The sequence below is a fragment of the Bradyrhizobium sp. RDM12 genome (assembly GCF_051917485.1).
Lineage (GTDB): Bacteria > Pseudomonadota > Alphaproteobacteria > Rhizobiales > Xanthobacteraceae > Bradyrhizobium.
Genome location: NZ_CM133064.1, coordinates 802,711 through 860,381 on the forward strand (window position 1 = coordinate 802,711; position 57,671 = coordinate 860,381).

Below are 57,671 nucleotides of genomic sequence, written 5' to 3' on the forward strand. Positions count from 1 at the left end.
TGCCGACCAGGCCGACACTCTCGCCATGGCCGATCGAGAAGCTGATGCCATCGACGGCGCGGAACACATCCGGCTCAACCGGCGGCTTGCGGCCGAACAGTTTGCCGAGCGTGGCGGTGGCGCCCTGGCGGGGATATTCCTTGACCAGCTTTTCGATGATGAGGAGAGGCTGCTGGCCCCTGCACTTGCGGCGACGGCCGGGGCAGGCTTCGCGCTCGCGGCTCCCTCCTCCTCCGGCAACAGATCCCGCAAGCTCACACCGAGCCGCGGCGTCGCGCGCATCAGCTTCCTGGTGTAGGGGTGCTGCGGGTTGGCGAAGATGTCTGCGGCCTTGGCGGTCTCGACCACGCGGCCCTTTTCCATCACCACGACGCGGTCGCAATAGGCGGCGGCGAGGCCAAGATCGTGGGTGATCAGGATGGTCGACATCGCCTTGCGCCTGGTCAGTTCGACGATCAGGTCCATCACCGTCTTCTGCGTGGTGACGTCGAGGCCGGTGGTCGGCTCGTCCGCGATCAGGAGCTGCGGATTGCAGGCGAGCGCGAGGGCGATGACGACGCGCTGGCACATGCCGCCGGACAGTTCGAAAGGATAGGCGTGGTAGCGCTCGCGCGGACGGGCGATCTTGACCTGCTCCAGCGCCTCGATCGCCTTTTCTCCGTGGTCCGCAACCATGGCCTGCTGCACGTGGGTGCGGAGCACGTCCTCGATCTGGTCGCCCACTTTCCGGATCGGGTTCAGCGCCGCGCGCGGGTTCTGGAAGATCATCGAGACTTCGCGGCCGCGCAGGTCGCGCATCTGGCCTTCGGTCGCGGCCCTGACGTCGATGCCCGAAAACATCACCGAGCCCTCGGCGATCCGCCCCGCCCGGTCGAGGATGCGCATCACGGCGTAGGACGTCACCGACTTGCCGGAGCCGGACTCGCCGACGATGGCAAGCGTCTCGCCCTTGGCGACGGAGATGTTGACGTGCTGCACGGCCTTGACGATGCCGCGGCGGGTGGTGAATTCGACGGTGAGGTCCCGCACGTCGAGCAGCGGCTGGGCGGTCATGGATGGCTCCCGTCGCTCAAGAAGTTCGAAAACAACCCCATGCACAGTAGAACGGCGTTGGAAATATTGGAGGATTTTCGCGGACAATAGCCCATCACGTCCTCCGCTGGGGATCGACGATGTCGCGCAGGCCGTCGCCGAGGAGGTTGAAGCAGAACACGGCGATCATCAGCGCAAGACCAGGGAATAGCGCGATCCACCATTCGCCCGAGACCATGAAGCCCGCGCCTTCGGCGACCATGATGCCCCATTCGGCGGTCGGCGGGCGGACGCCGAGGCCGATGAAGGAGAGGCCCGCGGCATTGAGGATGGCATAGCCCATGGTCAGCGACATCTGCACGATCATGATCGGCATGATGTTGGGCAGGATATGCACCAGCAGGATGCGGAATTCGCCATTGCCCGAGAGACGTGCCGCCTGCACGAAGCCGGCATTGCGTCGGACATTGGCCTCGGCGCGCGCGACGCGGGCATAGAGCGGGAAGTTAACGATGGCCGTGGCCAGAATGATGTTCTGCACGGTGTTGCCGAGCGCCGCGACGATGCCCATCGCCAGCACGAACAGCGGAAACGCCATGATGGTGTCGGCGATGCGGCCGACGATGCGGTCGGTCCAGCCGCCGAAATAGCCGGCCGCGATGCCGGCGAGCCCGCCCATCAGAAACACCAGCACGACCGAGGCGACTGCGATGAAGGTATCGAGCCGCGTCGCAACCACGACGCGGCTGAAAATGTCGCGGCCCAATTGATCGGTGCCGAACCAGTGCGCGGCCGACGGCGCCTTCAGCGCCGCCGCGGTGTCGGAGGCGAGCGGGTCATACGGCACCACATAGGGACCGAACATTGCGGCAAGGAGGATCACGATCAGCAAGGCAAAGGAAAAGCCCGTGACCTTGTTCTCGCCGAGGACATAGCGGGTCTGTTCGAGGATTGCGACCAGTCCCGAGGTGCGGGCGGGACCGGGTTCAACGGCCGGCGCGACGGTGCTCATGACCCTATCCTGTTGAGCATGATCTGATCGGCAAACCGGTCTCCACTTTTCCGGATCATGCTCTAGCCCTCAAGCCTGACGCGCGGATCGATCACGCCGTAGAGAATGTCGATCACCAGATTCAAGAGCACGTACATCACCGCCATGGTCAGCACGAACCCTTGCACGGGCGCGAAATCCGACGAGATCAGCGCTTCCACCGCGTAGGAGCCGATACCGGGCCACGCGAACACTTTTTCGACCAGCACGTTGGCGCCGAGCAGGAACGAGAACACCATGCTGAGCGTGGTGATGACAGGCAGCATCGCGTTGCGAAACGCGTAGGTGACGATGACGGTTGTCGGCGACAGGCCGCTGGCGCGTGCGGTGCGGACGAACTCCGACGAGAGCACCGCGAGCATCGAGGCGCGGGTCATGCGCGCGATCGGCGCCAGCGAGAAGATCGCGAGCGTCGTCGCGGGCAGGATGAGCTGGCTCAGCGCCGAGCGGAACGCTTCGAAGTCACGCGCGATCAGCGTGTCGATCAGATAGAAGCCGGTGACCGTCGGCGGCGCGCTGTAGAACACGTCGAGACGGCCGAGCGGCGCCGGCGACCAGCCGAGCCTGAAGTAAAAGACGTAGACCAGCACGAGGCCGGTGAAGAATACGGGGAGCGAAACGCCCGCTGTTGTCGTGATGCGACATAGATGGTCGATCCACGATCCTGGTCGCGTTGCCGCGAGCACACCAAGCGGTATGGCGATGACGATCGAGACCACGAGACCGAGCAAGGTGAGTTCGGCTGAGGCCGGCAGGCGGTTGCGAATTTCGGCCGCGACCGGCTGCCCTGTCGTGAGCGAGTTACCGAAATCGCCATGCGCGAGATCGTTGGTGTAGCGGAAGAACTGCTCGATCAGCGGTTTGTCGAGGCCGAGCTTCTTGCGGATCTGCTCGACGGCCTCCTTCGTTGCTGCGGGGCCGGCGAAGTACGCGGCGGGATCACCGGGCAGCGCGCGCGTCAGCAGGAAGGTGACGATGACGACGCCGATCAGCGACGGAATCGCAAACATCAGGCGCTTGCCGATCATGGTCAGCATGGTAACTTCCCCGTTCGATGCATGTAGAAACGAGAGCGCGCCGCTTGCTCCGCCGCGTTCCCTCCCCTTGTGGGCAGGGCTGTCCGGGGAATGATTCACTGTGTCGCGGTGCATGCTCGGCAAAACCGAGGCAAATCGGTTTTTTCTGGTTGTCGAGACACAGAAGGCCGAGCATGCGATTTCGTGATAGCATTTTTAGTAGTCTGCTTGAACCGATCAATCGGCGGCAGTTCCAGACGGCTGTGGATCGTCTGGACGGGGATGCCTATGACAAGTCGTTCAAGAGCTGGGATCACCTGGTGACGCTGATCTATGCGCAGTTGAGCGGGAACAACAGCCTGCGCGCCGTGGTGACCGGCTTCAACGCCAATCCCCAGCACCACTATCATCTGGGCACCGGCACGTTGTCGCGCTCGACGCTGTCGGATGCCAATGCCCGCCGCCCGCCCGGCGTTTTTACGCAAACTTTTGCCAGACTGTCGGCGATGGCGAGCCGGCAGTTGCGGAGCGAAGGCCAGGAGATGGTGCGCCTGATCGACGCCAGTCCGATCCCGCTTGGCAAGGTTTGCACTTGGGCGACGTGGAACGGGCGCATCCGTGGCATGAAGCTGCACGTGGTCTACGATCCCAAAGGCGATGTCCCGAAGTGCGTCGAGGTGACAGATGCGAACGTCAATGACATCGAGATCGGTCGCCATGTCCCTATCCAGGCCGGCACAACGTACGTGTTCGACAAGGGATATTGCCGCTTCGACTGGTGGAAGAAGATCAATGACAACAAGGCCTTTTTCGTCACCCGGGCGAAGACGAGCATGCGTCTTCGCAAGATCAAGGACGCACTAATCGCAAGTGCAAGGGCGACGGCTTCAAGGTCATCGCCGATGACGAGGTGAAGCTCACCAGCAAGGGCGACTCGCGGCTGCCAATACCGCTGCGGCGCATCAAGGTCAGGCGGGAGAACGGCGGCGTGATTACGCTTCTCACCAACGATATGACCCGAACGGCCGTCGAGATCGCCGGCCTCTACAAGTGCCGGTGGCAGATCGAACTCCTATTCCGCTGGATCAAGCAGCATCTCGACATCCGCAAGTTCCTCGGCACCAACGATAATGCGATCCGCCTGCAAGTGCTTGCTGCGATGATTGCCTACCTGCTGCTACGCATCGCTGCGCGGGCCAACTGCATCAAAATGCTTCCCCTCAGGCTGGCCCAACTTGTCGGCCAGTTCCTGTTTACCCGCCGATCCATCGCAACCATCGATAAGCCGCCTCCCATCAACCCCAGCCGTCGACAATCCAGAACATCACCCGACCAGATGGAGCTCTGCTATGCCTGAGTTTCCCGGACAGCCCTGCCTTGTGGGGGAGGGCCAGGGAGGGGGTGGCTCCGGGAGAGGTCGGAGTTCGTGGCTACCCCTCTCCCCAACCCTCCCCCACAAGGGGGAGGGAGCCTGAAGAGCATGCTCACCTCACCCATCTCCGCATCACCCCTTCGCCAGCGCGCGATAGTCGAGGCGGCGGTGGAACCAGTATTGGTAACCCGAGATATTCTTCTGCATCGCGACGTTGACGAAGGGCTGGTACAGCGGGATGCGCGGGATATCGGTGTAGGCGAGATCGACGAAGCCTTTGACGTCGGTGTCGTAGGCCGCCATATCGCCGGTGGCGGCCGCGGTGCGCGCGCCGTCGATCAGCTTGTCCATCTCCGCCGACTTGTAGCTCATGGTGTTGAAGACGGAATTGTTGCCGTGATAACACCAGTAGAAGAAGTATTCGGGGTAATCGAGCCAGCCCGAGAACACGTTGGTGAAGAGCGGCATCTCCTTCTTCTTCAACTCGGTGCGCCAGTTGGCGCCGGGCACCTTGTTGATGGTGGTCTTGATGCCGATCTGGGCGAGGCTCTCCTGCACCAGCACGCAGAGCGGCTCGTTGACACCCGCGAAGTTGAGATCGAACGAGATCGTGGTCTCGAAGCCGCCCGCGAGGCCGGCTTCCGCCATCAGCGCCTTCGCCTTCTCGATGTCGGTGTTGTATTTGTGCGGCTGCGGCCAGGCGACTTCGGTCGGCTTGTCCGCAGCGGCGCCGAACATCGGATCTGCGAGGCCGAACATCACGGCATCCATGATCTTCTGATAGGGCAGCGCGTAGGCCACCGCCTGACGTACTTTTGGATTGTCGAACGGCGGCCTGGTGACGTTCATGCCGACATACTGAATGCCGTTGGAGAACGGCAGCGACACCACGTTGAGCTTGCCGCTGGCCTTCATCTCCTGAAAGTCCTTGTTCGGGAGCTCGTAGGAGATATCGGCGTCGCCACGCTCGAGCAGCGCGCGACGGTTGCCGGCCTGCGGCACCATGCGCCAGATCACGCGCTTGATCTTCGGCAGCGGACCGCAGGCCCAATCCTCGTTGCGCTCCATTATCACTTCGGTGCCGGCCGTCCACTTCGTCACCTTGTAGGCGCCGGAGCCCGCAGTCTGCTGCTTCGTGAATTCGAGTCCCCAGGGATCCTTCTCGTTTGCGTTCTTCTTCACGAGCTCGGAGTTGACGATGCAGGGCACGATCACAGCGAGATCGGGGACCGTCAGCCTGTCCTTCTTCAGGAAGTCGACGCGCACCGTGTGGTCGTCGATGACGACGAACTGCTCCGGCTTGGTCAGCGAGCCAGCACTCATCTGGAAAGTCGGAAAGCCGCCGACGCTGACCGCACGATCGAGCGACCACTTCACGTCCTTGGCGGTGACAGGCGTGCCGTCGTGGAATTTCGCGTTCTTGCGCAGCTTGAAGGTGACCGACATGTCGTCGATCTTGAACTCCTCGGCGAGCTCAGGCTTGAACTTGTCGCGGTCGTAATAGGGCACGCCGCCGGGGCCGGTCTTCATCTCGTGGCTGATCAACCGGTCATAGCAATTCCAGGACACTTCATAGCCGGGCACGTTGGTGCCGACGCCATGGATGTCGAGGTTGTTGGGGCCCCCTTCCGAGACGATCAGCAGCGTCTCCGAGCGCGCGTCGGCGTAGGCCGAGGAAACCACTCGGCATTGCCGGGAGCGCCGCGCCGGCGGCCAATCCGGAGACGGACTTGAGAAAATCGCGGCGCTTCATGAGGATGCTCCAACGCAAAAAGTTTCTGGTTGGAACTGGATCTGCAAGGTTCGTGCCAAGGCTTGGGACGGGCTTGGGACGGGCTTGTGTTGTCTGCAACGGCCTGAGAGCGCAGAGAATTGCTAGCTCCGGTCTACATCAGCACAGCTACGCCACGGGGAGTATTGCATACAAAGAGAAGCGATTGCCCATTTATTGGGCTTCCTGCTGTCTAAGCCCGCAAATAAGCACCTGCCGTCATTCCGGGGCGATGCGAAGCATCGAGCCCGGAATCCATCGATCCGCAGAACGCGAGGGAAGATGGATTCCGGGTTCGCCGCTGCGCGGCGCTCCGGAATGACGAGGAAGCATTGATGTGTCGCAGGACGGACCAAGGATGCGCGAGCTCACTCCGCCCAGATCAGCTCCTGCAACCCGACCAGATCATCCGCCTTGTCCTGCCAGCCCTCGATGCAGATGTGGCTGTTGAGGTCGCTGGCGTGATGCAGCAGCATCAGGGCCATCAGGCGGCGCTTCAGCGCGAAATCCGGCTTCTCGTAGCCAAACCCTTCGAGCAGGCTGCGCACCCTGCCCGGCCGGCCCGCCGCCATGAAGGCGCTCGGACCGAGCAGATCGTAGTCGCGCCAGCCCGCCCGCACGTCGCCGAAGTCGAACAGGCCGGCGAGCGACCAGTCGCCGTTGTGGCAGGCGAGCAAAAAATTTTCGGGAATGTATTCGCCGATCAGGACCACCGGCGGCGCGTCGATCGGAATCAGCGTTGCCGCGTCGCGCAGGAGATCGTCGAGCCCGGCGAGGAATTTCGGCGCGAGGCCGAGGCGCGTGTGCCGCGCCTTGCAGCCCAACATCTGCGTGCGCATGAAGTCGCTCCAGCGCGGCTCGATTTGCGCGAGCGGGCCGAGCGGCGCGCGCTGCACGGCGGCAATGGTCTTGCCGATCTGGCGCAGCACGCGTTCCTTCTGCGCCTCCGGCAATGACGGCCAGACTTCCGACCCGAGCGTGCCGGCAAGGCGCGTCATGACCAGATAGGGCCAGCCGTCACGCTCCCCTTCCGCGACGATCTCGGGGATCGGCAGATGAAGCCGGCCGCGAAGCTGCATCAGGGAGCCGCGCTCGGAGATGAATTGCGAGCGCAGCAGCGGCGGGAAGATTTTCAGGATCAGATTCTCGCCGAGCCCGACCACGAGATTGGTGCCGGTCGAGAACACATGCGGCGACCTGGTCTCAATGCAGTGACCGCGCGCGATGTCGAGCGCGATCGGCAGCCATTGCGGCGGATCGGAGCGCCAGGCGCGAAAGGTTTTTGCGTCGGCGAAGTGAGGCAGTGTCATCGACATCGCAACCAACTTGATTGTCATCGGAAGATGAATGCCCCGCCGCTGCGGGTAGGGCAAATGCATTTCGAAGGCAGAATTCCCTGCGGCCATCCTTCGAGACGCCCGCTTCGCGGCCCCTCAGGATGAGGACGGAATGCGCGGCAGCAAGTTCGGCAGGCACCAATGCCACTTAGCCTCATCCTGAGGAGACCGCGAAGCGGTCGTCTCGAAGGACGAGGCGCGCGTTCCGGCCGCTGCTACCGATCCGGGCTGGCGCGCTCGAACTGGCGCAGCAGCTTGTTGCCGCGCTCGACCGCCGCATCCAGCGCGGCTTGCGCGCTCTTCTGGCCGGCGAAGGCGTGCTCGAGCTCTTCCTCGATCGCGCCGCGGATCAAGTTGAAGGAGCCGAGTCTTATGCCTTTCGAGTTCTCGGTCGGCGGATGCAGCGTGATCTCCTCGAACGAGATCGCCGAGCCCGGATTGCGCTCGTAGAATCCTTGCGCGCGCGTCAGCTCGAAGGAGGCGCGGGTGATCGGCAGGTAGCCCGTGTTCTGATGCCAGGCGGCCTGCACGCCGGGCTGCGACAGATAAGCGAAGAACCGCGCCACGCCCTTGTATTCCTCGCGCGGCCGGTCGCGCAGCACCCACAGCGTGGCACCGCCGATGATGGAATTTTGCGGCGCGCCTTTCACGTCCGGCCAATACGGCATCATGCCGTAGCCGATCTCGAATTTCGAATTCGCCTTGATGTCGGCGCGGGTCGCCGAGGAGCCGATGAAGATGCCGCATTCGCCGTTCTGGAAGCGCGGCTCGGCCGACTGGCCGCGGCCGCTATAGTCGAACAGCTTTGTCTTCTGCCACTCGGCGAGCTGGGCGACGTGCTTGACCACGACCGGGTTATTGATGGTCAATTCCGCATCGAGGGCGGCAAAGCCATTCGCGCGCGTAGCCAGCGGCAGATTGTGAAAGGCCGACAGATTCTCGACATGGATCCAGGACGGCCACGACGTGGTGAAGCCGCAGACGGCGCCGCGATCGCGCAGGCGCTTTGCAGCGGCGCCAAGCTCGGGCCACGTCTTCGGCGGCGTCTCGGGATCGAGGCCGGCGTCGCGGAACATGGACTTGTTGTAGTAGAGGATCGGTGTCGACGAGTTGAACGGGAACGACAGCAAATTGCCGGCGGCATCGGTGTAATAGCCGGAGACTACCGGAAGATAGTCATTGAGCGAGAACGGCTCGCCCATGTCCCGCATCATGCTGTACACCGGATAGATCGCGCCCTTGGCCGCGGTCATCGTTGCCGTTGCAACCTCGTTGACCTGGACGATCGCGGGCTGGCTGCGCGAGCGGAAGGCGAAGATCGCGGCCGTCACGGTCTCGGTGTAGTTGCCCTTGTAGGTCGGCACGACGCGGTAGTCGGACTGCGAGGCGTTGAAATCGGAGGCGAGCTTTTCGAGCTGCTTGCCGAGCTCGCCCGACATGGCGTGCCACCACGCGATGTCGGTGGCGGCGCGCGCCTCGCAGCTCAAGGCGAGGGCCAGAATGGCGGCGGCGACCTGCAATAGGCGCAATGCTGAAGTCACGAAGGCTCTTCCCGGATCAAGCGGCAAAAGGCGACCGTACCCTGCTTAAGGGGCGGCACCTGCGGTTTCAACCGGGAATAAAGGCCGGTCGCGCCGCACAATCGCGCCGGGGAGCGGCGCCGGATGGCGTTCCCCGGCCATCTGCACGAACCCGTCCCGATCGGAACGGGCTCTTGATTCCCGCTTTGACGCGAACCGGTATCCACTTCGCTCGAAAACGCTTTAGATTGCATTGAACCTTTTGCTCCCGCCATAGACTCCATCTCTGAGGGGTTGAGTGTGCCAGTGCTAAACCGTGCCGAACTCTCACGGGCCGGGGTGATCTTCGTTGCGCTTCTGCTCGCCATCTGGGCGACGGGAGCTGCTGCGCGCGAATTCCGCGCCGCCGACACCCAGACCGAGGATTACCCGACCGTCCAGGCGCTGCGCTACATGGGCGCGTTGATCGCCGAGCGCACCGGCGGCCGGCACGAGATCAAGGTGTTTCACTCCCGCCAGCTCGGCGAGGAGAAGGAGACGATCGAGCAGACCCGCGCCGGCGCAATCGACCTCAACCGGACCAATGTGGCCCTGATCGGCAATTTCGTCCCGGCGATGAACGTGCTCGCCATGCCGTTCCTGTTCCGGTCCATCGAGCACATGCAGAAGGTGCTGGACGGGCCGATCGGCACCGAGATTTTGGGCAGCTTCGAGCCTTGCGGCTTCGTCGGGCTCGCCTTCTACGATTCCGGGGCACGCTCGATCTACAATGCCGTGCGCCCCGTGAAGAGCATCGCCGATCTCAAGGGATTGCGGATCCGGGTGCAGCAGTCGGAATTGATGAGCGAGATGATTCGCTCGCTCGGCGCCGAGCCGGTCGAATTGCCCTACGGGCAGGTGCTCACGGGGCTTGCGACCCACCTGATCGACGGCGCCGAAAACAACTGGCCATCCTTCGTGACGACAGACCATTACAAATATGCCGGCTACTATGCCCTCACCGAGCACACGATGAGCCCGGAGGTGCTTGTGATCTCGCTCAAGGCCTGGCGCAGCCTGTCGCCAGACGACCAGACCATCTTCAAGGAGGCCGCGCAGCGCTCCAGCCAGTTCATGCGCGAGAAGTGGCGCGACCTCGAGGAGCGGTCGCAGCGCAAGGCGGAGGCCGCCGGCATCACCGTGATCAAGGACATCGACCGTAAGCCGTTTGAAGACGCCATGGCGCCGATCTACGTCAAGGCCGCGAAGGATCCCGCCGCGGCCGCGCTGATCGACCGCATTCGCAACGTGGAGTGACACGACTGGCCGCGCTTGGACACAGCGAGCATGCAGAGCGGGCGCCCGGGCCGATCGGGCGGATGCGCGCGCGGCTCGTCGGCGCGCTGCGGGCGGTGCCGATCCGCTGGCGCATCCTGTCGATTGCAGCGCTGAACTCCGCCGTGGTGATCGTGCTGGTGGCGATGATCTGGAATGGCGCCCAGGTGCTGGGCTCGGCCTGGGACGACGTCCGCCAGGTGCGCGAATCCGACCGGATCCTGGCGCTGCTCGAAAGCGAGACCGGACGCCTCCAGAACCTGATCCACCGCTACATCAACCAGCCGAGCCCGGACCTGTTCGCCGAGATCCTGCTGCTGCGCGAGGCCGTGCTCGGCACGCTGACGGACCGCGCCGCCAAGGACCCGATGCTGTCGGGCTCGGTCGAGGAGTTGGAGCGCACCACCGACCGCTTCCTCAACGGCTTTGGCGAATTGCGCAGCGTGCAGGCGACCATCGCCAGGACCTATGAGGAGCAGGTGCAGGGCCCGGCCAAGGACATGGCGGGTCTCTACTCCATCATCGAGGGCGCCACCGGCCATCGCGACGCGCTGATCTGGCCCTCGCTCGGCAAATCGCGCGAGGCCTTCACCGCGATGCTGGTCGCCGCCAATTCCTATTATCTGTCGCTGTCGCCGGGTGCCGCCGACGATGCGCGCCGCAACACCGAGACGATCGAGCAGACCATTCCGGTAATGATCGATCTCGCCGACAATGACCTGCAGCGGATGGCGCTGCAGAAGCTCGGCGCCCGCACCATGGCGCTGCGCGAGGGCTTCGCAAAGCTGTCCGAGCAGCTGACCAGCCGCACCGAACTCCTGCGCAACACCATCGACGCCAGCCAGGCCGAGGCGATCGGCGCCATCGACGATCTCTCGACAAAGATGCGGCAGCGCGAGCAAAAGGCGCAGGAGACGTTTGACCGCACGCTGGCGAATATCTCGCGACGGGTGCTGTCGATCGCGGTGATCTTCCTCGGCATCATCCTCTCTGCCGGCGTCCTGATCGCGCTGTCGATCCGGCTGCCGCTGCAGCAGATCATGGCGGCGATGCGCGCGATCACGCTCGGCGATCTCGGCCGCGAGGTGCAGGGCACCAAGGCACGCGACGAGGTCGGGGCCATGGCGCGCGCGGTGGAGGTGTTCCGCGAGAACGCGATCGCCAAGCGCGAGACCGAGGACGAGCTGCGGGCATCGAAGGAGAAGGCCGAGAGCGCGCTGCTCGAGCTCAACGCCGCGCAGCAAAATCTGATCGACGCCGAGCGGCTCGCAGCGCTCGGCGGCCTCGTCGCCGGCGTCGCGCATGAGGTCAACAACCCCATCGGCATCAGCCTGACCGTGGCCTCGAGCTTTGCAAGGCGCAGCGAGATCTTCGAGGCCCAGCTCAGGGGCGACGGAGGCCTGCGCCGCTCGCAGCTGGAAGAATTCGTGCAGTCCTCGCGCGACGCCTCGCAGCAACTGGTCGCCAACCTCACCCGCGCCGGCGAGCTGATCCAGTCGTTCAAGCAGGTCGCGGTCGACCGTTCGCACGCCGAGCGGCGCCAGTTCTCCTTGAGCGAAGCCACCGACCAGATCATCGCGAGCCTGCGCCCGGTGCTGAAGCGCTCGCCAATCACGCTGCAGGTCGACGTGCCCGTGGGGCTGCTGCTCGACGGCTATCCCGGCTCCTATGGCCAGATCCTGACCAATCTGTTCCTTAATGCCGCCAACCACGCCTTCGCCGACGGCCGCGCCGGCACCATCACCATCTCGGCGCGACCGCGCGGCACCGACGACATCGAGATCATCTTCGCCGATGACGGTGCCGGCATGACCTCCGACGTGCAGCGCCAGGCCTTTGACCCATTCTTTACCACCCGGCGCAATGAAGGTGGCACCGGACTCGGGCTTCATATCGTCTATAACCTCGTCACCCAGCAGCTGGGCGGCCGGATGATGCTGGAATCCAAGCTGGGACAAGGCACCACTTTTCGGATTATCATGCCGCGGATCGCCAAGGGCGGCGCGCAAGGCACAGAAAGCGACGGGACTTCGCAATGGCCGAACAGGACGATGTCCTCCACCTGATCGACGACACCGGTACCGCGTCGGAGGATATGGACGCCCGCAAATGGAGGATCGCCGTCATCGACGACGATCCGGCCGTGCATGACGGCACCCGCTTCGCGCTGTCCGACTACAGCCTGAACGGCCAGGGCCTGGAGATCCTCTCCGCCCATTCCGCGGCGGAAGGTCGCAAGCTGATGGCCGAGCACGGCGACATCGCCGCAGTGCTGCTCGACGTCATCATGGAGACCGACGTCGCCGGCCTCGAACTGGTCGAATACATCCGCAACGAGCTCAAGAACGAGACCGTGCGTATCATCCTGCGCACGGGCCAGCCAGGCCAGGCGCCGGAGCGGCGCGTCATCGTGCAGTACGACATCAACGACTACAAGGCCAAGACCGAGCTCACCGCCGACAAGCTGTTCACCTCGCTGACGGCGGCGCTGCGCTCCTATCAGCAGCTCGAGCGCATGGTGCAGACCAGGCGCGGGCTCGAGATCATCATCGATGCCGCCTCGACGCTGTACGACTTCAAGTCGATGCAGCGGCTCGCGGAGGGCGTGCTGACCCAGCTCGCCTCGCTGCTCAATGTCGACTGCGCCGGCATACTGGTTTTGCGCGACAATGGCGGCGTCGACCCCGAGCTCTCGGTGCTCGCCGGCAGCGGCTGCTACAGCCGCTTCATCGGCACCACGACGTCAAAGGCGCTCGACCCTGATTTGCGTGAAATGGTCGAGGCCGCGTTCCAGCGCCGCAAGAACGAATTCGCCGACCATCGCAGCGTGATCTATCTGCGCACCGGGTCCGGCCGCGAGGTCGTTGTGCTGCTGCAGGCCGAGCGCGAGCTGTCCGAGACCGACCGCTCGCTGGTCGAGATCTTCTCCAGCCGGCTCTCGATCGCGTTCGACAACGTCATCCTTTACCAGCAGCTCCAGGACGCCAACACGCAGCTGGAAGACCGCGTCGCGCAGCGCACCCGCGCGCTGATGCAGGCCAACCGCCGGCTGTCGGCGCAATGGCTGCGGCTGCAGCGTGCTAACGGCTTCAAGAACGAGATCCTGGGCACGGTCGCGCACGATCTGAAGAACCCGCTCGGCGTGATCCTCGGCCGCACCGAGATGCTGAAGGAGCTGATCTCGACCGGCGCGTCCGCGAGCGGCGTGGGCGCCCAGGTCGACCACATCCGCGACGCCACCAAGCGGCTGACCTCAATGGTCGATCATCTGATCTCGGACGCAATGGCGGATGCCTTCGACATCACCATCCGCCGCGAGCCGGTCGACGTCGCGGCGCTGGTGAAGGAGGTCGCCGAGGCCAACCAGCCGCTCGCCGTCAACAAGCAGCAGGCCATCCACGTCACCGCGCCGGCCAACATCGTCACCATGTGCGACACCGACCGCATCCGCGAGGCGATCGACAATCTGATCAGCAACGCCATCAAATACTCGCCGATCGCCGGCAAGATCACCGTCGCGGTCACCCATGAGGCCAACGACACCGTCATCCGCGTCAGCGACGAGGGCGCCGGCCTGTCGCCCGAGGATCTCGGCCGGCTGTTCGGCCGATTCCAGAGGCTATCGGCAAAACCGACCGCGGGCGAGAGCTCGACGGGGCTTGGGTTGTCCATCGTCAAGCGTATTATCGACATGCATGGCGGCGAGGTAACCGCCGAGAGCGAAGGCCCGGGCAAGGGCTCGACCTTCACCATCACCCTGCCCGCGACCGAGACGCCGTGATCTGAGCACCGAGATCTGCAAGATTTGAAGTGACATGACACAAAGCCAGCACATCATGATTGTCGACGACGAGGCCCCGGCCCGAGAGATGGTCGGCGATTACCTCAAGATGCACGGCTTCACCGTGACGCTGTGCGACGGCGGAAAGAGTTTGCGCGCCGCGATCGACGGCAGCATGCCCGATCTCGTCGTGCTCGACCTCAACATGCCCGAGGAAGACGGCCTCTCGATCATCCGCGACCTCAAGAGCCGCATCAACGTGCCCGTCATCATGCTGACGGCGACCGCGAGCCTGATCGACCGCGTCGTCGGCCTCGAGCTCGGCGCCGACGATTACGTCGCAAAACCCTGCGAGCTGCGCGAACTGATGGCGCGCATCCGTTCGGTGCTGCGGCGGAGCGCACCGGCGAAAGCTAGCGCCGGCGCGGCGCCCGCGAAATCGGACAAGGATCAGCTGGTCCGCTTCGGTACCAAATGGCTGGACCTCGAAGCCCAGGCCCTGCGCGATGACGAAGGCAACGAGCATCCGCTGACCGCGTCCGAATTCGGGCTGCTCAAGGTGTTCGCGGCCAATCCGAAGCGCGTGCTGTCGCGCGAGCGTTTGCTGGAGCTCGCCAATGCACGCGACGCCGAAGCCTTCGACCGCGCCGTCGACCTCCGCATCATGCGCATCCGCCGCAAGATCGAGCCCGACCCGACCAAGCCCGCCGTGATCCGCACCATCCGCGGCGGCGGCTATCTGTTCTCGCCCGCGGGCGAGAAGGCGTAGACGCCACGTATCATTCACGCTGTCGATCCGGGACGACAGCGGTAGGTGTGGCATCCGCGAACGCGAGGCTTCGAAATTCGTTCCGCCCAGTCCAATTCCGCAGTACCGTATTTTCCACACGTTGAAATTACACGCTTTTCTGCCCTGAATGTTTCGTCGCGATCGAGCCGACGAAACAATTTGGCGGCCCACGAAACCATTTTCCGCTTTTCGTGCAGACGTCCCGAAACGTTGGCTCATTAACACTTTGGTCCAAGGAAACGCCGCTCGGTCGCGGCGCACCGGGGAGCTAAGTCAATGCCGAATGTCATCGCCATCAACGCCCAAGCCAGCCAGAGCATCATTGCCGCTCAGGCGACCTCGGACGACATGCTCCTCGAGAGCATTGCCGACGGCAACCGGACGTCCATGCACATCCTTTATTGCCGTCATAACGTGCGGGTTTACCGCTTCATCTTGCGCATCGTGCGCGACGCGACCACGGCGGAAGACCTGGTCAGCCAGGTGTTCCTGGATGTGTGGCGCACCGCCGGCCAATTCCAGGGCCGCTCGCAGGTCTCGACCTGGCTGCTCTCGATCGCCCGCTTCAAGGCGCTGACGGCGCTGCGCCAGCGCCGCTTCGAGGACATCGATCAGGAAGACGTGCGCCAGATCCCTGATGATTGCGACACGCCGGAGACCTCGCTCGACCGCAGCGACACCAGCGCCATCCTGCGCGCCTGCGTGCAGAAGCTGTCACCTGCGCACCGCGAGATCATCACCCTCGTCTACTATCATGAGAAGTCGGTGGAGGAGGTCGGGCAGATCATCGGCATCCCCCAGAGCACGGTGAAGACCCGGATGTTCTACGCCCGCAAGCAGCTCGCCGATCTGCTTAAGAATTGTGGCGTCGACCGTTTCGCCGCCTGAGACCAAGGATTTCAATGGGATAGGACCGGTTTACCGGCCCCTTCTCGGGACGCGGAAGCGTTACCGCCGATGAAACAAATGAAACAAAGCACAACATCAGGCGGAAAAACTTCGTCCCTATAAAGATCGCATACGGTTTCGTTAAACCTCCCAAGACCTCCAACGGCCCGGACGGGATGCCCCCCTCCGGGTCGTTTTGTGTTTGGGATGTTGCTGCGGGGCCCGCCTCTCCCCGTCACGAGCGCGTGACACCACGTAACGATCCTCGCCTCCATCCCGAACTGCCCTCGTGACCTCCATCACGAGTGCCCCATGCTCGAGCTCCTGTTCGCTATCCTCGCCGGCATCCTCACCATCGCGGCTCCCTGCACGCTGCCGATGTTGCCGATCCTGCTCGGCGCCTCGATCGGGCGCACGTCGCAGCTTCGCCCCGCGATGATCGCGCTCGGCTTCGTCGTCTCGTTCTCCGCGGTCGCGCTGCTGCTCGGCTCGCTGACGCGGTTGTTCGATTTCGACCCGAACGTGCTGCGCGAGGCGGCTTGGGTCCTGCTGCTTGGCTTCGGCCTGCTGATGCTGTGGCCGGCACCGTTCGAATGGCTGTCGATCCGGCTCAATGGCTGGCTCAATCCGGGCGCTGCCGGCGGCGCGCCGCGCGAGGGTGCGCTCGGCGGCTTCGTGCTCGGGACGACGCTGGGCCTGGTCTGGACGCCCTGCGCCGGCCCGGTACTCGGCTCGATCCTGACGCTGGTCGCGACCTCGCGGAATCTGGCCTGGGCCGGCACACTGCTCATTGCCTACGCGATTGGCGCGGCAATCCCGATGCTGGCGATCGCCTATGGCGGACAGGCCGCGACCACGCGCGTGCGCAGCCTCGCCCGCATCTCGCCGCGGCTGCAGCAGGGCTTCGGCGTGGTCGTGATCGCCTTCGCGCTCGCCGCCTACTTCCAATACGACACGCTGATCGTGGCGTGGCTCACCGGCTTCTACCCCACCGGCCAGATCGGCTTGTGATCATCTCTCACCTTCACCGGAGGACGCTTCCATGACGTTCAAACTGCTCGCCGTCTCCGTCGCACTGATCGGCTTCGCCGTCACCGGCGCGGTCATTCCCGGCATCTGCGACGAGGCCGCGCCCGCGGCGCCGGTCAAGGTCGCGGCGGCAAGCCAGGCCGCGACCGCGCCCGATTTCGCCGGCATCAGCAACTGGTTCAACTCGAAGCCGCTCAGCATCGCCGATCTGCGCGGCAAGGTCGTGCTGGTCGACTTCTGGACCTATGGCTGCGTCAACTGCGTCAACACCCTGCCGCACGTCACCGATCTCTACGCCAAGTACAAGGACAAGGGTCTCGTCGTGGTCGGCGTGCACACGCCGGAATTCCCGTTCGAGCGCTCGGCCTCAAACGTGCAGGCCGCGCTGAAGCGCCACGGCATTAATTATCCGGTGGCGCAGGACAATGATTCCAAGACCTGGAACGCCTACCGCAACCAGTATTGGCCGGCGCAGTACATCATCGACCAGAACGGCAAGATCGTGTTCCAGCACGAAGGCGAAGGCCGCTATGACGAGATCGACCGCACCGTGGCCAAGCTGCTGAACGCCAATAGCTGATGTCGCCTGCGGCGGCGTTGCGTTGCTGCTTGACTCCACGGACTCGTCCGTGGAGTTTCGCGGCCTCGACATCAGCGGCCGCAATGGACGACCCGGGCACCAGCAACGACATCCGCCTTCGCGAAGGCTCCTCGATCGCGCAGCGGCTGGTCGTGGCCGGCTCCGCGGCGGCCGTTGCGCTGTGTTTCACGCCGGGACTGTTCACGCACGACATCCTCGAAGTGATCATCTCCGTGGTTGCGCTGCTAGCGGGCGCCGCGTTCGTCGGCACCGTGATGCTGACCCCGGCGGTGGTGTGGATCATCACGCCGGATGAGATCCTGATCGGACGGCAGCGACCGTTCGGGAAGCTCCAGACCAGGATCGTCACGAAAGACGCCATCAGGGGCCTCCAGGTTCCCGGCAGTAAAACTGCCAAGGCCCGCTTCCAGCTGGCCTTCACGTTGGTCTCGGGCGAGCGCCTGACCTCCCCGCCGCTCTCCGACGTCACGCATGTGCGTGACACTGTGGCCTGGATCGCCGCGCATTTCGACGTTCCCGACGTCGAAGCGCCCGTCAATCCGCTCGATGCCAGCAATCCCGAGATGCGTCTTGGCGAACCCGTCGAGCCGTTTTCGCAGCGAGACATCGGGATCGCGGCCCTGATCGTCGTCGCGCTGAGTGTCGCACCTTACGCCTGCAGGCTCTGGCGCGGCTTGCCGCCCAATTGGATCGATATCATGCTGCTGCCGCTTGGCGTGATCGCAGCGTTCGGGGTCTACAGGTTCGCCAATCTCGTGACCGGCGCGTTCTGGATCATTCGCGAGGACGATATCCGCGTCGAGCGCCTCTGGGGCAATGGCGAGATGCGCGCCGACCATATCGAAGGGCAGGACGTGAAAGCGATCACGATCGAGCGCCGCGGCCGGTCCGAGGACGAGCACTGCGTCGTGGCGATCCGGCTGCGGTCCGGACGACGGTTTCGCAGCCCCCGCATCGGCTCGCGCAACGAGGCCCGCGCCGTGGGCGCCGAAATCGTCCGGCGGCTCGGGATTGGGGCGGAGGCCAGTCAGATCTAGCTCTCCCCCGCAAGCCAAGCGGGAGAGGGAGCGCACCACCTCCGCGGCAGCAATCTGTGCTTTTCGCGCCATCCCCCCGTTTATGGCATTGCGGGGCCCCCCTCAAAAAACCGAAGCATTCTCGTGACATACCGAGGGGCCGCGCCTTGAACTTGCCACGAAGCTGCCCCTGAGTTCAGATGAGTTCCTGACGGTTTGCGCTGTGGCAGTGGGGAGAGCTTGAAATGCCGGATTTTCGTCGCCTGACCGGGGCGCTTGTGGCTGCGATGGGCCTGATCCTGTCTGCGCCGCAAGCCTTCGCCCAGCAACCCGACCGCGGCGATGAGCCCGGCCTGGTCGCGGACGACAGCTACGAGCTCGATCCGGAATGGCAGAAACAGGTCGTGTACTACCGCACGACCGAAGCGCCGGGTACCATCATCATCTCGACCGCCGAGCGCCACCTCTATCTGGTGCAGCCCGGCGGGCGGGCGATCCGCTATGGCATCGGCGTTGGCCGCGACGGCTTCCAGTGGCAGGGGCTGGTGAACATCACCAACAAGAAGGAGTGGCCGGACTGGACGCCGCCGCCGGAGATGATCCAGCGCCAGCCCTACCTGCCGCGCTTCATGGCCGGCGGCCCCGGCAATCCGCTCGGCGCCCGCGCCATGTATCTCGGGACAACGGTCTACCGCATCCACGGCACCAACCGTCCCGATACGATCGGCACCAAGGTATCCTCAGGCTGCTTCCGCCTCGTCAACAATGACGTCGCCGATCTCTACGATCGCGTCCCTGTTGGCACCAAGGTGGTCATCCGCCAGAAGCCTGAACTGTAAGCCTGTCGTTTGAGCATGATCTCTCCGGATCATGCACTGCGCCCCTCCCCCAATTCCTTTTCCCGACTTTTCGAGAGAGCAACATGATGCGCACATTTCGAGGCGGCCTGCTGATCGGGCTCGCGGTCGCCGTGCTGGTCGCCGCCTTCGCCATCACCTACGAATTCTACGACACCCGTACGCTGAAACGCACGGTGCGCCGCGGCGAAGTGCTGTGCGGTGTCAACAAGGGCCTGCCGGGCTTCTCGATTCCCGACGACAAGGGCAACTGGACCGGCTTTGACGTCGACTTCTGCCGCGCGGTGGCGGCCGCGATCTTCGACGATCCGGGCAAGGCGCGCTTCGTGCCGCTCGATGCCAGCGAGCGCTTCAAGGAATTGCAGAGCCGCAAGGTCGACATCCTCTCGCGCAACTCGACCTGGAGCATGTCGCGTGAGCTCGACTACGATCTCTATTTCCCGGCCGTGGCCTATTACGACGGCGAAGGTTTCATGGTGCCGCGCTCGCGCAACAAGGAAACGTCGCTGGACCTCGCCGACAGCAAGATCTGCGTGCAATCGGGGACCACCACGCTGCTCAATCTCGCCGACTACTTCCGCGCCAACAACATGAAGTACGATTTGGTGAAGTTCGACAAGCTGGAAGACGTGGTGAAGGCCTACGACACCGGCAAGTGCGACACGTTGACCGCCGACGTCTCGCAGCTCTATGCGCTGCGGCTGAACATGGCTAAGCCCGGCGACCACATGATCCTGCCCGACATGATCTCCAAGGAGCCGCTCGCCCCCGTCGTGCGCCAACGCGACGACGACTGGATGATGATCGTGAAGTGGACGCTCTACGCGATGATCAATGCCGAAGAGCTCGGCGTCACCTCGGAGAACATCGACGAGGCGCTGAAGTCGAAGAAGCCGGAGGTGATGCGGCTGGTCGGGACCGAAGGCAATTACGGCGAGCAGCTCGGCCTGACCAAGGACTGGGCCGTGCGCATCATCCGCCATGTCGGCAATTACGGCGAGATGTACGAGCGCAATATCGGCGAGAAATCGCAGCTGAAGATCCCGCGCGGGATGAACCAGCTGTGGAACGCGGGCGGCGTGCAGTACGCGCCGCCGATGCGGTAAGGCACTTCGTCATTGCGAGCGAAGCGAAGCAATCCAGAGGCTTTCCACGGTGACGGGCTGGATTGCTTCGTCGCTTCGCTCCTCGCAATGGCGAGCCTAGGGCAGGCGCTGTCCACCCTCTCAACTGTCATCGCCCGGCTTTGACCGGGCGATCCAGTATTACGAGACGTCAATTGTATGCGGAGGGGCCGCCGCGTGCTGGATCGCCCGCCTTCGCGGGCGATGACACCGAATGTGACGCAACGCAGCGCCTCAATACCCTCGCGCCCGCGCCAGCTGCTCGGTGTGGTAGTTCGCATCGCCGAACAGCTCCTCGCACACCCTTGCGCGCTTCATGAAGAAGCCGATGTCGAACTGGTCGGTCATGCCCATGCCGCCATGCATCTGCACGCCTTCCTGCACCGCGCGAGTGGCGGTGGTGCCGGCGCGGGCTTTTGCCACGGCGACGGCCGAGGCGGCCTTGGCGACATCCGCATCCAGTGCCTGCAGCGCCTTCATCGTGGCGGCGCGGGTGATCTCGATATCGACATAGAGCTCGGCGGCGCGATGCTGCAGCGCCTGGAATTCGCCGATCAGCTTGCCGAACTGCTTTCTGTTCTTGAGGTACTCGACGGTGCGATTGAACACTTCGTCGCTGAGGCCGACCATTTCGGCGGCGACCGCGCCGCGGCCGATATCAAGCACGCCGTCGAGCAGCGCGGCCCCCTGGTCGACCTCGCCGAGCACGCTGTCGGCATTGACCTCGACATTGGCGAGTTCGATCCGCGCCGCGTTGTGCGCGTCGACCATGATGGTGCGCTCGATCGCAACGCCCTTGGCCTTGGGATTCACCAGGAATAGCGTCAAACCGTCGCGCTCGCCGGCGGCGCCACCGGTGCGCGCGGCGACGATGAAGAGATCGGCGACGTGGCCGTCAACGACGAGCGCCTTGGTACCGGAGAGCCTGAAGCCATTGCCGGCGCGCACAGCCTGCAAATTGGTCCGCAGCGGGCGATGCTTTGCCCCTTCGTCGATCGCGAGCGTCGCGAGCAGCGAGCCGTTCGAAATCTTCGGCAAGAACTCCGATTTCTGCGCGGCATTGCCGCCGCGGTTCAGCGCCGAGGCCGCGACCACGCTGGTGGCGAGGAACGGCGATGGCATCAAGGTACGGCCGATTTCTTCCATCACGATTCCGGCTTCCATGAAGCCGAGGCCGCTGCCGCCGAACTCTTCGGGCACCAGCAGGCCGGCAAAACCCATTTCGGCGAAGGCGTGCCACAGCTCCTTGGAGAAGCCCGTCGGATCCTTGCTGTCGCGCAAGCCGCGCAGGTGCGACACCGGCGCCTTGTCGCTGATCAGCCCGCGCGCGCTGTCGCGGAGCATTGATTGTTCTTCGGTGAGGACGAGGGCCATGTGCGTGTTTCCGATTCGAAATCTATTTGTCGTCGTCATTCCGGGATGGCCCGAAGGGCCAGGCCCGGAATCCATCAGGCGGTAGAGTTTATGGACGAATGGATTCCGGGTTCGCGACTTCGTCGCGCCCCGGAATGACGCAAAGCTCACGCCCCCGGCAGATCCAGGATGCGCTTGGCAACGATGCCGAGCATGACCTCGCTGGTGCCGCCTTCGATCGAATTGGCCTTGGTGCGCAGCCAGGCGCGCGGACGCGCGCCCTGCCGCGACCGCTCGCTCTCCCATTCCAGTGCATCGACGCCGCCGGCCGACATCAGGATCTCGTAGCGGCGCTTGTTGAGCTCGGTGCCGTAATACTTCATCGCCGACGAGAATGCCGGATGCGCCTGCCCTGCCTTGGCGAGATCGATGGCGCGCTCGGCGCAGGCGGCAAGCGCGGCCTCATCGACATCGAAGCTCGCGATCTTGCCGCGCAGCATGGAATCATCGAGCTTGCCTTGCCCATCGGTGCCGACGGAATCGGCCGCGATCTGGCCGAGCGGCCGGCCGACGCCGCGCTCGCCCATGCCCGAGATCATCGCGCGCTCGTGCTGGAGCAGATATTTCGCAACATCCCAGCCGCGGTTGATGGTGCCGACCACATGCGACTTCGGCACCCGGACGCCGTCGAAGAAGGTTTCGCAGAACGGCGAATAGCCTGAGATCAGGAGAATCGGCTTGGTGGTGACGCCCTTCGACGTCATGTCGAACAGGATGAAGCTGATGCCGTCGTGCTTCTTGGCCGTAGGATCGGTGCGGACGAGACAGAAGATCCAGTCGGCGTAGTTGGCGTAGGACGTCCAGATCTTCGAGCCCGTGATGACGAAATCGTCGCCATCGCTCTCGGCACGGGTCTGGAGCGAGGCGAGATCGGAGCCCGCGTTCGGCTCGGAATAGCCCTGGCACCAGCGGATCAGGCCCGCCGCGATCTTCGGCAGATGCTCCTTTTTCTGCGCCTCATTCCCGTACTTCAAGAGCGCCGGTCCAAGCATCCAGATCCCGAAGCTCGACAGCGGTGGGCGCGCGCCGATCCTGGCCATTTCGGCGCGCAGCACCTTGTGCTCGGCAGCGCTGAGGCCACCGCCACCATATTCTTTCGGCCAGTCCGGCACGGTCCAGCCCTTGTCGCGCATGCGCTCAAACCAGATGCGCTGCGGCTCGGACGAGAATTTTGCGTTGCGCCCGCCCCAGAACACGTCGGTGTCTGACGTCGCGGGCTTGCGCATCTCCGGCGGGCAGTTGGCTTCGAGCCAAGCGCGCGTCTCAGTGCGGAATTTCTCGAGATCGGCGGTTTCGGATTCGCTGGTTTTGGAATCAGTCATTCGGTCGTTTCCATCAATCACAATCGGCTTGTTGGGCGCGACTCTGGGCCATCGCACTGTGGAATTCAACCACTTCCGCAGCCCGTCATCCGCTATAGTCGCGCCACTGCGGTGCTTGAAAACAAAGAGGAAACGCGAATGCGCCTGAAACTTCTTTCGCCTGGCGAAATGAACGAGAATCAACGGCAGACCTATGACGAGTCGATTGCCGGCAAGCGCGGCAAGCCGCCGGCGCCGATGATGGCCTGGCTCAACAGCCCCGACATGGCCCGTCACGCCACGCGGCTCGGCGAAGTCCTGCGCTACGATACGATATTCCCGGCAAAGCTCTCGGAGATCGCGATCCTTGTGACGGCACGGCACTGGACCGCGCACTACGAATGGCATGCGCATAAGCGCCTCGCGCTTGCGGGCGGCATGGATCCCCAAATCATCGACGCGATCCGCGATCGCCGCACGCCTGAATTCGAGGATCCCAAGGGCAAGATGATCTACGACCTCGCGAAGTCGCTGCACGAGGGCCATGGTGTCGAGAAGGGGCTCTATGATGCGGCGGTGCAGCTGCTCAGCGAACGCGGCGTCGTCGAGGTGATTGGACTGTGCGGCTACTACACCATGGTATCGATGACGCTGAACACGTTTGAGTTCGAGCTGCCGGAGGGCGAGGTGCGCGAGCTGTCATAGCTTCGCATTCGGACGCGCAATTGCGCATCCGGAAGCGCTGGGTTTCGGGATCGGCCGGTAGCGCTGTCCCGATGCCCGGCTTAAGTAGCATTCAGTCAAGGAGCAACAGCATGTCGCAAACCCCAGCCGTCGCCGCCGGCACAAGGATCGGCCATGTCCATCTCAAGGTCGCCGATCTCGATCGCGCGCTCGGCTTCTATTGCGGCGTGCTCGGCTTCGAGCTGATGCAGCGCATGGGCTCCGGCGCGGCCTTCATCTCGGCCGGCGGTTATCATCACCACATCGGGCTCAATACCTGGGAAAGCAAGGGCGGCTCTCCGCCGCCGCCAGGCACCACCGGACTGTTCCACACTGCGATCCTCTACCCAACTCGGCCGGCGCTGGCGGACGCGTTGCACCGCGTGCTCTCAGCCGGCATTGCGCTGGACGGCGCCAGCGACCACGGCGTCAGCGAGGCGCTGTATCTGCGTGATCCTGACGAGAATGGCGTGGAGCTGTATTGGGACAAGCCGCGGGAGCAATGGCCGTTTGGGCCGGACGGGAAGCTCGCGATGTTCACGAAGCGGCTGGATGTTGAGGGGTTGCTGAAGCAGCGGGAGGGGTGATCTCGGTTCTCTCCTCGTCATTGCGAGCGCAGCAAAGCAATCCAGAATCGTTCCGCGGAGACAGTCTGGATTGCTTCGTCGCAAGGGCTCCTCGCAATGACGGAGTTTGTTGAGGCGACGCCGCGCTCCTACGCAGTTTTCGCTCGCGGCTTCCCTCGCACCATGATCAGTGCCGCCGCTATCACCTCCAGCGCGATGCACAGATAAAACGGCAGCGAATATCCGCCGGACCAATCGCGCAGGACGCCGACGACGCCGGGGCCGAACGCGTAGGTCACCTGGTTGATCGCGGTGTTGAGGCTGATCAGCACGCCGAACGAGGCGGAGTCGAACTCCTGCTGCACGATCAGCGACGGCAGCGTGATGAGATTGCCGACCGAGAAGCCGAACACCGCGCAGGCCGCGATCAGCACATAATCGTTGTGCAGATTGATGACGACGCACAGCGCGGCGGCCTGGCTGAGGAATGACAGCGCCGACGCCAGCCGCTGGTTGAGGCGATCGATCACCATCGAGAACAGGACGCGGCCGATCACCGCCATCGCGGTGAGCACCGCGACCGCCACGGCCGCGCGCTCGCGCCCGATCACGGGATCGAGGAACGAGATCAGGTGCACGATGAAGCCGACCTGGGCGAACAGCACCAGCGCGAAGGCAATCGTCACCGTGAGGAAGCCGACATCGCGCAGCGCGCGGGAGCGGATCTCTGCCGATGACTGCGGCTTGGCCTTGGTTGCTCCATGCCCCCGTGGAGATCGGGCGGCTGGCCGACCACCAGCAAAATCACCGGCAGCAGCAGCACCAGCATGGCGCCGGAGGTGGCGAACATCGCGTTTCCGAAGCCGATATGGCTGATCATCGTCACCAGCAGCGGCACGCCGACGATGCCGCCAAAGCTCGCGCCGTTCAGCGCCAGGCTGATCGCCATGCCGCGCTTCTGATCGAACCACAGGCTGATCGTATTGGTGATCATGGCAAGGCTGGTGCCGGCCCAGCCGAAGGCGAGCACGGCATCGGCCAGATAAAGCTGCCAGGGCTCGCGCACCGCGCCGATCGCGACCGCAGCGGCCGCCATCGCCACCGTGCCGGCGATCAGGCACAGCCGCGGGCCGTATTTTCGGACGGCTTCACCGACGAAGACGACGAGCAGCGCGCCGAACAGATAGAAGAACGTGGTGCCGGACGAGATCAGCGAGGCCGGCCAGCCCCGCGCGCGCTGCAGCTCGGCGACATAGACGCTCTGGCCGTAGAAGCCGAGCCCCAGCCGAACGTCGCGAGCAGGAAGCAGACCGCGACGATGCGCCAGCCTTCGTAACGGAGCGAGGATTCGCCTATTGGAGTGGTGTGGTGGGGATTGTCGAGCATTTGCGCTTCTCCTTCGCACCCCGCGCGTTGTGATTTTCTGTCCATGACGATCATCATGTATCGATGCCAGGGTAGAAAATCACTTCGACAGCGATCGAAGTATCAACGTTGCTGACAGTCTCCTGCCAATTCAGATCGCGTCCGGGAACTCGCCCATCGCGGCCGCCAACCGCGCCCTGCGGCGGCGGGCGAACGACGCAAGAGAGAGCACGGAGAGGCCAAGCACGACCGGCGGAAACACGACCATGTTCACGGCCGACCAGCCATAATTGGCGAGCAGCTGCCCCGACGAGAACGAGCCCATCGCCATCATGCCGAACACCAGGAAATCGTTGAACGCCTGCACCTTGTTGCGTTCCTGCGGGCGGTGCGTCTCCAGCACCAGAGCGGAGGCACCGATGAAGGAGAAATTCCAGCCCACCCCGAGCACGACCAGCGTCGCCCAGAAATGCATCGCGGTGATGCCGGAGAGGCCGATGCCGGCGGCCCCCGCCTCCAACAGCAAACCGGCGGCGACGATTTTCGGTGCGCCAAAGCGGGCGATCAGCGCACCGGTGAAGAAGCTCGGGCCGTACATCGCGACGATGTGCCATTGAATGCCGAAATTGGAATCGGACAGACTGAGCCCGCACATCTTCATCGCGAGCGGCGCCGAGGTCATCACCAGGTTCATCATGGGATAGGAGATGACGCCGCACAGGGCGGCCGCGATGAAGCGCGGCTGGGTCACGATGGTGAGCAGCGGCCGGCCGCCGTGCAGATCGGCAGGCGCCGGTTTCGGCATATCGACGCCGGCGACGATGCCCATCGCGACCAGCGCGACCGCCGCCTGCACCAGGAAGCTGAAGGCGAACAGATAGGGCGACCAGATGTCCATGGTCCATTGCACCAGCTGCGGACCGAGCACACCGGCGAACACGCCTCCCGCCATCACCCACGATACGGCTTTCGGCCGATAGGCCGCGCTGGCGCCGTCGGCCGCCGCGAAGCGGTAGGATTGCGCCACCGAGCCATAGAGGCCGCCGAGAAAGGTCGCGAGACAAAACAGCGCGAACGAGGCGTGCAGGATTGCGAACGAACCGAGGAGACCCGTGAGCGTGCCAAGCCCGGTGCCGATCACGAAAGCCCAGCGGCGGCCGAAGCGGCGCGAGATCGCGCCGGTCGGCAGCGTGCCGGCTGCAAGCCCGACCACGTACATCGATAGCGGCACGGTCGCGAGCGACATGTCGGGCGCGAGCGTGGCGCCGACAATCGAGCCGGTAGCGAAGATCACCGCCGAGTTGGCGCCGGTCAGCGCCTGGGCTGCGGCGAGACGCACCACATTGCCGCGCACGCGGACATCGTCGGCAATCTCGGTGGCTGAAGTCACATCTAACATCGGCATTTCCGCCCGCAGGGTCTTTTAAGTAAAAGCCTTGATGATTCCCGGCACTATGGAGGGGCGCGGGAGGGCGGGCAACCGGCGCAAACGGGCGCAGGCCATGCCTCTGACGCAATCGGACCGATGATACAAGACCGCACTCTTGACGGCTTGCGCGCGATCAAATCCTATCCGCCGCGCGATCTCAGGGAGTTTCGTTCATGTCCGTCGATAGCAGGCCTACGCTCAGCGCTCCCGACGACGATCCCTGGCTCTGGCTGGAGGAGGTCGAGGGCGTCCGCGCGCTCGATTTCGTCGAACGGCAGAACCGCCTGACGCTGGACAAGTTCGGCGGCGCGGCGTTCGAACGCGACCGTGACGCGCTCGCAGCGATCTATGACCGCCCGGACAACATTCCCTATGTGGGACGGCGCGGCGGCTATCTCTACAATCTCTGGAAGGACGCCGAGCATCCACGCGGGCTGTGGCGTCGCACCACGCTCGCGGAGTTTTGCAAACCCAATCCGGCGTGGGAGATCGTGCTGGATATCGACAAGCTCGCCGCGAGCGAGGGCGAAGACTGGCTGCTGAGCTCGATCAGCTCGCTGCCGGGACACTCGCGAGCCATCCTGAGCCTGTCGCGCGGCGGCAGCGACGCCGTCACCTTGCGGGAATTCGACGCGGATACGAAGAGCTTTGTCGCCGACGGCTTTACGCTGCCGGAAGCCAAGGGCGGCGTCGATTGGCTCGATCCGGACACGCTGCTGCTGTCGAGCGCGCACGGCGAGGGCATGGTGACGACATCAGGCTATGCGCGAACCGGTCGCCTGTGGCGGCGTGGCGAGAGCGTGGATCAAGCGCAGATGATCATCGAGACCACGGCCGATCATATGGGGATCTTTGGCAGCGTGGACGATACCGGCGCGAAACCGCGCGCCTGGATCATCGACCAGATCGACTTTTTCAATTACGGCATCTGGCTGCGCGACGACGCCGGCACCACAACGAAGCTCGACCTGCCGACCGGCATCTGGATGCAGGCGCATGGCGACTGGTTTGCGATGAAACTGCGCACGGACTGGGCGATCGCAGGACGAACCTATGCCGCCGACGCCGTGCTCGGCATCTCGCTCTCGGCGTTCCTCGCCGGCAGCCGCGACTTCAGAATCCTGTTCGAGCCCGGACCGCGGCGGGCCTTGCAGGGTTTCTTCTGGGCCGCGGGCAAGCTGGTGCTGTCGATCCTAGACGAGCTGAAGCCGCAATTCGAGATCCGCACGCCATCTGCCACTGTGTGGAGTCGCGAGAGGCTTGGCGGTCTTCCCGAGATCGGCGTCGTCGATGTCTGGCCGCTCGATCGCCATTCCTCCGAGAGCAACGGCGACCTGCTCGCCAATGTGCAGGACCCGCTGATGCCGCCGTCGCTCTCGCTGGTCGAGCGCGGTGTGGAAAGTCCGACCGTCCTCAAGCAGGCGCCGAAGACCTTCAACGCGGACGGCCTCGTGGTGACGCAGCACGAGGCGATCTCGGTTGACGGCGAGCGGATTCCCTATGTGCAGACCGGCCCAGCCGGCGAGACCGGCGATGCGCCGGTCTATATGAGCGCCTATGGCGGCTTCGGGCTCGCGGTGAAGCCGCATTACAATTCGTCGCTCGGCAAGCTCTGGCTGGAGCGCGGCGGCACCATCGTGCAGGCGAATTTGCGCGGCGGCGGCGAGTTCGGCACGCGCTGGCACGATGCCGGCCGTTTCGCCGGCAAGAAATTGTCGCATGATGATTTCGCAGCCGTTGCCGCCGATCTCGTCCGCCGTGGCGTGACGCAGCCAAAGCGCATCGCCGCGCAAGGCGGATCGAACGGCGGCATCCTCATCACCAACATGCTGGTGCGATACCCCGAGCGGTTCGGCGCGCTGTTCTGCACCATCCCGCTGATCGACATGCGCCGCTACACCAAGCTGCTCGCCGGCGCGAGCTGGATCGCGGAATATGGCGACCCGGACAAACCCGAGGAATGGGAGTGGCTCAAGACCTACTCCGCCTATCACAACGCAAAACCCGGCCAGCCCTATCCGCCGATCCTGATCGCGACGACACGGCGCGACGACCGCGTCCATCCCGGTCACGCACGCAAGATGGCCGCAAAGCTGCAGGCGATGGGCTATGAGGCCCGGTTCTACGAGCCGGCCGCCGGCGGTCACGGCTACGGCAAGGACAACAAGGAGCGCGCCGGCTTCGAGGTGCTGGGATTTCAGTTCTTGAAGGAGAAGATCGGGTGGCGGGACGGCGAGGCCTAGAGGCCTCGTGCCTCAGCCGCGCCCAAACACCAGCGTCAGATTGTTGGCAGGCATATCCATGACATCCACCAGACCGAGGCCCGCGGCCCGGGCGAGGGTCTCGACATCGCCAAGATCGCGCACGCCCCAATCGGGATTGCCGTCGCGCAGCGACGTGTCGAACACGGCGTTGCTGAGTGCGGTGTGCTTGCCGTCGCGCTTGAACGGGCCGTAAAGGAACAGCTGGCCGTCGGACCGCAAGTAGCGGCCGGCGCCGGCGAACAGGCCCTCGGCCACGGTCCAGGGCGCAATGTGGATGACATTGGCGCAGAACACGGCCGCAAGATTGTTGGGTCCCCGCCCGCTCTTCATCTCCGGGCACCAGTCGGGGTCGGACAGATCGATCCGCAACGGCGAGCGGACGTTCTTCAACCCCGAATGCAGGCGCCAGGCCTCGATGCTTTTCACATGGCGCTGGTTAAGGTCGCTCGGCCACCAGACCAGATCGGGCGTGTGGCGGGCGAAATGGACCACGTGCTGGCCGGTTCCACTGCCGACCTCGACCACGTCGCCCGACCGCCCGATGAGATGCTTTCCGAGCGCCATCCAGAGCGGCTCGTGATTACGATGGAAAGCCGGCGCATCGAGACGGCCGTCGGATTCGACCCGCCCACCATCCCTGCCAAATTCAACGACATACTCGGCCAATTCATGTCCCCGGAAAACGAGAAAGCAGACCAAAACCGCAACAGGGGCCAAACGCCCCGAACGGGTGCCGGTCAAAGCCGGCTTGTTGAACGATCTATCTCTTCAGTTGCAATGCGGAAGATATTAACGGCATTTTGTGCGCTGCATAGTCTTGATTGTCAGGGCATGCCCTTTGTGCTTTTGAACATTATCTGCAGACATCATAAGCCCCGGAATGACGCCTTGACCGCCTTTCCTCGCAAGCCCGCCCTGCTCCTCGCGCTGGTCGTCCTCACGAGCCTTGCCGCGCGCCCGGCAGGCGCGCAGTCTGCCATCGTCGAGGGCCAAAAGCTCGCCTTCGACCGCGGCAAGGGCAATTGCCTGACCTGCCACGTCATCAAGGGCGGCGATTTGCCGGGCACCATCGGGCCCGAGCTGAAGGACATCAAGGCAAAATTCCCCGACCGCAACGAACTGGTCGCGATTCTGTTCGATGAGACCAAGCGTAACCCGCAGACCATGATGCCGCCGTTCGGGCGCAACCGGCTTTTGACCGACCAGGAGATCAACGCGATCGTTGATTTCCTGCAAACGCTGTAACGGCGGGCCCAGGAGACCTGAGATGACTGCACATACCGGCCCTCACCCGACGCGGCGCCTGATCCTTCAGGGCGCGGCCTCGGTCGCACTGATCGGCCTCGGCAACCTGCCGTTTGCGCCTGCGCGTGCCGCGGCCAACGACAAATATCCGGAAGAGGCATTCAAGCTGAAGAACGAGACCGACGCGATCAAGGCACTCTACGGCAAGACCGCGGAGCCCTCCGAGAAGGTCAAGCTCGATGCGCCGGAGATCGCCGAGAATGGCGGCGTGGTGCCGATCTCGGTGACGACGACGCTCGACAAGGTCACCTCGATCTCGTTCTTCGTCGCCGAGAACCCGAACGCGCTCGCAGCAAGCTACAAGGTTCCTGAGGGCACGATGCCTGCCGTCGCCAACCGCCTCAAGATGGCCAAGACCAGCAACGTGACCGCGATCGTGGAAGCCGACGGCAGGCTCTACAGCGCGACCAAGGAAGTGAAGGTCACCGTCGGCGGCTGCGGCGGCTAGGAGAATCAAGGTGGCATCCAGCATTCGCGTCCGCGCAACATCCAACGGCGACATCACCGAGGTGCAGACGCTGATCCAGCATCCCATGGACACCGGCCTGGTCAAGGATGCCAAGGGCGAGCTGATTCCCGCGCACTTCATCCGGGAGCTGAAATTCGCATGTAATGGCAAGGACGTGTTCGTCGCCAATTGGGGCACCGCGGTCTCCAAGGACCCCTATGTCAAGTTCAGCTTCAAGGGTGCCAAGAAGGGCGACGACGTCAAGATCTCCTGGACCGACAACAAGGGTGGGTCCGACGAGACCACCGCGAAGATCGCGTGATGAGGGCCCGCACTGCTCTCCTTGGCGCGTTGAGCGCCGCGCTCGTCGCGTTCGCACTCAGCGCTCCGCGCGTGATTGCGGCCGACAAGGTCGATGCCGTCGCTGATGCCAAGGCGTTCCAGAACTTCTTCTTCCAGAAGTTTCCCGATGTGAAGCACGAGGATTTCGTCAACGGCCCGTATTCCATGAACGAGGACATGAAGCGGCAGTGGCAGGAGAAGGAAGAGTTTCCGCCCTACGAGTTCGCACTCGACGCCGGCAAGGAGATGTTTGCGACGCCGTTCAAGAACGGCAAGACCTATGCTGATTGCTTCCCGAACGGCGGCATCGGCATTCGCCAGAACTATCCTTATTTTGACACCGGCGAGGGCAAGGTCGTCACGCTGGAGCTTGCGCTCAACCGCTGCCGCGAGGCCAATGGCGAGGCGCCCTACTCCTATGTCAAGGACGAGATGGCCTCGCTCACGGCGTACATGGCCTTCACCTCGCGTGGCAAGCCGATGGACATCAAGATTCCAGATGATCCCCGCGCGCTCGAAGCGTTCGAGAACGGCAAGCGTTATTTCTACACCCGCCGCGGCCAGTTGAACTTCTCCTGCGCGAGCTGCCACGTCCAGAGCCCGGGCGAGCGCATCCGCGCCGAGATCCTGGCGCCGGCGCTCGGCATTTTGAACGCCATGCCGATCTACCGCTCCGAATGGAGCGGAATGGGCACCACCAGCCGCCGCTTCATCACCTGCAACAGCCAGACCCGCGCGGTTCCGCTGGAGCCGCAGGCGGACGAATATCGCGACGTCGAATATTTCCTCTCCTACGTCGCCAACGGCCTGCCGATCTCGGGACCGGGAGCGCGACCATGAAGCGGTCACTTACCTTGGCCATGTTGCTGGCCCTGAGCTTCGCGCCGATGGCGCGCGCGGCAACCGAGGCAGACTACAAGGCGGCCTATGCCGCCGCGGAGGCTGCGTCCAAAGAGGCCGCCGGCATGCGCAACCAGTGGACCACGACCGTCTCGACCCTCGCCGCCGCCAGGAAGGCGGGCGATGGCGGCGATTTCGACCGTGCGGTGGCGGCAGCCAAGGAGGCCGAGGCGCTGGCGAAAGCATCCATCTTCCAGGCGACCTCCGAAAAAGAAGCCTGGAAGGCGATGGAAATCCGCTAGAATAATGCGCCGTGCCACCGTCGAACTGCCGAGAACAGGCGGAGAAAACTTGTGATGGCGATCCGCCGCCGCGATTTCCTGAGGAGTTCAGCCGTTGCCGCCGCATCGCTTGCACTGCCGCGGCTTGCGCGCGGCGCTGAAACCGCGAGCATTTACGACATCGAGCGGTTCGGCAATGCACGGATCCTCCATCTCACCGACACGCATGCGCAGCTCAACCCGGTCTATGTCCGCGAGCCCAGCGTCAATATCGGCATCGGCGAGATGGCGGGACGGCCGCCGCATCTGGTCGGTCGCGCTTTGCTGGAGCACTTTGGCATCCGGCCCGACAGCGCCGACGCCTATGCCTTCACCTGCATCGAATTCGAAAAATCCGCCGGCCGCTTCGGCAAGCTCGGCGGCTTCGCCCATCTGAAGACACTGATCGACCGCCTGCGCGCTGACGTCGGCGAAAAGCATGCCATGCTGGTCGACGGCGGCGACCTCTGGCAGGGCACCGGCCTCGCCAACATCATGCAGGGCCGCGACATGGTCGAGGTCGCCAATCTGCTCGGCATCGAGGCGATGACCGGACATTGGGAGTTCACCTATGGCGAGCAGGCGCTGCGCAACAATCTCGAGCACTTCAAGGGCGAGTTTCTGGCGCAGAACGTCTTCCTGACCGAGGAAGCGGCGTTCAACGACGCCGCCGCCTTCGACAAGGCGACGGGGCGCGTGTTCAAGCCGTCAACCATCAAGGAGATCGGCGGTCATCGCGTCGCGATCATCGGCCAGGCCTTTCCTTACGTGCCGATCGCGCATCCCAAGCGCTTCACGCCGGACTGGACGTTTGGCATTCGCGAGGAAGAACTCCAGAAGCATGTCGAGAGCTTGCGCGGCAGCGACAAGGTCGATGCGGTGATCCTGCTGTCGCACAACGGCATGGATGTCGACCTCAAGCTCGCAAGCCGCGTCACCGGCATCGACGTCATCCTCGGCGGCCACACCCATGATGCCGTGCCGCAACCGATCGCCGTGAAGAACGCTAATGGTACGACGCTCGTCACCAATGCCGGCTCCAACGGGAAATTTCTGGGCGTGCTCGATCTCGCGCTCGACAAGGGCAAGGTCAGCGATGTCAAATATCATCTGCTGCCGGTCTATTCCGAACTGCTGAAGCCCGATCCTGCAATGGCCGAGCTGATCGGCCGGGTGCGCGCGCCGTTCGTAAACGACTGGTCGGAGAAGATCGCAACGCCCGACCGGCTGCTCTATCGCCGCGACAATTTCGCAGGTCCCGTTGACGAACTGATCTGCACCGCGCTGCGCACCGAGCTCGACGCCGAGATCGCGCTGTCGCCGGGTTTCCGCTGGGGCGTCACCGCGCTCTCCGGCCAGCCGCTAACCATGGAGGATGTGCTCGCGGAGACCGCGATCACCTATCCCGAGACCTATGTGCAGGAGATGACCGGCACCGAGATCAAGGACGTCCTGGAAGACGTCTGCGACAATCTCTTCAACGCCGATCCCTATCATCAGCAGGGCGGCGACATGGTGCGCGCCGGCGGGCTCAGCTATTCCTGCAGCCCCGCCAACGCGATCGGCAGCCGCATCTCCGAGCTGAAGCTCGCCAATGGCAAGGCGCTCAGCGCCGTCAGGCACTACAAGGTCGCAGGCTGGGCGTCGGTCGACGGCCAGCAGGGCGCACCGGTGTGGGACGTCGTCGGCAAATATCTGCGCTCGGGCCGGATGTTTCAGGAGCGCCTCGGCAGCGGCGTCACGCTGAAGGGCGTCGACGGCAATCCGGGCGTTGCAGGATAGGGATGATGCGGTCGCAAGTGTTTCGCACAATGCTGCTGGCGCTGCTCGTGTGGACGGCGATGCCGCTCGCTCTTGCGCAGCAAGTACCGCTCCAGGACAAGCCCTTCGCCGAGCACAAGCTCGTACTGCAGCTCTCGGATAATGATGCGAAGAAGCAGGCTCTGGTGCTGAGCGTCGCCAACAATCTGCTGAGGGCTTACGACCCCGACAAGATCGCGGTGGAGGTCGTCGCCTTCGGGCCCGGCATCGATCTGCTGCTGTCCGGCAGCGAGCGCCGTAAGCAGGTCGAAAGCCTGATCGCGCAGGGCGTGCGTTTCGACATCTGCCTCAACACCGTCGACACGATCGAGCGGCAGACGGGCAAGCGGCCGGAGTTCATTCCGGCGGCGACCCCGGTGCAGGTGGGCGTCGGGCAGATCCTGTTTCTGGCGGAGAATGGGTACACATTGGTGAGGCCGTAGCTGGCGTTGCGGCGCCACACTCGGTGTCATCGCCCGGCTTGATGTTTAGACCGGACAGATCACTGACAGGTGTTCGGAGACATAGCTGACACATCAAAATGGACTGGAATGGTCGATTCGGGAGGCCTTCCATGCCCTGGAACGAGGTGTCGGTAATGGATCAACGACGCGAGTTTGTGCGGCTTGCCTTGCAGGAGGGGACGAACCGTCGGGAGTTGTGCCGGCGGTTCGGGATCAGCCCTGATGTCGGCTACAAATGGCTGAGGCGTTGGCAGGCTGGAGATCATGACCTGGCGGATCAGTCCCGCCGGCCCAAGAGCACGCCCAAGCGGAGCGTGCCTGAGGTCGAGGCGCGGGTTGTGACGATGCGCGACAAGCATCCGGCCTGGGAGCGCGCAAGATTGCCCATTGCTTGAAGCGCGGCGGCCAGACTGTGCCGGCGGCCTCCACGGTGCATCAGATCCTGTGCCGGAACGAGCGGATCAAGCCGGGCGAGAGGGCTGCACCAAGCCCTTCAGGCCACCGGTTCGAGAAGGACGCGCCCAATCAACTGTGGCAGATGGACTTCAAGGGGCACATTGTCAATCGGCGTTCGACTGGGACCCCCTATCGGCATCCAAAAGGGACCCCTTTGAGCGGCGTGCTCTGCTGGTAGCGCTCGGGTCGTCGGAGCTGGTCGGGGTTGCGGAGACGGCGCGAGCGCGGGTTGTTTGAACATCGTCGCGGCTTTTGAATCGCCAGCTGTCGTTGCCGGTCTCGACGATGTCGCAGTGATGGGTCAATCGGTCGAGTAGCGCGGTGGTCATTTTGGCATCGCCGAACACGCTCGGCCATTCGCCGAACGCAAGATTGGTGGTGACAATGATCGAGGTGCGCTCGTAGAGCCGGCTGATGAGATGGAACAGGAGCTGACCGCCGGATTGCGCGAACGGCAGATAGCCCAGCTCGTCGAGAACGATGAAGTCCATGCGGGTCAGATGCTCGGCGAGCCGTCCCTGCCGACCGTTGCGGGTCTCGGTCTCGAGCCGGTTGACGAGGTCGACGACGTTATAGAAGCGGCCACGGGCGCCGGATCGGATGCAGCTTCGCGCGATAGCGATGGCCAGATGGGTCTTGCCGGTGCCCGTCGAGACAGCGTCACAATGCCGGGTGTCTGGCGTTCGAGGTTTTGATCCTCTATCCGTTCCATCCTCGGGCCGGGCAGATGGTGCAGGTCGAGCACCGCAAGCGCTTCGCCGGCGAGGACCATTTGGTCGTGGTGCAGCCCGACGGGACACTCGCCCTAATCCCGGCCTGGATGAGCGAGGATATTGCTCGCTCTGCAACGCTCACAGCAAGCCCTCGGTTGGCTGTCGAAAGGCTCGTCGAGCTGCGGGCGCGAATCGATGTGCTTATCGCCTCTCGAGGCGGGGCGCGGCCCCTGCGTGAAGGAGGGGATCATGCAACCAAGACGCTACTTGCAACGAAGCCTGTTCGAGGAGGATCGCCAGACGCCCGCGATTCCGGCGTCGCAGAGAAGCACTCTCGTCCGCCTGATCGAGAGGCTGCTGGTCGAGGCCCTCGCCGACGGCGCCAATATCGAGACGGGCACGCCAACCGCAGAGACGAGGGAGGCCGCTCATGAGCAAGGTCACGCCTGAGCACCTCGCCCGTCAGGCCGTCGTCTACATCCGTCAGTCGACGCCTGATCAGGTCGCCCACAACCTGGAAAGTAAGCGCCGTCAGTACAATTTGCCGGAGCGCGCGCGACAGCTGGGCTGGAGCGATGTTGCCGTCATTGATGACGATCTCGGTCGCTCCGGTGGTGGCGTCGCGAGGCCCGGCTTCGAGAAGCTGCTGGCCGCCATCTGTGAGGTGCGCGTCGGAGTCGTGGTCTCGATCGAAGCGTCGCGGCTCGCACGCAACGGTCGCGACTGGCACACCCTGCTCGAGTTCTGCGGTCTCGTCGGCACACTGATCGCCGACGAGGACGGCGTCTACGATCCGCGACAGCCCAACGATCGCCTACTGCTCGGCATGAAGGGTACCATGAGCGAGATGGAGTTGTCGGTACTGCGCCAGCGTTCGCTCGAAGCGCTGAAGCAGAAGGCGCGCCGGGGCGAGCTGTTCATGACGGTCGCCGTCGGCTACGTGCGGGTCGGCCACAACCGTATCGAGAAGGACCCGGATCGGCGCGTCGGCGAGGCGATTGCGCTCGTCTTTGCCAAGTTCACCGAGATGCAGTCGGTGCGTCAGGTGCACCTCTGGTTCAGACACGAGCGCGTTCCGCTGCCGGCCGTCACCTATGGCGCCGAAGGCCGCCTGGTCGAGTGGAAGCTGCCGGTCTACAACACGATCCTGCACATTCTGACCAACCCAATCTATGCGGGCGCGTATGCATTCGGGCGCACTGGCAGCCGCATCAGCATCGAGGCCGGCCGCAAGAAGGTGGTTCGCGGCTTCAAGAGGGAGCGCAAGGATTGGGAGGTGTTGATTCCGAACCATCATGAGGGTTATCTGAGCTGGGCGGACCATGAGAGGAACCTCGGCCTGATTGCGGATAACGCCAACGGCAAGAACCCGATGAGCCGCGGTGCCCTGCGCCGAGGTGAGGCTCTGCTCGCCGGCCTGCTGCGCTGTGGCCATTGTGGGCGCAAACTTCACGTCGCCTACTCCGGCAAGGACGGCAACACCGGTCGCTACCATTGTCGGGGCGGCGCCAACAATCATGGCGGTGACCCTTGCATCTCGTTCGGCGGCATGCGGATCGATCGTGACGTGGCCGCCGAGGTGGTCGAGCGCCTGCAGCCGCTCGGTATCGAGGCGGCACTCGCCGCGCAGGCTGCGCGCAGCCGTGCGAACGAAGACAAACGCGGCCAAGTCGAACTGGCGCTGGAGCAGGCTCGCTATGAGGTCGGGCGGGCGCGCCGCCAATACGATGCCGTCGATCCCGCCAATCGTCTCGTCGCCGCCGAGCTGGAAAAGCGATGGAATGACCGGCTGGCGGTCGCGCGCAATCTGGAGACCGAGCTGGACGCACTGACGGCTTCGCCCGCTGTTGATCTCACACCTGCCGACCGGGAGCGGCTGATGACGCTAGGCGCCGACCTGGAGCGTGCTTGGTCGAGTGCCAGCGTGGCCCCCGAGACGCGCAAGCGGATCGTGCGAACGCTGATCGACGAGATCGTCGTCCGCGTCGAGGACACCACGCTCGATCTGGTGATCCGCTGGCACGGCGGTGACCACTCCGCTCTCAAGGTCAAGAAGAATCGCTCCGGCCAGCACCGCTGGAGCGCAGCGGGAGAGACAGTCGATCTCGTGCGCGTGCTGGCGCGGCAGATGCCGGACAAAGCGATCGCGTCGGTGCTAAACCGCTCCGGCAAGACCACGGGGCGCGGCAATGGCTGGACCAAGTCGCGAGTGTGCAGCTTGCGCAGCCACAACGACGTCGCAGCCTATCGTGAAGGCGAGCGCCACGACCGCGGCGAGGTCACTCTGGACGAGGCGGCCGCGGCCCTCTCCGTCAGCCCTTCAACCGTGCGACGTCTGATCAAGGACGACCAGCTCGCGGCGGGCCAGCTTTGCAAAGGGGCACCTTGGATCATCAAAGCAGCCGATCTTGAGCGTGCTGACGTCAAACGAGCCGCCACCGCGCGGCGCCTCAGACGTCCGCCGTCCGGCACTCCGCTACAAAAAGAACTGGAACTCTAACGAGATAGAAAGGTGAGCATTATGAAGCGGGCTCGGTTCCGCCGACCAGGACGACGTTGCGTTGCTGGGCGATGAAGCCGCCGCCAGCGAGATCATTGACGAGAGTCTGATTGATCGGCGTCCCGTCGAACTGGAAGTCGGCGATGTCCTTGGCAAGCGGCAGCTTGGCGATGGTGAGCTGGTACTTGATCGAGCGGGCCTGCTTCTCGTTGATCTCGGCGTTGAGCAGGTCGCCGACAATGCGCTGGGGTTCGTGCTGGCGCTTGACCGCAGTTGCCATGATCTCATCGAAGGCGGCCTTCATGCCGTAGAGCTTGAGCTCGCCCATGAGGTCAAAGATTTGGGTTCGTTCCATCAGATGGTCCTCCGGAGGTTGTCGTAGCGGGCACAATCGGCGATCGGTGCATGGCGCAGCGTCAGTGCGGCCGGCGTCATGATGTTGGCCGGTGGGGCGGGTTCACGTTGACGGGCCAGGATATTGAGCACGACATCGGCGGAATGGACGCTGTGACTGAGCGCTTCGGCACAGGCCGCTTCCACCGCGGACAGACCGTCAGTCAGCACCGCGTTGAGGATGTCGACCATCTGCCGATTGCCATCGTCGGTGCTGGCCAGCTTGCGCCGGACCCGCTCGATCGCGGCCGGCAGCACCCAGTCTTTGAAGGGAGCACCGTTGCGCAAGGCGCCGGGTTTGCGAGCGAGCACCGGCACATAATGCCAGGGGTCGTAGACGGTATCGCCGCGGCCAAAGGATCGCGGATGCTCGGCAACGATCCGGCCGTCCTGACGGATCACGATGCGATCGGCATAGGCTTGAACCTCGACCGGTCGTCCGACTGCGCTGGCTGCGACCGAGTACTTGTTGTTGTCGAAGCGCACCAGGCAGGTCTTCGAGACAGATGCTGTCACTGCATGGAAGCCGTCGAAACGGCCGGCATAGGGAACGAGTTTGGGGCGTTCGGCTTCGAACACGTCCCAGATCGTCTGATCGGCCAGCTCCGGATGACGATGAGCCTTGGCGTAGGCGATGCATTTGTCGAGCAGCCAGGCGTTTAACTCGTCGAGGTTTTTGAACCGCAGCCGCGGCGTGAAGAAGCGTTCCCGGACCAGCCCGACCTGGTTCTCGACCTGCCCCTTCTCCCACCCCGACGCTGGCGTACAGGCGACCGGATCGACCAGATAGTGGCTGCACATCTGCAGGAAGCGGCGATTGTAGAGACGGCCTTTACCGACGAAGATCGTCTCTACGGCGGTCTTCATGTTGTCGTAGATGCCGCGGGTGCAGGTGCCTTTGAACAGGGCGAACGCCCGGTCGTGGGCGTCGAACACCATCTCCTGCGTCTCCCGCGGATAGGCCCGCACGAACAGCATGCGGCTGTGACAGAGCCGGACATGAGCAGCCTTCACCATCACCGTGGTGCCGCTCAGCAGGACGACCTCGTGGCTCCAGTCGAACTGGTAGGCTTCACCTGGTGCAAAGCTGAGCGGCACATAGGCCGACGCTGTCGAGCTGCCGCGTTCCTTGCTCCACCGTCGTGCGTATCGACGAACCGCATCATAGCCGCCGGCGTAACCCAGGCCGCGAAGCTCTTCGAATAGCCGGATCAGCGTCAGCCGTTCCCGCGCCGCCTTGCTCTCATTCCCTGCCAGCAACCGGTCAAGCTCGGCACTCCAGGCACCCATCTTCGGGAGCGGCTGCGTCTCGCGCTCATACCGGAACTCCGTCGCTTGAGAACGAATGACCTTGCGAACCACCTTCCGCGATACGCCAAGTTCTCGGCAGATCGCCTTGATCGGACGACCATCAACAAAGTAGGCGCGACGGATCTTACCAATCGTCTCCACCACCAGCATCCCAACCTCGGCTTCCATGACTCGATGGAAGCCACTGTGGACCCTTATCCCGGGGTCCCGATTGGATGCCGATCACCCCGAAAACGGGGTCCTTATTCCATGCCGAAACACACACATGCCGCTCGCCGACGGAAAGCGGTGTCATCCGCTCACCATGGTGGACGATCACTCGCGCTATGCCCTGTGTCTGAAGGCCTGCGCCAATGAGCAGCGTCCTGACGTGCAGAAGCACCTGATGGACACCTTCCGACGCTATGGGCTGCCGGAGGCCTTCTATCTCGACAACGGCTCTCCTTGGGGCGACACGTCCGGCGTTCGCTGGACTGCGCTGAAGGTGTGGCTGCTCAAGCTCGGCGTCAGGGTGGTCCATGCCAGGCCGCGTCATCCTCAGGGCCGAGGCAAGAACGAACGGTTCCATCGCAGCCTGAAAGCGGAAGTGTTCGCTCTGCGCACGTTCCGCACTTTGGCGGAAGTTCAATGCGCCCTTGATCGCTGGCGCACGATCTACAATCTGGAGCGGCCTCATGAGAGCTTGGGCATGGGCATCCCTGCCGATCGTTACCGGCCAAGCTTGCGCGTCATGCCGGAACGCATGCCAAAGGTCCAATACGACGCCGCAGAGATCGTTCGCACCGTCTCCTCAACGCGGAGCTACATCGCCTTCAAAGGCCATATGTGGAAAGTCCCACAAGCCTTCTGCGGCGAGCAGCTGGCCGTCAGGCCGCTCGACCGCGACGGCACTTACGGCATCTTCTTTGCAAGCTGGCAGGTCGCATCAATCGACTTGACCTCCGGCCAACCCGTCAGTGATGTGTCCGAACAGCCGTCAGCTATGTCTCCGGTCTAAACACTTGACCGGGCGATCCAGTATTCCAGAGACAGCGAGAGGTACGGAGAAGCCGCGGATCGGGATAGGGGAAGCCTCACGGCTTCACCCTCCCACACCACCGGACGTACGGGTCCGTATCCGGCGGTTCGCTGGATTAAGCGGGTCGCAGTGCTGCGATGGAGCGTAGGCCGAGTGAACGCAAGAAGGCGTTTGGCAAAGCAGTGTTGAGCGCGGGGCTTTGAGCGAGCCGCCAAGGGCCACGTGGGCTGCCGGCGGTTTTCGCCGCTAGGTCCCGGCCGACGCCGCGGCGTCGCAGCTCATCGAAGCGGGTGCGTCCGCATCTCCACTGTTTCCAGACGATGGCGCGCAACCGTCGCCTGATCCACTCATCAAGGGCGCGCAGCACCGACGGCGTTTGGCAGAAGCCGAAGTAGCCGCGCCACCCGATCAGGTAGATTGACAGCTCCTTGACGATCTGCACGAGGCTTCGCCCGCCCGTGCGCCGCGTCAGCTCCCGAACTCTCGCCTTGAAGCGGGCGATCGCCTGCGGCGCAATGCGCCGCCGCGGTGCTGTCCCGCCGGTGAAGCTAAAGCCCAAAAACTTGCGGGCGCTCGGTTTGGCGACCGCACTCTTGGCCCTGTTGATCTTCAGCTTGAGACGCGTTTCGAGGAACTTTTCGATGCCCGCCAGCACCCGTTCGCCCGCCTTCTGACTGCGCACATAGATGTTGCAGTCGTCGGCGTAGCGCACGAAGCGATGGCCGCGCTTCTCCAGTTCCTTGTCCAGCACATCCAGCATCAGGTTCGACAACAGTGGCGAGAGCGGTCCACCTTGCGGCGTGCCCTCCTCCGTCGGACTGACCAATCCTCCCTCCATCACACCCGCATTCAGGAAGGCGCGGATGAGCTTCAGGAGATGCTTGTCAGCAACCCGTTTGGCAATGAGCCCCATCAGGATGTCGTGGTTGACCCGGTCGAAGAACTTTTCCAGGTCGATGTCCACAACGAAGGCGTACCCGGACGCGATGTACGCCTGCGCCCGTTCCACCGCCTGATGCGCCGAGCGGTTCGGCCGGAAGCCGAAGCTCGCCTCGGAGAACGTTCCGTCCCAATCTGCCTGCAGCACCTGCAACACCGCCTGCTGAATGAAGCGGTCAAGCACCGTCGGGATGCCGAGCGGCCGCAGGCCACCCGACGCCTTCGGTATCTCCACCCGCCGTACCGGCTGTGGCTTGTAGGTGCCGCCAAATAGCTGGGTCCGGATCGCGAGCCAGTGCTCCTTCAGATAGGCCGGCAGTTCGCCGACGGTCATCCCATCGACGCCTGCCGCGCCCTTGTTGCGCGTCACTTGCGCCAACGCTTTCTTCAGGTTCTCACGCTCGACAACTGCTTCCATCGACGGTCCTGCGACCGCCGGGTGTTCGAGGCTGGCCTTCGCCGCACTTGCTTCGGTCTCTCGGGCGGCGGCGGTCAGGGCTTCACCCTTCGCTCCGGTGCCCGAGTTCAGTTCAATCTGATTCTTCTGCCGCATGGCTCGCACGAGATCGACCGCTCTACTGACCACTTCCAGCGTTCAGGCCTTCGGCGGCGCGCCGCCGCCTACTATGCCCTCTGCTGACTTCTGCGCGGCGATCAGGCCGCCTTGCGGCGACCTCAGTCCCGTTGCCGGGACACCGTGCAGACCTCCCGAGGTAAGACCGACCGCCTTCGCCGCACGCCCGCCGGATCTACCACCCCGGCCCTTGATGACCGTGGACTTCGCGATCAACGGCTCGCTCGTCCGGCCGGGTAGGCCTCGTTATCCGGTGTTTGTCCATCGAGCCGCGGCTTTGCTCCACGCTGTCTTCAGACCCCACCTCACGATGACGCCCTTGCGCTTCGCTAATCCTTCGCCGTCATCAGGCTGGATAGAGGACTTCCACCTCCAAGCTGTCGTTCATACTCGGCACACCGTACTGGATTCCCCGCTTTCGCGGGGAATGACAGCAGTAATTGAGGCGCCAGCTTAGCGCTCCTTACGCGAGACGCCACGTCTGGACCCCACCGCGCAACAAAAATCTTCCAAATTTTCTTATTTCAACAGCACATTACTTCTCTTCATAGTCCCCGGCGTAGTAGAATCCTCGAAACCAGTCCACGCCGGTCCTGCCATGATCTTTCGCCAGCTCTTCGACAGCGTTTCGGGCACCTACAGCTACGTCCTTGCCAGCCGTCCCGGCGGCGAGGCGCTGATCCTCGATCCCGTGCTGGAGAAGGTCGATCGCTATTGCCAGCTTCTGCGCGAGCTCGACCTCAAGCTGGTCAAGGCCGTCGACACCCACCTGCACGCCGACCACGTCACCGGCCTCGGCGAGCTACGCGACCGCACCCATTGCATGACCGTGATGGGCGACCAGACCAAGGCCGATGTGGTGGCCATGCGCGTTGCCGACGGCGACAAGGTGACGATCGAGGGCTTGTCGCTCGACGTGATGTACACACCCGGCCACACCGATGATTCCTATTCCTATCTGATGGGCGACCGCGTCTTCACCGGCGATACGCTCTTGATCCGCGGCACCGGTCGCACCGATTTCCAGAACGGCTCGTCGCGCGCGCAGTACGAGTCGATTTTCAACCGGCTGCTCAAACTCCCCGACGAGACGATGGTGTTCCCGGCACACGACTACAAGGGCGACACCGTCTCCACTATCGGCGAGGAGAAGCGCTATAATCCGCGACTCCAGGTGCGCTCGGTCGACGAATATATCGAGCTGATGGCGAACCTGAAGCTGCCCAATCCGAAGATGATGGATGTGGCGGTGCCGGCCAACATGCATGTCGGCCTGCATCAGGAAGAGCTGGAGAAGGAGGGCCGCGCGCTCAGCGCCGCCGAGGCGATCCGCTCGCTCGGCCGACCCGATATTCTGCTGGTTGATCTGCGTGAGAGCAATGAGCGGATGAAGCACGGCATGCTCGAGGGCGCGCTGCACACGCCCTATCCGAGCGTCGAGGAAAGCCTCAAGCCCGGCGGCATGCTGCGCGAGGTCGCGGCCGCCATGGGCCGCCGCGTCGTGTTCTTCTGCGCCTTCGGCGAACGCTCGGCGATGGCGGTTGCCGCCGCCAAGGAGGCCGGCCTCTCCAACACCGCCCATATCGCCGGCGGCATCGATGCCTGGAAGAAGGCGGGCGGGCCGGTGGTACACGCCTGACGTTCATCGTCGCGGGCTTGAGATAAGTCAGGAACCGCACATGTTTTGCGGGTAGGTTCGATGCAGCATCACCATCCGGGACCAGTCATGGCCAAGATCGGAAGTAAGCCTGCCAGGCCGAGCGACCCGCCGAAGACTGCGGACGATAAGGCCAAGAAGCGCCAGCCGCCACGCGACACCGACGACGACTACGAGGACGGCGACATCGCCACGCCGAAGCGCGATCGCTACGGGCCGGACGACGAGCCGTTGTGAGGTGCCGAGGCGGCGTTCGCTTTCAGAGCATGCACCGCCCCCTCCGCCGTCGTCCTGGCGACAGCCAAGGACCGATTGCCCCAGGGAGTAGTTTGGCGGAGACTCGTCGTCGGGGCTGCGCCGATCACAATCGAGGAAGCACGCGGTATGGATCCTGGTTTTCGCCAGGACGACGCTGGGCAGGCATCGAGCCGGCCTCACGCCCCACCCGCGCTACCTGCCATGCGCCCGCGTTCATGGACAAATAACCGCCGTCCCCGATAGTTTGCGCGCCTCCTGGGAGTGAAACGGAACTGCAATGGTCGACGTTCTCGCCGCACCGCAACAAGGCAAGGCGGACAGCGCGCTGCGCACGCTGACCGGGATCTCGATCGCGCATTGGGTCAGCCATTTCCATCTGCTGGTCCTGCCGATGCTGTTCCCGTTCCTCAAGACCCAGCTCGGCGTCGGTTATGTCGAGCTCGGGTTCGCGCTGACCGTGTCGGCCGTCGTCTCCGGGCTGACGCAGGCGCCGACCGGCTATCTCGTCGACCATTTTGGCGCGCGCAAGATCCTGCTGGGCGGACTGACGCTCGGCGGGCTCGCGCTGATCCTGCTGGGCCTGCATCTGAGCTACACCTCGCTGATCGCCTGCGCCGTGCTGCTTGGCCTCGCCAACAGCGTCTATCATCCCGCTGATTACGCGATCCTGGCCGAGCACATGGACGAGGCGCGGATGGGTCGCGCCTTCTCGATCCACACCTTTGCGGGCTATTTTGGTGGCGCCGTTGCGCCGGCGATCGTCGCCGCACTGATCACGGTGTCCGGTGGCGTCGGCGCGTTGATCGCCTCGGGCGCGATCGGCGTGCTGGTGGCAGTGCTGCTGGTGACGATGAACATTCCCGACGCCGGCGCCCACCAGACCAAGCCAGGCAACGCGAGCATGCCGAAGCAGGCCGTCATCACGCCGGCGCTGATCACGCTGACCGCGCTGTTCATGCTGCTCAGCCTGTCGGTTGCCGGCATCAACAATTTCGGCGTAGTGGCGCTGATGAGCGGCTACGGCGCAACCTATTCCATCGCCAATGTCGCGCTGACCGCGTTTCTCGGCTCCAGCGCCGCGGGCGTGCTCGCGGGCGGTTTCCTCGCCGACCACACGGAGCGGCATGGCTATGTCGCCGCCGCCTGCTTTGCGGCAAATGCCGCCATCGTGCTGCTGATCGCGCTGGTCACGTTGCCGGGCTGGGCCTTGACCGCCACGATGGCGACCGCGGGTTTCCTCTCCGGCGTGATCGCGCCGTCGCGGGATATGCTGGTGCGCAATGCGGCGCCTCCGGGTGCTGCGGGTCGCGCCTTCGGCATCGTCTCCACCGGCTTCAATCTCGGCGGCATCGTCAGCCCGCTGCTGTTCGGCTGGATCATGGACCAGAGCGCACCACACTGGGTGTTCGGCGCTTCCGTGATCTTCATGGTCGCAACGGTCGTGCTGTCGCCGTTTACGGAGCGGAAGCAAGCCAGGGCATAGCGACAAACTCAGCTGTCGTCCCGCCGGAGGCCGAGACCATGGGTCCGGATCTGCGCTTCGCCTGCCTGGGGCTGAGAGATGCGCAAAACAGCAAAGCAAAACGGGAAGAAACCACATGAGCACCCCTGACCTCGTGATCCGCGGCGGCACCCTTGCGGACGGACATGGCGGCGAGCTGTTCGAGGCTGACGTGGCCATCACCGGCGGCAGGATCAGCGAGGTCGGCAAAGTCTCAAGCAAAGGCAAAGGAGAAATCGACGCGCGCGGCAAGCTGGTGACGCCGGGCTTCGTCGACGTTCACACGCATTATGACGGCCAGGTCACCTGGAGCCAGGACATCACGCCGTCGTCGCAAAACGGCGTCACCACCGCGATCATGGGCAATTGCGGCGTCGGCTTTGCCCCGTGCAAGCCGGCCGACCACATCCGCCTGATCCAGTTGATGGAAGGCGTCGAGGATATTCCCGAGCCGGTGCTGAGCGCCGGCATTCCGTGGGCGTGGGAGAGCTTTCCCGATTACATGGACTGGCTGTCCAAGCGTGATTTCGACATCGACGTCGGCGCGCAGCTGCCGCATGCGGCGCTAAGGGTCTATGTCATGGGCGAGCGCGGTGCACGCCGCGATCCCTCGACCGCGGAAGACAATATGGCGATGGCGAAGCTCGCCGCCGAGGCGGTGCGCTCCGGCGCGCTCGGCTTCTCGACCTCGCGCACGCTCAACCACCGCACCTCGACCGGCGATTTCACGCCGACGCTGAAGGCGGGCGAAGACGAGCTCACCGCGATTGCCGGCGCGATGCACAGCCAAGGGCGTAGCGTGCTGCAATTCGTGCTCGATCTCTCCACCATCCACGAAGATCTGCCGATGATGCTGCGGGTGGCGGACAGCACAAGGTGCCCGATCTCGTTCTCGATCACGCAAAACGACAAATCGCCGAACCGCTGGCGCCAGACTCTGGACGAGATCAATGCGGCAGCCAAACGCGGCCTCTCCATCACCGCGCAGATCGCGGCGCGCCCGGTCGGCCTGCTGCTCGGACTCGAGCTGTCGCGCAACCCGTTCCAGACCCATCCGAGCTACAAGGCGATCGCGCATCTGCCGCTGAAAGAGCGGCTGGCGCGGCTGCATCAGAGCGAGGTACGCACGGCAATCCTGAGCGAGATGGCGACCGCGACCGACGATCCGCTGTTCTTCCGGCCCAACTACGACAAGATGTTCCTGCTCGGCGATCCCCCTGACTACGAGCAGCCGCCGGAGAACGCGCTGGGCCCGCAGGCGCGCAAGCAGGGCCGGCAACCGGAAGAGCTCGCCTATGACGCGATGCTGTCGGACGACGGCCGCGGCATGCTCTACGTGCCGTTCCTCAACTATGCCGACGGCAATCTCGATGCGACGCGCGAGATGCTGATCGATCCGCAGTCCGTGCCCGGCCTGTCCGACGGCGGCGCGCATTGCGGCATCATCTGCGACGCGAGCTTCCCGACCTATCTGCTGACGCACTGGACCCGTGATCGCAAGCGCGGCGAAAAACTCTCGATCCCGTTCGTGGTCGCGGCGCAGTCGCGCAAGACCGCGCTCTCGGTCGGGCTCACCGATCGCGGGCTGATTGCGCCCGGCTACAAGGCCGACGTCAACATCATCGATTACGACCGGCTGCATCTGCATCCGCCGAAGGTGCATTACGACCTGCCGGTCGGCGGGCGGCGGCTGCTGCAGGATGTCGATGGCTATGACGCCACGATCGTGTCGGGCGTGGTGACGCGGCGGCAGGGTGCCGCGACGGGGCAGAGGCCGGGGAAGCTGATTCGTGGCGCGCAGGGCGTGAATTAGGCCCGTGAGGCGCAAAGGCGCGTCGACGCATTCAGTGTCTTCCCGGCGAAGGCCGGGACCCATAACCACAGGAAGTGGTTTGGCGAAGATTCGTTGTTGGTACTTCTATCTTCTGCAATCGAGAGATCACGCGGTATGGGTCCCGGCCTTCGCCGGGACGACAGGCGTGATTGTAGTTGGCTCTTAGCCACCCCTTACGTCGGCGATACCGCGCCCTTTAGCGGCGCGGCCTGCGCCGCCGCACCACGGGTCAACCGCGCCTTCTCAGTGTTCGGCCAGAGCAGCAGCAGGCCGACGACGCCGGATCCGACCATCACCACTGCGTTGATGGTGAAGCCGGTCATGTAGCCGGCGACCATGCTGCCGGCGCGCTGGATCACGGTGCCCATCACCGTCGGCGCGATGATGCCCGAGAGCGTGTAGAGCGCACCGTAGATCGCGATGATGGCGCCGCGCTGCGAAGCCGGCGTGAATTCGCCGAGCATCGGCGGGCAGACCACATAGATCGCCCCGCAGAGACCTGAGCCGACGACGAGCAACGCGATCTGGAGGCCCGCGCCCTGAACGTGCGGCATCGTCGCCAGGATCAGGCCGCCGATGATCAGCGGCACCGAGCCGAGCACGCCGCGCGAGATGCGCGTGGTGTAACCGCGCGCCATCATGACCTGCGAGATCCAGCCCGTCAGGATGACGATGGTGGCGCCGAACACCCAGGGCAGGATCGAGATGAAGCCGGCCTGCTGCTGCGAGAAGCCGAGACCCGTGATGATGAACGCGGTGAACCAGGTCAACCCGAGCGACAGCGCCCAATAGGCGCCGAAAGTCGCGATCACGCAGCCGAGGAAGGTGCGCGAAGTCAGAAGCCGGACGTAAGGAATCTTCGGCTCATTGGCGGCGAGCGCCTGCGTGTCCTCGAGCGGGCCCTCCTTGCCGAGCGCCAGCCAGGCACAGACCCAGATCAGGCCGGCGACACCGAGCGCGCCGAAGGCGTAGTGCCAGGAGTGATTGACGATGACCCAGTTCAGCGCGGGCACGGCGAGGATGACGCCGAAGGCCGAGCCCTGCGACAGGATTGCGGTCGGCAGCGTGCGCTTCTCATCCGGGAACCACTTGTAGATCGCATGCGCGGCAACCGAGAAGGCCGGGCCTTCGCCCGCGCCGAGCACGATGCGGCAGATCAGCAGCGTGGTGAAGGAAACGGTGCCGACCATCGGAAACTGCGCCAGCGCCCAGACCACCGCGAGCGTCAGCAGCACCCAGCGCGTCGGCACCTTGTTGACGATGAAGCCGACCACGATGGCCGAGACCGAGAACAGCATGAAGAACGAGGAACCGAGCATGCCGAATTGCGCAGGCTCGAGCTTCAGATCGGTCATGATCGGCACGCCGGCGAGGCCGACGACGATCTTGTCCGCGAAGTTCACCACCATGAAGAGAAAGAGGAGAAAAGTGACAGTCCAGGCGCCCTTCGGCGTTTCCTTTGTGGTCCCTTGGGACACCCCTGCCGTCCTGCCCACCGCATTGGGCGTTCCCTGAGCGCTCATCGTTCTCCCCGTATGACCTTTTTTCGGTACTTTTGATTTGACCGTCTCTGGAGCTAACAACGGCTTGAACGGCAACGCAACCCCGGCATTTCCACGGCAAGTGTGCTACGCAGCATTGAATTAATTCCGTCCGGCGCATTGACCTTGCTGAGCATCCGAAACCTCGCCAAAACCTTCTCCTCGGCCGCCGAGCCGGTCCATGTGCTGCGCGGCGTCGATCTCGACCTGACGGCCGGTGAGCGCGTCGCGCTGACCGGCGAATCCGGCAGCGGCAAGAGCACGCTGCTGCACCTGATCGCCGGGTTGGATGTCGCCGATGGCGGCTCGATCCGGCTGGAGGACACCGACGTCACTGAGCTCTCCGATGCCGGCCGCGCCGCGTTGCGCCGAGACCGGATCGGTCTGGTTTTTCAGCAGTTCAACCTGATCCCGAGCCTGTCGGTCGCCGATAACCTCGCCTTCCAGGCGCGCATCGCCGGTCGGCATGATCCGGCCTGGACCAGTGAGCTGACCGAACGGCTCGGGCTCGGCACCCTGCTCAAGCGCTATCCAGAGCAATTATCGGGCGGTCAGCAGCAGCGGGTCGCGATCGGACGGGCGCTGGCGACAAAACCATCGCTGCTGCTCGCGGATGAGCCGACGGGCAATCTGGACGAAGCCACCGCCGACGACGTGCTGGCGCTGACGCGCGACCTCGTTGCGCGCACCGGCTGCGGCTTCCTGATGGTGACGCACAGCCTGCATCTGGCCGGCACGCTCGACCGCCACATCGTCCTGCATGCGGGGCGGATCGCATGAGGCGCGCGCTGTGGGTGCTCGCGGTGCTGCTCAGCCATTGGCGCCGGCACAGGATGCAGTTTGCGACGCTTCTGATCGGGCTGATCGCGGCGACCGCGCTGTGGAGCGGCGTGCAGGCAATCAATCAGCAGGCCCGCAGCGCCTATGACCGCGCGGCGGCGACGTTTGGCGGCGTGCGTACGGCGATGCTGGTCGCGCCCAATGCGGCGACCTTTCCGCAAGTCCTGTTCATAAAGCTCCGGCGCTCGGGCTGGCCGGTTTCGCCGGTGCTGGAAGGCCGGGTCCAGATCAATGGACGCTCGATGCGGCTGCTCGGCATCGAGCCGGTGACGCTGCCGGCTGACGTCGGCAACGCGCCGCGCCTCGGGGCGGCCGATCTCGGCGCTTTTGTTGCCGCACCCGGCCAGACGCTGGTCGCGCAGGAGACGCTGAACGATCTGCACGAACGAGACGGTGCGACCCGCGATCAGCAGCGGCGCAAAACTGCCGCCCTTGCACGTGCAGCCGCAGCTCGTGCCCGACGTGCTGGTGGTCGATATCGGCGTGGCGCAGCATCTGCTGAACAAGCCGGACCAGCTCTCGCGCCTGCTGATCGGCAAGGCGAAGGGCAAGCCTGCGCCACTGCAAAGCGTCGTCGGCGACCAGTTGCAGCGGGTCGAGCCGAATGCCGAGACCGAGCTGGAACGGCTGACCGACAGCTTCCATCTCAACCTCACCGCCTTCGGCCTGCTGTCGTTCTTCGTCGGCCTCTTCATCGTCAATTCGGCCGTCGGCCTCGCCTTCGAGCAGCGGCTGCCGATGCTGCGGACGCTGCGGGCCTGCGGCGCCTCGGCACGACTGGTCAACAGCGTGCTGCTGGTCGAGCTCGTGGCGCTGGCGCTGGTCGCAGGCCTGATCGGGCTCGTCTGCGGTTATGTCATCGCGGCCGCGCTGCTGCCCGATGTGGCGGCGTCGCTGCGCGGGCTCTATGGCGCGCAAATTCCGGGGCAGCTCACCTTGAGGCCTGAATGGTGGCTCGCCGGGATCGGCATCAGCGTCGCCGGCGCGATCGTCGCGGCCGCGACCAGCCTGATCAAGGCGGTCAGGATGCCGGTGCTGGCCACCGCGCAGCCGCACGCCTGGCAGCAGCGGCAGCGTCGCTGGCTGATCCTGCAAAGTCTTGCTGCCTGCGCCGTATTCGCGGTCGCGCTGCTGCTGCTTGCTACGGACGATCGTTGATCGCCGGCTTCGGCCTGCTGGCCGCGCTGATGCTCGGCGCAGCCTTGATCCTGCCGGCCTTCCTCGAACTCCTGCTGCTCGCGGGCCAGCGTTTTGCGCGCGGGCCGTTGGCGCTGTGGTTCTGGGCGGACAGCCGGCAGCAGCTCTCCGGATTGTCGTTGGCGCTGATGGCGCTGCTGCTCGCACTCGCCGTCAATGTCGGGGTGTCCACCATGGTGGAGACGTTCAGCCGCACTTTCGTGGGCTGGCTCGACGGGCGGCTTGCCGCCGATGTCTACATCAGCGCCCCCGACAATGCGCAAGGCACGGCGATCCGCAACTGGCTGAAGGACCGCAGCGAAGTTCAGGCGATCCTGCCGGGTGGGCGCGCGGAGACGCAGGTGCAGGGCCAGCCGGTGGAACTGCTCGGCCTGCCCGATCACGCGCTCTATCGCGAGCGCTGGCCGCTGCTGGAAACCGCGCCGCGCGCCTGGACCCAGCTTGTGCCGGGCAATGCCGCCTTCATCAGCGAGCAGCTGAGCCGCCGCCTCAACGTCCGCGTCGGCGATGTCATCGAAGTGCCGGCGCCGGGCGGGACCTGGGAGCTCGACATCGTCGGCATCTATGCCGATTACGGCAACCCCAGGGGGCAGCTCGCGGTGAACGTCGCGGCGCTGATCCGGCAATTTCCGCAAACGCCGCAGACGCGGATCGGGCTCATCGTGCCGCGGGACAAGATTCCCGGCTTGATCGCAGCCCTGCAGAAGCAGTTCGCGCTCGACGACCGCGCCGTGGCCGACCAGGCGACCGTGAAGGCCGAATCGATCCGTATCTTCAATCGCACCTTTGCGGTGACGTCAGCGCTGAATGCCTTCACGCTCGGCGTCGCCGGTATCGCGCTGCTGACCAGCCTGCTGACGCTGGCGAACTCGCGCCTGCCGCAGCTTGCGCCGCTCTGGGCGATCGGCATCACGCGGCCGCGCCTCGCCGCGTTCGAGCTGACCAAGACGCTGTCGGTCGCACTGTTCACGTCGCTCTTGGCCGTACCGCTCGGGCTCCTGGCGGCGTGGTGCCTGATCGCGATCGTCAACGTGAAGGCGTTCGGCTGGCGGTTACCGTTCCATGTCTTTCCGCTGCAACTGGTCGAGCTAGTTGCGGTCGCGCTGATCGCCTCGCTGCTGGCCGCGCTGCTGCCTGTGTTGCGGCTGGCGCGGATGCAGCCGGCGAGCCTCGTCAAGGTGTTTGCCAATGAGCGCTGATAAACTCTCGCGGCGCACCCTTGTCGGCGGCATCGCCGCGCTCGCGCTTGCACGCCGCGCACATGCGCAAGGCTACGCCGGACTCGGCGAGAGCGCCGACGGCTTCGCGAAAGTCACGCCTGGAAAGGTGTTCACGTTTCCCGCCGATCACGGACCGCATCCGGAATTTCGCATCGAGTGGTGGTATCTGACGGCGATCTGGTCGACAGCAATGGCGCTACGTGCGGGCTGCAATGGACGCTGTTTCGCCAGGCCGCGCGGCCGGGGCCGCAAAGCGAAGGCTGGGCCAATCAGCAGATCTGGATGGCGCATGCCGCGGTGACGAGGGCCGACACCCACCGCTTCAACGAGCTGTTTTCGCGCGGCGGCATCGGCCAGGCCGGGGTCGAACCAAAACCATTCGCCGCGTGGATCGACGATTGGGAGATGAAAGGATCCGAGCGCACCGACGATCGTACTCTGGCGCCGGTGACGCTGAAGGCGTCCGGAACGGATTTCAGCTACGCGCTCACGCTTGAAGCGGATCGTTCGGTCGTCTTGCAGGGCGACGGCGGCTATAGCCGCAAGTCCGAACGTGGGCAGGCATCCTATTATTACAGCCAGCCGTTCTACCGTGCGCGCGGCACGCTCACCATCGACGACAAGTCGGTCGACGTCTCCGGCCAAGCCTGGATGGATCGGGAATGGAGCAGCCAGCCGCTCGACGCCGACCAGACCGGCTGGGACTGGCTGTCGCTGCATCTTTCCTCCGGCGACAAGCTGATGCTGTACCGGCTGCGCCAGAAGGACGGCAAGGACTATCCGTTCGGCAATTGGATCGGCGCCGACGGCCGCACCCAGATGATTGCGGGTGACGACATCCAGATGACTCCGAAAGCGACGGCAGAGGTGGCCGGCCGCAAGCTGCCGGTGGAATGGCAGATCGCGATCCCGTCGCGGTCGTTCTCGATTTCCTGCAAGCCGCTCAATCCCCGGGCGTGGATGGGGACCGGCTTTTCCTACTGGGAGGGACCGATCAGCTTTGCCGGATCGCATGATGGCGTTGGCTATCTCGAGCTGACCGGCTATTGAGCTGCATCTGACCGCCGGAGGCTTCGATGTACCATCTGACCGCACTCGTCACGCTGCTCGCCATCCTGTTTTTCTTCTTCACTTGCATCAACGTCTCGCGGTCGCGCACCAAGACCGGCGTCAAGGTGCCGGCGATGTCGGGCCATCCGGATTTCGAGCGCGCCTTCCGCATCCAGATGAACACGCTGGAATGGATGCCGATCTTCCTGCCGTCGCTCTGGCTGTTCGCGATCTATATCAGCGACGCGATCGCGGCCGGCATCGGCGCGGTCTGGATCATCGGCCGCATCGTCTATTTCATCGGCTATTCGCAGGCCGCCGCCAAGCGCGGCCCGGGCTTTGCGATCCAGGCCTTCGCCGCCATCGCGTTGTGGGCGGGGACCCTGGGCGCGGTGGTGCTAAGGTTGGTGTGAGGCGACTGCGCCGCCGCATTCAGTGTCGTCCTGGCGGAAAGCCAGGACGACAAAAATCACTTCGTCAGCGGACAGCCGCTTTCCTTGGCGGTGAAGAACGCCTTGTCGCCGGGGACTGTCGCGAGTTCCTTGTAGTAATCCCACGGCTTCTTCGACTCGGACGGCTTCTTGACCTCGAACAGATACATGTCGTGGACCATGCGGCCGTTCTCGAGCACCTTGCCCTTGGCGAAGGCATCATCGACCGGCAACTCCTTCAGCTTCCTGGCGACGGCTTCAGTGTCCTTGGTGCCGGCGGCCTTCACCGCCTTCAGATAACTCAGCGTCGCCGAATAGGTGCCGGCGTGGATCATGCTCGGCATCCTCCCGGTACGTTTGAAGAAGCGCTCGGAGAACGCACGGGTCGTGTCGTCATGGTCCCAGTAAAAACCTTCGGTCAGCACCAGGCCCTGCGCCGCCTGCAAGCCGAGACCGTGCACCTCGGCGAGCGTCATCAGCAGCCCGGCGAGCTTCTGGCCGCCCTGGACGATACCGAATTCGGCCGCCTGCTTGATCGAGTTGGTGGTGTCCTGGCCGGCATTGGCGAGGCCGACGATCTTTGCCTTCGAGCTCTGTGCCTGCAGCAGGAAGGAGGAGAAGTCGGACGAGTTGAGGGGCACGCGGACCGAGCCCAGCACCTTGCCGCCATTGGCGGCGACGATCTCGCTGGTGTCCTTTTCCAGCGCGTAGCCAAAGGCGTAGTCCGCGGTGAGGAAGAACCAGCTGTCGCCGCCGGCCTTGGTCAGCGCGCCGCCGGTGCCGACTGCGAGCGCGTGGGTGTCGAACGCCCAGTGGAAGCCATAGGGCGAGCACGCAGAACCGGTGATGCTCGACGTGGCCGCGCCGACCACGATGTCGATCTTCTTCTTTTCTTTTGACAGATCCTGCACGGCGAGCGCCACCGACGACGTCGTCAGCTCGGTGATCATGTCGACATTGTCAGCGTCATACCAGCGCCGCGCGATCGACGTCGCCAGATCCGGCTTGTTCTGGTGATCGGCGGTGATCATCTCGATCTTCTGGCCCAGCACCTCGCCGCCAAAATCCTCGATCGCCATCTTGGCGGCTTCGACCGAGTATTTTCCGCCGTAGTCGGCATAGACACCGGACTGATCGTTGAGGATGCCGATCTTGACGCCTTGCGCGGAGGCCGGCGCGCCCAGCAGCAGAGCCGAGGTTGCGACAGCGGCCAAAAGTGCTGATTTCATCTGTTAACTCCCAGCAGTGTTCTGTTTTGAAATCGCGCGGAGTGTAGTGAAGAACGACGCGCGTGCCCATTGATTTTGCGTAGGCCGTTAGTATGGGCAGCTGCGCGCCAAACACACGATGTCGTCCCGGCGAAGGCCGGGACCCATAGCCACACGATTGGGTTTGGCGAAGATCAGTAATGACCAGCTAGCCCCAAAACTACTCCCTGGGGTTATGGGTCCCGGCCTCCGCCGGGACGACACTGAGATTGAGGACGCTTATGAAGCCGCCACCTCCTTCGGCTTCCCGTCATTCCGCCCCTCCGCCAGGTTCCGCACCACCACATAGAAGATCGGGGTGAACACCAGGCCGAACAGCGTGACGCCGATCATGCCGAAGAACACGGCGACGCCGACGGCCTGGCGCATCTCCGAGCCTGAACCGGACGAGATCACCAACGGGAGCACGCCGAGGATGAACGCGAACGACGTCATCAGGATCGGCCGCAGTCGCAACCGGCAGGCTTCGATCACGGCGTCCAGCCGCGGCTTGCCTTCGTTCTCGATGTCGCGCGCGAACTCGACGATCAGGATCGCGTTTTTCGCCGCCAATCCCACCAGCACGACGAAACCGATCTGGGTGAGGATGTTGACGTCCTGGCCCATGATGCGCACGCCGATCGTGGCGGCCAACAGGCACATCGGCACGATCAGGATCACCGCGAACGGCAGCGTCCAGCTGCCATATTGCGCGGCGAGCACGAGATAGACGAACAGCACGCAGATCGGGAACACGTAGAGGCCGGCATTGCCGCCGGTGACCTGCTGATAGGACAAATCCGTCCATTCGAAGCTGAAGCCGCTCGGCAAGGTGTCGTCGGCGAGCTTCTTGATGGTGTTGAGCGCGGTGGTCGAGCTGGTGCCCGGCGCCGGCTCGCCCTGCAGCTCGGACGCCGCATAGAGATTGTAGCGCGCGACGCGATCGGGACCCGAGACATCCCTGAAGTCGACCACGCTGCCGAGCATCACCATGTCGCCGGAGGCATTTCGCGTGCGCAGGCGCGCGAGATCGGCGGGTTCCTTGCGGAACGGGAAATCAGCCTGCGCGGTGACGTGATAGGTGCGGCCGAACAGGTTGAAGTCGTTGACATAGGTCGATCCGAAATAGGTCTGGATCGTGTCATTGATGTTGGCGATGGGCACGCCGAGCTTCTGCGCCTTGGTGCGGTCGATGTCGACGAACAGCTGTGGCGTGTTGGCCGAGAACGGCGAGAACACCGAAGTGAGGTTCGGCGATTTGCGGGCGGCGGCAACGAGCTCGTCGGTCGCCGCTGCCAGCAGCTCGGGGCCGCGGCCCTGGCGGTCCTGGATGCGGATGGTGAAGCCGCCGCCCGTGCCGATGCCGGGCACGGCCGGCGGCGGAATGACGATGATGAAAGCGCCCTGGATCGCGGCGAGCCGCTTGCGCAACTCGGCCGTGATGGCGTTCGCCGTCAGTCCTTTCTTGATCCGTGCCTCAGGCTCGTCGAACACCGGAAACAAGGCGGCCGCATTGCCGGCCTGCGTGCGCGTCGCGCCGGAGAAACCGGCGAAAGCCGCAACGCGGATGATGCCTGGCGTATCCAACGAGATCCGCTCGATCTCGCGCACCACTTCGGTGGTGCGTGCAAGCGACGCCGCGCCCGGCAATTGCACGGAAATGATGACGTAGCCGCGGTCCTGCGCGGGGATGAAGCCCTGCGAGGTGGTCCCGATCAACCATCCTGCGCTGCCGATCAAAACGACATAGATCAGGATCATCACCGCCGAATGCCGGATCACGAAATTGGCGACACCGGCGTAGCCATGTGCCAACCGATCGAACACGCGGTTGAAGGCGCCGGTGAAGGCGTTCCAGCCGCGCGCGATCAGATTCCAGGCGGCCGGAGGCCGCTTCTCCTCATGGGGTGTC

40 protein-coding genes and 12 pseudogenes (2 of these 52 only partly in view) are annotated in these 57,671 nt (G+C 64.2%); 34 read left to right on the forward strand and 18 right to left on the reverse strand.

What is annotated here, in order from left to right; genetic code table 11:
* The 3 genes and pseudogenes from ACTGJ9_RS03860 to ACTGJ9_RS03870 form a co-directional block, all read right to left on the reverse strand.
* Positions 1-1,053, reverse strand: a pseudogene (locus tag ACTGJ9_RS03860) (dipeptide ABC transporter ATP-binding protein) (it extends 665 nt beyond the left edge of the window).
* A gap of 94 nt (positions 1,054-1,147) precedes the next feature.
* A complete protein-coding gene (locus ACTGJ9_RS03865) occupies positions 1,148-2,044 on the reverse strand; it encodes an ABC transporter permease (RefSeq protein WP_456675998.1) in 897 nt (298 codons plus the stop codon).
* A 62-nt stretch (positions 2,045-2,106) separates the two neighbouring features.
* Complete coding sequence (locus tag ACTGJ9_RS03870) at positions 2,107-3,120, reverse strand: ABC transporter permease (RefSeq protein WP_456675999.1); 1,014 nt, start codon at positions 3,118-3,120, stop codon at positions 2,107-2,109.
* 173 nt (positions 3,121-3,293) lie between these two features.
* On the opposite strand from ACTGJ9_RS03870, the pseudogene ACTGJ9_RS03875 reads away from it, so the two are divergent.
* A pseudogene (locus ACTGJ9_RS03875) lies at positions 3,294-4,456 on the forward strand (IS4 family transposase).
* Positions 4,457-4,603: 147 nt separating this feature from the next.
* Here ACTGJ9_RS03875 and ACTGJ9_RS03880 read toward each other — a convergent pair.
* The 3 genes and pseudogenes from ACTGJ9_RS03880 to ugpB all read right to left on the reverse strand — a co-directional run bounded on the left by ACTGJ9_RS03880 (position 4,604) and on the right by ugpB (position 9,120).
* A pseudogene (locus ACTGJ9_RS03880) lies at positions 4,604-6,224 on the reverse strand (ABC transporter substrate-binding protein).
* 386 nt (positions 6,225-6,610) lie between these two features.
* Positions 6,611-7,558 (reverse strand): aminoglycoside phosphotransferase family protein, encoded by a 948-nt coding sequence (locus ACTGJ9_RS03885; protein WP_456678435.1) that lies wholly within the window; start codon positions 7,556-7,558, stop codon positions 6,611-6,613.
* A gap of 236 nt (positions 7,559-7,794) precedes the next feature.
* Positions 7,795-9,120: a sn-glycerol-3-phosphate ABC transporter substrate-binding protein UgpB gene (ugpB, locus tag ACTGJ9_RS03890; RefSeq protein WP_456676000.1), complete on the reverse strand. Its 1,326-nt coding sequence runs from the start codon at positions 9,118-9,120 to the stop codon at positions 7,795-7,797.
* A 279-nt stretch (positions 9,121-9,399) separates the two neighbouring features.
* On the opposite strand from ugpB, the gene ACTGJ9_RS03895 reads away from it, so the two are divergent.
* From ACTGJ9_RS03895 to ACTGJ9_RS03940, 10 genes are all read left to right on the forward strand, one after another.
* Positions 9,400-10,395 (forward strand): TRAP transporter substrate-binding protein, encoded by a 996-nt coding sequence (locus ACTGJ9_RS03895; RefSeq protein ID WP_456676001.1) that lies wholly within the window; start codon positions 9,400-9,402, stop codon positions 10,393-10,395.
* 62 nt (positions 10,396-10,457) lie between these two features.
* The gene (locus ACTGJ9_RS03900) at positions 10,458-12,479 is read left to right on the forward strand and encodes an ATP-binding protein (RefSeq protein ID WP_456676002.1); all 2,022 of its coding nucleotides are present in this window, start codon (positions 10,458-10,460) and stop codon (positions 12,477-12,479) included.
* Positions 12,449-14,194: an ATP-binding response regulator gene (locus ACTGJ9_RS03905; RefSeq protein ID WP_456676003.1), complete on the forward strand. Its 1,746-nt coding sequence runs from the start codon at positions 12,449-12,451 to the stop codon at positions 14,192-14,194. Before ACTGJ9_RS03900 ends, ACTGJ9_RS03905 begins: the two co-directional genes overlap by 31 nt.
* Positions 14,195-14,228: 34 nt before the next feature.
* Positions 14,229-14,963 (forward strand): response regulator, encoded by a 735-nt coding sequence (locus ACTGJ9_RS03910; protein WP_456676004.1) that lies wholly within the window; start codon positions 14,229-14,231, stop codon positions 14,961-14,963.
* Between the two features lie 297 nt (positions 14,964-15,260).
* Positions 15,261-15,872 (forward strand): sigma-70 family RNA polymerase sigma factor, encoded by a 612-nt coding sequence (locus tag ACTGJ9_RS03915; RefSeq protein WP_456676005.1) that lies wholly within the window; start codon positions 15,261-15,263, stop codon positions 15,870-15,872.
* Between the two features lie 312 nt (positions 15,873-16,184).
* Complete coding sequence (locus tag ACTGJ9_RS03920) at positions 16,185-16,883, forward strand: cytochrome c biogenesis CcdA family protein (RefSeq protein WP_456676006.1); 699 nt, start codon at positions 16,185-16,187, stop codon at positions 16,881-16,883.
* A gap of 31 nt (positions 16,884-16,914) precedes the next feature.
* A complete protein-coding gene (locus ACTGJ9_RS03925) occupies positions 16,915-17,481 on the forward strand; it encodes a thioredoxin family protein (RefSeq protein ID WP_456676007.1) in 567 nt (188 codons plus the stop codon).
* 83 nt (positions 17,482-17,564) lie between these two features.
* On the forward strand, positions 17,565-18,539 hold the full coding sequence (locus ACTGJ9_RS03930) for a hypothetical protein (RefSeq protein WP_456676008.1): 975 nt from the start codon (positions 17,565-17,567) through the stop codon (positions 18,537-18,539).
* Between the two features lie 224 nt (positions 18,540-18,763).
* Entirely contained in the window at positions 18,764-19,357 is a 594-nt protein-coding gene (locus tag ACTGJ9_RS03935; RefSeq protein WP_456676009.1) for a L,D-transpeptidase, read from the forward strand.
* Positions 19,358-19,443: 86 nt separating this feature from the next.
* Entirely contained in the window at positions 19,444-20,481 is a 1,038-nt protein-coding gene (locus ACTGJ9_RS03940) for an amino acid ABC transporter substrate-binding protein (protein WP_456678436.1), read from the forward strand.
* Between the two features lie 252 nt (positions 20,482-20,733).
* On the opposite strand, the gene ACTGJ9_RS03945 is transcribed toward ACTGJ9_RS03940, so the two are convergent.
* Together ACTGJ9_RS03945 and ACTGJ9_RS03950 are read right to left on the reverse strand one after the other, a co-directional pair.
* A complete protein-coding gene (locus ACTGJ9_RS03945) occupies positions 20,734-21,873 on the reverse strand; it encodes an acyl-CoA dehydrogenase family protein (RefSeq protein WP_456676010.1) in 1,140 nt (379 codons plus the stop codon).
* A 146-nt stretch (positions 21,874-22,019) separates the two neighbouring features.
* Entirely contained in the window at positions 22,020-23,234 is a 1,215-nt protein-coding gene (locus ACTGJ9_RS03950; protein WP_456676011.1) for an acyl-CoA dehydrogenase family protein, read from the reverse strand.
* Between the two features lie 138 nt (positions 23,235-23,372).
* Between ACTGJ9_RS03950 and ACTGJ9_RS03955 the strand changes: the two genes are divergently transcribed.
* Both ACTGJ9_RS03955 and ACTGJ9_RS03960 read left to right on the forward strand, forming a co-directional pair.
* Complete coding sequence (locus ACTGJ9_RS03955) at positions 23,373-23,918, forward strand: carboxymuconolactone decarboxylase family protein (RefSeq protein WP_456676012.1); 546 nt, start codon at positions 23,373-23,375, stop codon at positions 23,916-23,918.
* A 110-nt stretch (positions 23,919-24,028) separates the two neighbouring features.
* Complete coding sequence (locus tag ACTGJ9_RS03960; RefSeq protein ID WP_456676013.1) at positions 24,029-24,523, forward strand: VOC family protein; 495 nt, start codon at positions 24,029-24,031, stop codon at positions 24,521-24,523.
* Positions 24,524-24,651: 128 nt separating this feature from the next.
* Here the strand turns inward: ACTGJ9_RS03960 and ACTGJ9_RS03965 are convergent.
* Together ACTGJ9_RS03965 and ACTGJ9_RS03970 are read right to left on the reverse strand one after the other, a co-directional pair.
* Positions 24,652-25,888 (reverse strand): annotated as a pseudogene (locus ACTGJ9_RS03965) (MFS transporter).
* Between the two features lie 130 nt (positions 25,889-26,018).
* Positions 26,019-27,266: an MFS transporter gene (locus tag ACTGJ9_RS03970; RefSeq protein ID WP_456676014.1), complete on the reverse strand. Its 1,248-nt coding sequence runs from the start codon at positions 27,264-27,266 to the stop codon at positions 26,019-26,021.
* Positions 27,267-27,469: 203 nt separating this feature from the next.
* On the opposite strand from ACTGJ9_RS03970, the gene ACTGJ9_RS03975 reads away from it, so the two are divergent.
* Positions 27,470-29,539, forward strand: coding sequence for a prolyl oligopeptidase family serine peptidase (locus tag ACTGJ9_RS03975; protein ID WP_456676015.1), 2,070 nt, complete (start codon positions 27,470-27,472; stop codon positions 29,537-29,539).
* A gap of 12 nt (positions 29,540-29,551) precedes the next feature.
* Here the strand turns inward: ACTGJ9_RS03975 and ACTGJ9_RS03980 are convergent, their stop codons facing one another.
* The gene (locus ACTGJ9_RS03980; RefSeq protein WP_456676016.1) at positions 29,552-30,226 is read right to left on the reverse strand and encodes a DUF938 domain-containing protein; all 675 of its coding nucleotides are present in this window, start codon (positions 30,224-30,226) and stop codon (positions 29,552-29,554) included.
* Positions 30,227-30,448: 222 nt separating this feature from the next.
* Between ACTGJ9_RS03980 and soxX the strand changes: the two genes are divergently transcribed.
* The 8 genes and pseudogenes from soxX to ACTGJ9_RS04020 all read left to right on the forward strand — a co-directional run.
* A complete protein-coding gene (soxX, locus tag ACTGJ9_RS03985) occupies positions 30,449-30,805 on the forward strand; it encodes a sulfur oxidation c-type cytochrome SoxX (protein WP_456676017.1) in 357 nt (118 codons plus the stop codon).
* Positions 30,806-30,827: 22 nt separating this feature from the next.
* Entirely contained in the window at positions 30,828-31,313 is a 486-nt protein-coding gene (gene soxY, locus ACTGJ9_RS03990; RefSeq protein WP_456676018.1) for a thiosulfate oxidation carrier protein SoxY, read from the forward strand.
* A 10-nt stretch (positions 31,314-31,323) separates the two neighbouring features.
* A complete protein-coding gene (soxZ, locus tag ACTGJ9_RS03995) occupies positions 31,324-31,635 on the forward strand; it encodes a thiosulfate oxidation carrier complex protein SoxZ (protein ID WP_456676019.1) in 312 nt (103 codons plus the stop codon).
* Positions 31,635-32,495, forward strand: coding sequence for a sulfur oxidation c-type cytochrome SoxA (gene soxA, locus ACTGJ9_RS04000; protein ID WP_456676020.1), 861 nt, complete (start codon positions 31,635-31,637; stop codon positions 32,493-32,495). Before soxZ ends, soxA begins: the two co-directional genes overlap by 1 nt.
* Positions 32,492-32,797 carry a hypothetical protein gene (locus tag ACTGJ9_RS04005; protein WP_456676021.1) on the forward strand — a complete coding sequence of 102 codons (306 nt, stop codon included), beginning with the start codon at positions 32,492-32,494 and terminating at the stop codon, positions 32,795-32,797. Before soxA ends, ACTGJ9_RS04005 begins: the two co-directional genes overlap by 4 nt.
* Positions 32,798-32,851: 54 nt before the next feature.
* A complete protein-coding gene (gene soxB / locus ACTGJ9_RS04010) occupies positions 32,852-34,597 on the forward strand; it encodes a thiosulfohydrolase SoxB (protein WP_456676022.1) in 1,746 nt (581 codons plus the stop codon).
* 2 nt (positions 34,598-34,599) lie between these two features.
* Positions 34,600-35,058: a DsrE family protein gene (locus ACTGJ9_RS04015; protein WP_456676023.1), complete on the forward strand. Its 459-nt coding sequence runs from the start codon at positions 34,600-34,602 to the stop codon at positions 35,056-35,058.
* A 131-nt stretch (positions 35,059-35,189) separates the two neighbouring features.
* A pseudogene (locus tag ACTGJ9_RS04020) lies at positions 35,190-35,638 on the forward strand (helix-turn-helix domain-containing protein); the annotation flags it as partial.
* A gap of 1 nt (position 35,639) precedes the next feature.
* On the opposite strand, the pseudogene ACTGJ9_RS04025 reads toward ACTGJ9_RS04020, so the two are convergent.
* A pseudogene (locus ACTGJ9_RS04025) lies at positions 35,640-36,185 on the reverse strand (ATP-binding protein); the annotation flags it as partial.
* Positions 36,186-36,262: 77 nt separating this feature from the next.
* Here ACTGJ9_RS04025 and ACTGJ9_RS04030 point away from each other — a divergent pair.
* The 3 genes and pseudogenes from ACTGJ9_RS04030 to ACTGJ9_RS04040 form a co-directional block, all read left to right on the forward strand.
* Positions 36,263-36,385, forward strand: a pseudogene (locus ACTGJ9_RS04030) (hypothetical protein); the annotation flags it as partial.
* Between the two features lie 112 nt (positions 36,386-36,497).
* Positions 36,498-36,698: a hypothetical protein gene (locus tag ACTGJ9_RS04035; RefSeq protein ID WP_456675590.1), complete on the forward strand. Its 201-nt coding sequence runs from the start codon at positions 36,498-36,500 to the stop codon at positions 36,696-36,698.
* Positions 36,679-38,748 carry a recombinase family protein gene (locus ACTGJ9_RS04040; protein ID WP_456675589.1) on the forward strand — a complete coding sequence of 690 codons (2,070 nt, stop codon included), beginning with the start codon at positions 36,679-36,681 and terminating at the stop codon, positions 38,746-38,748. The genes ACTGJ9_RS04035 and ACTGJ9_RS04040 overlap by 20 nt, the downstream gene beginning before the upstream one ends.
* A 34-nt stretch (positions 38,749-38,782) precedes the next feature.
* On the opposite strand, the pseudogene ACTGJ9_RS04045 reads toward ACTGJ9_RS04040, so the two are convergent.
* Positions 38,783-39,103, reverse strand: a pseudogene (locus ACTGJ9_RS04045) (ATP-binding protein); the annotation flags it as partial.
* Positions 39,081-40,602: pseudogene (istA, locus tag ACTGJ9_RS04050) on the reverse strand (IS21 family transposase). The pseudogenes istA and ACTGJ9_RS04045, both read right to left, overlap by 23 nt.
* A gap of 121 nt (positions 40,603-40,723) precedes the next feature.
* Here istA and ACTGJ9_RS04055 point away from each other — a divergent pair.
* Positions 40,724-41,449, forward strand: a pseudogene (locus tag ACTGJ9_RS04055) (integrase core domain-containing protein); the annotation flags it as partial.
* Between the two features lie 136 nt (positions 41,450-41,585).
* On the opposite strand, the gene ltrA reads toward ACTGJ9_RS04055, so the two are convergent.
* Positions 41,586-42,962 (reverse strand): group II intron reverse transcriptase/maturase, encoded by a 1,377-nt coding sequence (ltrA, locus tag ACTGJ9_RS04060; RefSeq protein WP_456676024.1) that lies wholly within the window; start codon positions 42,960-42,962, stop codon positions 41,586-41,588.
* Positions 42,963-43,581: 619 nt separating this feature from the next.
* On the opposite strand from ltrA, the gene ACTGJ9_RS04065 reads away from it, so the two are divergent.
* The 4 genes from ACTGJ9_RS04065 (at position 43,582) to ACTGJ9_RS04080 (ending at position 48,212) form a co-directional block, all read left to right on the forward strand.
* A complete protein-coding gene (locus tag ACTGJ9_RS04065) occupies positions 43,582-44,622 on the forward strand; it encodes an MBL fold metallo-hydrolase (protein ID WP_456676025.1) in 1,041 nt (346 codons plus the stop codon).
* 87 nt (positions 44,623-44,709) lie between these two features.
* Positions 44,710-44,877 carry a hypothetical protein gene (locus ACTGJ9_RS04070; RefSeq protein ID WP_456676026.1) on the forward strand — a complete coding sequence of 56 codons (168 nt, stop codon included), beginning with the start codon at positions 44,710-44,712 and terminating at the stop codon, positions 44,875-44,877.
* A 298-nt stretch (positions 44,878-45,175) separates the two neighbouring features.
* On the forward strand, positions 45,176-46,381 hold the full coding sequence (locus ACTGJ9_RS04075; protein WP_456676027.1) for an MFS transporter: 1,206 nt from the start codon (positions 45,176-45,178) through the stop codon (positions 46,379-46,381).
* A gap of 115 nt (positions 46,382-46,496) precedes the next feature.
* A complete protein-coding gene (locus ACTGJ9_RS04080) occupies positions 46,497-48,212 on the forward strand; it encodes an N-acyl-D-amino-acid deacylase family protein (protein ID WP_456676028.1) in 1,716 nt (571 codons plus the stop codon).
* Positions 48,213-48,406: 194 nt separating this feature from the next.
* On the opposite strand, the gene ACTGJ9_RS04085 is transcribed toward ACTGJ9_RS04080, so the two are convergent.
* On the reverse strand, positions 48,407-49,756 hold the full coding sequence (locus ACTGJ9_RS04085; RefSeq protein WP_456676029.1) for an MFS transporter: 1,350 nt from the start codon (positions 49,754-49,756) through the stop codon (positions 48,407-48,409).
* A 144-nt stretch (positions 49,757-49,900) separates the two neighbouring features.
* On the opposite strand from ACTGJ9_RS04085, the gene ACTGJ9_RS04090 reads away from it, so the two are divergent.
* The 4 genes and pseudogenes from ACTGJ9_RS04090 to ACTGJ9_RS04105 all read left to right on the forward strand — a co-directional run bounded on the left by ACTGJ9_RS04090 (position 49,901) and on the right by ACTGJ9_RS04105 (position 54,494).
* Positions 49,901-50,554: an ABC transporter ATP-binding protein gene (locus ACTGJ9_RS04090; RefSeq protein ID WP_456676030.1), complete on the forward strand. Its 654-nt coding sequence runs from the start codon at positions 49,901-49,903 to the stop codon at positions 50,552-50,554.
* A pseudogene (locus ACTGJ9_RS04095) lies at positions 50,551-53,010 on the forward strand (ABC transporter permease). The gene ACTGJ9_RS04090 and the pseudogene ACTGJ9_RS04095 overlap by 4 nt, the downstream one beginning before the upstream one ends.
* Positions 53,000-54,081, forward strand: a pseudogene (locus ACTGJ9_RS04100) (lipocalin-like domain-containing protein). Before ACTGJ9_RS04095 ends, ACTGJ9_RS04100 begins: the two co-directional pseudogenes overlap by 11 nt.
* Positions 54,082-54,107: 26 nt before the next feature.
* Positions 54,108-54,494: an MAPEG family protein gene (locus ACTGJ9_RS04105; protein WP_456676031.1), complete on the forward strand. Its 387-nt coding sequence runs from the start codon at positions 54,108-54,110 to the stop codon at positions 54,492-54,494.
* A gap of 56 nt (positions 54,495-54,550) precedes the next feature.
* Here the strand turns inward: ACTGJ9_RS04105 and ACTGJ9_RS04110 are convergent, their stop codons facing one another.
* Together ACTGJ9_RS04110 and ACTGJ9_RS04115 are read right to left on the reverse strand one after the other, a co-directional pair.
* Positions 54,551-55,741 carry an ABC transporter substrate-binding protein gene (locus ACTGJ9_RS04110; RefSeq protein ID WP_456676032.1) on the reverse strand — a complete coding sequence of 397 codons (1,191 nt, stop codon included), beginning with the start codon at positions 55,739-55,741 and terminating at the stop codon, positions 54,551-54,553.
* 258 nt (positions 55,742-55,999) lie between these two features.
* On the reverse strand, positions 56,000-57,671 hold the 3' portion of the coding sequence (locus ACTGJ9_RS04115) for an efflux RND transporter permease subunit (protein WP_456676033.1). 1,493 nt of this gene lie beyond the right edge of the window; the window shows 1,672 of its 3,165 coding nt (coding positions 1,494-3,165); its start codon lies off the right edge, out of view; the stop codon is at positions 56,000-56,002.

What these genes read in the sequence shown, in the direction of transcription:
- ACTGJ9_RS03870 (WP_456675999.1), bottom strand. Translation starts at nt 3,120, where the DNA reads ATGCTGACCATGATCGGCAAGCGCCTGATGTTTGCGATTCCGTCGCTG.
- ACTGJ9_RS03915 (WP_456676005.1), top strand. Translation starts at nt 15,261, where the DNA reads ATGCCGAATGTCATCGCCATCAACGCCCAAGCCAGCCAGAGCATCATT.
- ACTGJ9_RS03925 (WP_456676007.1), top strand. Translation starts at nt 16,915, where the DNA reads ATGACGTTCAAACTGCTCGCCGTCTCCGTCGCACTGATCGGCTTCGCC.
- ACTGJ9_RS04110 (WP_456676032.1), bottom strand. Translation starts at nt 55,741, where the DNA reads ATGAAATCAGCACTTTTGGCCGCTGTCGCAACCTCGGCTCTGCTGCTG.
- ACTGJ9_RS03975 (WP_456676015.1), top strand. Translation starts at nt 27,470, where the DNA reads ATGTCCGTCGATAGCAGGCCTACGCTCAGCGCTCCCGACGACGATCCC.
- soxB (WP_456676022.1), top strand. Translation starts at nt 32,852, where the DNA reads ATGGCGATCCGCCGCCGCGATTTCCTGAGGAGTTCAGCCGTTGCCGCC.
- ACTGJ9_RS04035 (WP_456675590.1), top strand. Translation starts at nt 36,498, where the DNA reads ATGCAACCAAGACGCTACTTGCAACGAAGCCTGTTCGAGGAGGATCGC.
- soxA (WP_456676020.1), top strand. Translation starts at nt 31,635, where the DNA reads ATGAGGGCCCGCACTGCTCTCCTTGGCGCGTTGAGCGCCGCGCTCGTC.
- ACTGJ9_RS03900 (WP_456676002.1), top strand. Translation starts at nt 10,458, where the DNA reads ATGCGCGCGCGGCTCGTCGGCGCGCTGCGGGCGGTGCCGATCCGCTGG.
- ACTGJ9_RS04085 (WP_456676029.1), bottom strand. Translation starts at nt 49,756, where the DNA reads ATGAGCGCTCAGGGAACGCCCAATGCGGTGGGCAGGACGGCAGGGGTG.
- ACTGJ9_RS04040 (WP_456675589.1), top strand. Translation starts at nt 36,679, where the DNA reads ATGAGCAAGGTCACGCCTGAGCACCTCGCCCGTCAGGCCGTCGTCTAC.
- ACTGJ9_RS03955 (WP_456676012.1), top strand. Translation starts at nt 23,373, where the DNA reads ATGCGCCTGAAACTTCTTTCGCCTGGCGAAATGAACGAGAATCAACGG.
- ACTGJ9_RS03945 (WP_456676010.1), bottom strand. Translation starts at nt 21,873, where the DNA reads ATGGCCCTCGTCCTCACCGAAGAACAATCAATGCTCCGCGACAGCGCG.
- ACTGJ9_RS03865 (WP_456675998.1), bottom strand. Translation starts at nt 2,044, where the DNA reads ATGAGCACCGTCGCGCCGGCCGTTGAACCCGGTCCCGCCCGCACCTCG.
- ACTGJ9_RS04105 (WP_456676031.1), top strand. Translation starts at nt 54,108, where the DNA reads ATGTACCATCTGACCGCACTCGTCACGCTGCTCGCCATCCTGTTTTTC.
- ACTGJ9_RS03935 (WP_456676009.1), top strand. Translation starts at nt 18,764, where the DNA reads ATGCCGGATTTTCGTCGCCTGACCGGGGCGCTTGTGGCTGCGATGGGC.
- ACTGJ9_RS04005 (WP_456676021.1), top strand. Translation starts at nt 32,492, where the DNA reads ATGAAGCGGTCACTTACCTTGGCCATGTTGCTGGCCCTGAGCTTCGCG.
- ACTGJ9_RS03910 (WP_456676004.1), top strand. Translation starts at nt 14,229, where the DNA reads ATGACACAAAGCCAGCACATCATGATTGTCGACGACGAGGCCCCGGCC.
- ACTGJ9_RS03905 (WP_456676003.1), top strand. Translation starts at nt 12,449, where the DNA reads ATGGCCGAACAGGACGATGTCCTCCACCTGATCGACGACACCGGTACC.
- ACTGJ9_RS04015 (WP_456676023.1), top strand. Translation starts at nt 34,600, where the DNA reads ATGATGCGGTCGCAAGTGTTTCGCACAATGCTGCTGGCGCTGCTCGTG.
- ACTGJ9_RS04075 (WP_456676027.1), top strand. Translation starts at nt 45,176, where the DNA reads ATGGTCGACGTTCTCGCCGCACCGCAACAAGGCAAGGCGGACAGCGCG.
- ACTGJ9_RS03930 (WP_456676008.1), top strand. Translation starts at nt 17,565, where the DNA reads ATGGACGACCCGGGCACCAGCAACGACATCCGCCTTCGCGAAGGCTCC.
- ACTGJ9_RS03950 (WP_456676011.1), bottom strand. Translation starts at nt 23,234, where the DNA reads ATGACTGATTCCAAAACCAGCGAATCCGAAACCGCCGATCTCGAGAAA.
- soxY (WP_456676018.1), top strand. Translation starts at nt 30,828, where the DNA reads ATGACTGCACATACCGGCCCTCACCCGACGCGGCGCCTGATCCTTCAG.
- ACTGJ9_RS03940 (WP_456678436.1), top strand. Translation starts at nt 19,444, where the DNA reads ATGCGCACATTTCGAGGCGGCCTGCTGATCGGGCTCGCGGTCGCCGTG.
- ACTGJ9_RS03885 (WP_456678435.1), bottom strand. Translation starts at nt 7,558, where the DNA reads ATGTCGATGACACTGCCTCACTTCGCCGACGCAAAAACCTTTCGCGCC.
- ACTGJ9_RS04065 (WP_456676025.1), top strand. Translation starts at nt 43,582, where the DNA reads ATGATCTTTCGCCAGCTCTTCGACAGCGTTTCGGGCACCTACAGCTAC.
- ltrA (WP_456676024.1), bottom strand. Translation starts at nt 42,962, where the DNA reads ATGCGGCAGAAGAATCAGATTGAACTGAACTCGGGCACCGGAGCGAAG.
- ACTGJ9_RS03960 (WP_456676013.1), top strand. Translation starts at nt 24,029, where the DNA reads ATGTCGCAAACCCCAGCCGTCGCCGCCGGCACAAGGATCGGCCATGTC.
- ACTGJ9_RS04070 (WP_456676026.1), top strand. Translation starts at nt 44,710, where the DNA reads ATGGCCAAGATCGGAAGTAAGCCTGCCAGGCCGAGCGACCCGCCGAAG.
- ACTGJ9_RS03920 (WP_456676006.1), top strand. Translation starts at nt 16,185, where the DNA reads ATGCTCGAGCTCCTGTTCGCTATCCTCGCCGGCATCCTCACCATCGCG.
- ACTGJ9_RS04080 (WP_456676028.1), top strand. Translation starts at nt 46,497, where the DNA reads ATGAGCACCCCTGACCTCGTGATCCGCGGCGGCACCCTTGCGGACGGA.
- ACTGJ9_RS03970 (WP_456676014.1), bottom strand. Translation starts at nt 27,266, where the DNA reads ATGTTAGATGTGACTTCAGCCACCGAGATTGCCGACGATGTCCGCGTG.